This window comes from Treponema sp. OMZ 305 (assembly GCF_024181325.1).
GTDB lineage: Bacteria > Spirochaetota > Spirochaetia > Treponematales > Treponemataceae > Treponema.
In genome coordinates this window covers 113,918-171,588 of record NZ_CP051300.1, presented here as the reverse complement: position 1 = coordinate 171,588, position 57,671 = coordinate 113,918, and the positions used below count along the sequence as shown (strand labels likewise).

Annotated in this window: 46 protein-coding genes and 1 tRNA gene (1 of these 47 cut by a window edge); 28 read left to right on the top strand and 19 right to left on the bottom strand. The window is 46.5% G+C overall.

The window, feature by feature from the left end; translation table 11 throughout:
- Nucleotides 1–47 precede the first annotated feature (47 nt).
- From ABK01_RS00795 to ABK01_RS00775, 5 genes are all read right to left on the bottom strand, one after another.
- Nucleotides 48–1,559: a hypothetical protein gene (locus ABK01_RS00795; RefSeq protein ID WP_253675863.1), complete on the bottom strand. Its 1,512-nt coding sequence runs from the start codon at nucleotides 1,557–1,559 to the stop codon at nucleotides 48–50.
- A 415-nt stretch (nucleotides 1,560–1,974) separates the two neighbouring features.
- Complete coding sequence (locus ABK01_RS00790) at nucleotides 1,975–2,514, bottom strand: flavin reductase (protein ID WP_253675862.1); 540 nt, start codon at nucleotides 2,512–2,514, stop codon at nucleotides 1,975–1,977.
- Nucleotides 2,515–2,543: 29 nt separating this feature from the next.
- Entirely contained in the window at nucleotides 2,544–3,440 is an 897-nt protein-coding gene (locus tag ABK01_RS00785; protein ID WP_253675861.1) for a DUF368 domain-containing protein, read from the bottom strand.
- Nucleotides 3,441–3,509: 69 nt separating this feature from the next.
- Complete coding sequence (locus ABK01_RS00780; protein WP_212565669.1) at nucleotides 3,510–4,469, bottom strand: GGDEF domain-containing protein; 960 nt, start codon at nucleotides 4,467–4,469, stop codon at nucleotides 3,510–3,512.
- Entirely contained in the window at nucleotides 4,469–5,458 is a 990-nt protein-coding gene (locus ABK01_RS00775) for a GGDEF domain-containing protein (RefSeq protein WP_253675860.1), read from the bottom strand. The genes ABK01_RS00780 and ABK01_RS00775 overlap by 1 nt, the downstream gene beginning before the upstream one ends.
- A 266-nt stretch (nucleotides 5,459–5,724) precedes the next feature.
- Here ABK01_RS00775 and ABK01_RS00770 point away from each other — a divergent pair, with 266 nt between their 5' ends.
- The 5 genes from ABK01_RS00770 (at nucleotide 5,725) to ABK01_RS00750 (ending at nucleotide 13,988) form a co-directional block, all read left to right on the top strand.
- Nucleotides 5,725–7,338, top strand: coding sequence for a Na+/H+ antiporter NhaC family protein (locus tag ABK01_RS00770; RefSeq protein WP_253675859.1), 1,614 nt, complete (start codon nucleotides 5,725–5,727; stop codon nucleotides 7,336–7,338).
- A 74-nt stretch (nucleotides 7,339–7,412) separates the two neighbouring features.
- On the top strand, nucleotides 7,413–8,912 hold the full coding sequence (locus ABK01_RS00765) for a LamG-like jellyroll fold domain-containing protein (RefSeq protein WP_253675858.1): 1,500 nt from the start codon (nucleotides 7,413–7,415) through the stop codon (nucleotides 8,910–8,912).
- 17 nt (nucleotides 8,913–8,929) lie between these two features.
- Entirely contained in the window at nucleotides 8,930–12,211 is a 3,282-nt protein-coding gene (locus tag ABK01_RS00760; RefSeq protein ID WP_253675857.1) for a tetratricopeptide repeat protein, read from the top strand.
- 87 nt (nucleotides 12,212–12,298) lie between these two features.
- Entirely contained in the window at nucleotides 12,299–12,946 is a 648-nt protein-coding gene (gene deoC / locus ABK01_RS00755) for a deoxyribose-phosphate aldolase (protein ID WP_212565663.1), read from the top strand.
- A 139-nt stretch (nucleotides 12,947–13,085) separates the two neighbouring features.
- Entirely contained in the window at nucleotides 13,086–13,988 is a 903-nt protein-coding gene (locus ABK01_RS00750; RefSeq protein ID WP_253675856.1) for an amidohydrolase family protein, read from the top strand.
- Between the two features lie 65 nt (nucleotides 13,989–14,053).
- On the opposite strand, the gene mnmG is transcribed toward ABK01_RS00750, so the two are convergent.
- Nucleotides 14,054–16,021 carry a tRNA uridine-5-carboxymethylaminomethyl(34) synthesis enzyme MnmG gene (gene mnmG, locus ABK01_RS00745; RefSeq protein ID WP_253675855.1) on the bottom strand — a complete coding sequence of 656 codons (1,968 nt, stop codon included), beginning with the start codon at nucleotides 16,019–16,021 and terminating at the stop codon, nucleotides 14,054–14,056.
- Nucleotides 16,022–16,114: 93 nt separating this feature from the next.
- Between mnmG and ABK01_RS00740 the strand changes: the two genes are divergently transcribed.
- The 4 genes from ABK01_RS00740 (at nucleotide 16,115) to ABK01_RS00725 (ending at nucleotide 19,596) form a co-directional block, all read left to right on the top strand.
- Nucleotides 16,115–16,507 (top strand): thioesterase family protein, encoded by a 393-nt coding sequence (locus tag ABK01_RS00740; RefSeq protein ID WP_212565661.1) that lies wholly within the window; start codon nucleotides 16,115–16,117, stop codon nucleotides 16,505–16,507.
- A gap of 89 nt (nucleotides 16,508–16,596) precedes the next feature.
- A complete protein-coding gene (ruvB, locus tag ABK01_RS00735) occupies nucleotides 16,597–17,655 on the top strand; it encodes a Holliday junction branch migration DNA helicase RuvB (RefSeq protein WP_371922054.1) in 1,059 nt (352 codons plus the stop codon).
- A gap of 220 nt (nucleotides 17,656–17,875) precedes the next feature.
- A complete protein-coding gene (gene sufU / locus ABK01_RS00730; RefSeq protein WP_253675853.1) occupies nucleotides 17,876–18,298 on the top strand; it encodes a Fe-S cluster assembly sulfur transfer protein SufU in 423 nt (140 codons plus the stop codon).
- A 125-nt stretch (nucleotides 18,299–18,423) separates the two neighbouring features.
- A complete protein-coding gene (locus ABK01_RS00725) occupies nucleotides 18,424–19,596 on the top strand; it encodes a haloacid dehalogenase-like hydrolase (RefSeq protein WP_253675852.1) in 1,173 nt (390 codons plus the stop codon).
- Here ABK01_RS00725 and ABK01_RS00720 read toward each other — a convergent pair.
- The 6 genes from ABK01_RS00720 to ABK01_RS00695 form a co-directional block, all read right to left on the bottom strand.
- A complete protein-coding gene (locus tag ABK01_RS00720) occupies nucleotides 19,547–21,934 on the bottom strand; it encodes a peptidase U32 family protein (RefSeq protein WP_253675851.1) in 2,388 nt (795 codons plus the stop codon). The genes ABK01_RS00725 and ABK01_RS00720 overlap by 50 nt on opposite strands.
- 109 nt (nucleotides 21,935–22,043) lie before the next feature.
- Nucleotides 22,044–24,272, bottom strand: a complete 2,229-nt coding sequence (locus tag ABK01_RS00715) for a VWA domain-containing protein (protein ID WP_253675850.1) — start codon at nucleotides 24,270–24,272, stop codon at nucleotides 22,044–22,046.
- Complete coding sequence (locus ABK01_RS00710; RefSeq protein WP_253675849.1) at nucleotides 24,256–24,558, bottom strand: hypothetical protein; 303 nt, start codon at nucleotides 24,556–24,558, stop codon at nucleotides 24,256–24,258. The genes ABK01_RS00715 and ABK01_RS00710 overlap by 17 nt, the downstream gene beginning before the upstream one ends.
- A gap of 8 nt (nucleotides 24,559–24,566) precedes the next feature.
- The gene (locus tag ABK01_RS00705) at nucleotides 24,567–27,008 is read right to left on the bottom strand and encodes an AAA family ATPase (protein WP_253675848.1); all 2,442 of its coding nucleotides are present in this window, start codon (nucleotides 27,006–27,008) and stop codon (nucleotides 24,567–24,569) included.
- A 34-nt stretch (nucleotides 27,009–27,042) separates the two neighbouring features.
- The gene (locus ABK01_RS00700; RefSeq protein ID WP_253675847.1) at nucleotides 27,043–27,978 is read right to left on the bottom strand and encodes a hypothetical protein; all 936 of its coding nucleotides are present in this window, start codon (nucleotides 27,976–27,978) and stop codon (nucleotides 27,043–27,045) included.
- A 21-nt stretch (nucleotides 27,979–27,999) separates the two neighbouring features.
- Nucleotides 28,000–28,641, bottom strand: coding sequence for a TM1812 family CRISPR-associated protein (locus ABK01_RS00695; RefSeq protein WP_253675846.1), 642 nt, complete (start codon nucleotides 28,639–28,641; stop codon nucleotides 28,000–28,002).
- 229 nt (nucleotides 28,642–28,870) lie between these two features.
- Here ABK01_RS00695 and ABK01_RS00690 point away from each other — a divergent pair, with 229 nt between their 5' ends.
- From ABK01_RS00690 to ABK01_RS00665, 6 genes are all read left to right on the top strand, one after another.
- Nucleotides 28,871–30,676, top strand: coding sequence for an ATP-binding protein (locus ABK01_RS00690; RefSeq protein ID WP_253675845.1), 1,806 nt, complete (start codon nucleotides 28,871–28,873; stop codon nucleotides 30,674–30,676).
- A gap of 242 nt (nucleotides 30,677–30,918) precedes the next feature.
- Nucleotides 30,919–31,278 (top strand): NifB/NifX family molybdenum-iron cluster-binding protein, encoded by a 360-nt coding sequence (locus tag ABK01_RS00685; protein ID WP_016522641.1) that lies wholly within the window; start codon nucleotides 30,919–30,921, stop codon nucleotides 31,276–31,278.
- Between the two features lie 63 nt (nucleotides 31,279–31,341).
- Complete coding sequence (locus tag ABK01_RS00680) at nucleotides 31,342–32,322, top strand: AAA family ATPase (protein WP_253675844.1); 981 nt, start codon at nucleotides 31,342–31,344, stop codon at nucleotides 32,320–32,322.
- 3 nt (nucleotides 32,323–32,325) lie between these two features.
- Nucleotides 32,326–33,684: a DUF58 domain-containing protein gene (locus ABK01_RS00675; RefSeq protein ID WP_253675843.1), complete on the top strand. Its 1,359-nt coding sequence runs from the start codon at nucleotides 32,326–32,328 to the stop codon at nucleotides 33,682–33,684.
- The gene (locus ABK01_RS00670; protein ID WP_253675842.1) at nucleotides 33,668–35,653 is read left to right on the top strand and encodes a transglutaminase TgpA family protein; all 1,986 of its coding nucleotides are present in this window, start codon (nucleotides 33,668–33,670) and stop codon (nucleotides 35,651–35,653) included. The genes ABK01_RS00675 and ABK01_RS00670 overlap by 17 nt, the downstream gene beginning before the upstream one ends.
- Nucleotides 35,650–37,476 carry a tetratricopeptide repeat protein gene (locus tag ABK01_RS00665; protein ID WP_253675841.1) on the top strand — a complete coding sequence of 609 codons (1,827 nt, stop codon included), beginning with the start codon at nucleotides 35,650–35,652 and terminating at the stop codon, nucleotides 37,474–37,476. The genes ABK01_RS00670 and ABK01_RS00665 overlap by 4 nt, the downstream gene beginning before the upstream one ends.
- A 35-nt stretch (nucleotides 37,477–37,511) precedes the next feature.
- Here ABK01_RS00665 and ABK01_RS00660 read toward each other — a convergent pair whose 3' ends face one another.
- Nucleotides 37,512–37,778 carry a BrnA antitoxin family protein gene (locus ABK01_RS00660; protein WP_253675840.1) on the bottom strand — a complete coding sequence of 89 codons (267 nt, stop codon included), beginning with the start codon at nucleotides 37,776–37,778 and terminating at the stop codon, nucleotides 37,512–37,514.
- Between the two features lie 560 nt (nucleotides 37,779–38,338).
- Here ABK01_RS00660 and ABK01_RS00655 point away from each other — a divergent pair.
- The 6 genes from ABK01_RS00655 to ABK01_RS00635 all read left to right on the top strand — a co-directional run bounded on the left by ABK01_RS00655 (nucleotide 38,339) and on the right by ABK01_RS00635 (nucleotide 40,566).
- Nucleotides 38,339–38,530 carry a hypothetical protein gene (locus ABK01_RS00655; RefSeq protein ID WP_253675839.1) on the top strand — a complete coding sequence of 64 codons (192 nt, stop codon included), beginning with the start codon at nucleotides 38,339–38,341 and terminating at the stop codon, nucleotides 38,528–38,530.
- A 110-nt stretch (nucleotides 38,531–38,640) separates the two neighbouring features.
- Complete coding sequence (locus ABK01_RS11675; RefSeq protein ID WP_256481851.1) at nucleotides 38,641–38,772, top strand: hypothetical protein; 132 nt, start codon at nucleotides 38,641–38,643, stop codon at nucleotides 38,770–38,772.
- Between the two features lie 28 nt (nucleotides 38,773–38,800).
- Entirely contained in the window at nucleotides 38,801–39,133 is a 333-nt protein-coding gene (locus ABK01_RS00650) for a DUF2715 domain-containing protein (RefSeq protein WP_253675838.1), read from the top strand.
- A 165-nt stretch (nucleotides 39,134–39,298) separates the two neighbouring features.
- Nucleotides 39,299–39,679 carry a hypothetical protein gene (locus ABK01_RS00645; RefSeq protein ID WP_212565640.1) on the top strand — a complete coding sequence of 127 codons (381 nt, stop codon included), beginning with the start codon at nucleotides 39,299–39,301 and terminating at the stop codon, nucleotides 39,677–39,679.
- Between the two features lie 129 nt (nucleotides 39,680–39,808).
- Nucleotides 39,809–40,165: a hypothetical protein gene (locus tag ABK01_RS00640; RefSeq protein WP_253675837.1), complete on the top strand. Its 357-nt coding sequence runs from the start codon at nucleotides 39,809–39,811 to the stop codon at nucleotides 40,163–40,165.
- Between the two features lie 56 nt (nucleotides 40,166–40,221).
- Nucleotides 40,222–40,566 (top strand): hypothetical protein, encoded by a 345-nt coding sequence (locus ABK01_RS00635; RefSeq protein WP_253675836.1) that lies wholly within the window; start codon nucleotides 40,222–40,224, stop codon nucleotides 40,564–40,566.
- A 27-nt stretch (nucleotides 40,567–40,593) separates the two neighbouring features.
- Here ABK01_RS00635 and ABK01_RS00630 read toward each other — a convergent pair whose 3' ends face one another.
- Together ABK01_RS00630 and ABK01_RS00625 are read right to left on the bottom strand one after the other, a co-directional pair.
- Nucleotides 40,594–41,532, bottom strand: a complete 939-nt coding sequence (locus ABK01_RS00630) for a septal ring lytic transglycosylase RlpA family protein (protein ID WP_253675835.1) — start codon at nucleotides 41,530–41,532, stop codon at nucleotides 40,594–40,596.
- A 177-nt stretch (nucleotides 41,533–41,709) separates the two neighbouring features.
- Nucleotides 41,710–41,795: transfer RNA gene (locus ABK01_RS00625), tRNA-Leu, on the bottom strand.
- Nucleotides 41,796–41,837: 42 nt separating this feature from the next.
- On the opposite strand from ABK01_RS00625, the gene ABK01_RS00620 reads away from it, so the two are divergent.
- The 6 genes from ABK01_RS00620 (at nucleotide 41,838) to ABK01_RS00595 (ending at nucleotide 48,808) form a co-directional block, all read left to right on the top strand.
- Nucleotides 41,838–42,713 (top strand): TatD family hydrolase, encoded by an 876-nt coding sequence (locus ABK01_RS00620; protein WP_253675834.1) that lies wholly within the window; start codon nucleotides 41,838–41,840, stop codon nucleotides 42,711–42,713.
- A gap of 105 nt (nucleotides 42,714–42,818) precedes the next feature.
- Nucleotides 42,819–44,621, top strand: a complete 1,803-nt coding sequence (locus tag ABK01_RS00615) for an alanine--tRNA ligase (protein WP_253675833.1) — start codon at nucleotides 42,819–42,821, stop codon at nucleotides 44,619–44,621.
- 72 nt (nucleotides 44,622–44,693) lie between these two features.
- Nucleotides 44,694–45,779 carry an MOSP complex formation periplasmic protein, TDE1658 family gene (locus tag ABK01_RS00610; protein ID WP_371922053.1) on the top strand — a complete coding sequence of 362 codons (1,086 nt, stop codon included), beginning with the start codon at nucleotides 44,694–44,696 and terminating at the stop codon, nucleotides 45,777–45,779.
- Nucleotides 45,780–45,781: 2 nt separating this feature from the next.
- Nucleotides 45,782–46,225, top strand: coding sequence for a transcription antitermination factor NusB (nusB, locus tag ABK01_RS00605; protein ID WP_212565634.1), 444 nt, complete (start codon nucleotides 45,782–45,784; stop codon nucleotides 46,223–46,225).
- On the top strand, nucleotides 46,206–48,008 hold the full coding sequence (locus ABK01_RS00600; protein WP_230974494.1) for a tetratricopeptide repeat protein: 1,803 nt from the start codon (nucleotides 46,206–46,208) through the stop codon (nucleotides 48,006–48,008). The genes nusB and ABK01_RS00600 overlap by 20 nt, the downstream gene beginning before the upstream one ends.
- 47 nt (nucleotides 48,009–48,055) lie before the next feature.
- Entirely contained in the window at nucleotides 48,056–48,808 is a 753-nt protein-coding gene (locus ABK01_RS00595) for a class I SAM-dependent methyltransferase (RefSeq protein ID WP_253675831.1), read from the top strand.
- Between the two features lie 128 nt (nucleotides 48,809–48,936).
- On the opposite strand, the gene ABK01_RS00590 is transcribed toward ABK01_RS00595, so the two are convergent.
- The 4 genes from ABK01_RS00590 to ABK01_RS00575 all read right to left on the bottom strand — a co-directional run bounded on the left by ABK01_RS00590 (nucleotide 48,937) and on the right by ABK01_RS00575 (nucleotide 56,536).
- Nucleotides 48,937–52,173, bottom strand: a complete 3,237-nt coding sequence (locus tag ABK01_RS00590) for a DNA translocase FtsK (protein WP_253675830.1) — start codon at nucleotides 52,171–52,173, stop codon at nucleotides 48,937–48,939.
- Nucleotides 52,174–52,471: 298 nt separating this feature from the next.
- Nucleotides 52,472–53,281 (bottom strand): undecaprenyl-diphosphate phosphatase, encoded by an 810-nt coding sequence (locus ABK01_RS00585; RefSeq protein ID WP_253675829.1) that lies wholly within the window; start codon nucleotides 53,279–53,281, stop codon nucleotides 52,472–52,474.
- Entirely contained in the window at nucleotides 53,278–55,524 is a 2,247-nt protein-coding gene (locus ABK01_RS00580; protein WP_253675828.1) for a flagellar assembly lytic transglycosylase, read from the bottom strand. The genes ABK01_RS00585 and ABK01_RS00580 overlap by 4 nt, the downstream gene beginning before the upstream one ends.
- A complete protein-coding gene (locus ABK01_RS00575) occupies nucleotides 55,505–56,536 on the bottom strand; it encodes an Hsp70 family protein (RefSeq protein ID WP_212565629.1) in 1,032 nt (343 codons plus the stop codon). The genes ABK01_RS00580 and ABK01_RS00575 overlap by 20 nt, the downstream gene beginning before the upstream one ends.
- A 283-nt stretch (nucleotides 56,537–56,819) precedes the next feature.
- On the opposite strand from ABK01_RS00575, the gene ABK01_RS00570 reads away from it, so the two are divergent.
- Nucleotides 56,820–57,671, top strand: partial view of a hypothetical protein gene (locus ABK01_RS00570; protein ID WP_253675827.1) — the 5' portion only. The gene runs 195 nt beyond the window's last position; only the first 852 of its 1,047 coding nucleotides appear in the window; it begins with the start codon at nucleotides 56,820–56,822; the stop codon falls past the right edge of the window.

The window sequence follows — 57,671 nt, the reverse complement described above, 5'->3', positions numbered from 1 at the left end:
AATAGAGACGGCCTAACCCCTTCGCGCAAATGGAAAGTTGACCAGCATTAGAACTTGCCGCCGCCGAGCTTAAAGCTGAGGTTATAGCCGATGGAGCCTTTACTGTGCGACGAAGGACTCAGCGGATACGAGAATATCGGCCCGGTACTCATCTGCACAAACTTAAATATCCTCCAGTTCAAGCTGAGTGTTGTCAGCCCTTCAAGCTCGCTGATTGCAAACTGCTGGAACAAATTTGCCGTCAAATCTTCCGTGCCGATCTTGTTCTGAGATACCGTAAACGCGATGTAGTGCCGGCCTCGATTTCCCATTGCGGCGATATTCTCGTATTTTTTGAGCGAAGGATCAGTGAAATTTTTTTTGTTCAAAGCATCTGCTGCGTTATCAGCAATACGGTCGATGACTTTTGTGTTCGCATAGCCGAAGCCGTTATAGTAATATTGGAATGCAATCGTTGTATGCGAGTTCTCATTTGAATACGAGCCGCCGAGCGTCGCTTGGAAAAACGGCTTGTTTTTTACCGTATACGGCGTCAGTGCAGCATCGTCTCTATAATACGTATAATCGCTGCCCCATGCAAATACGCCTTCCGCAAAGACGGCAACCTTTCCCGCAATACTGCCGGAGAGGGTTGTAATAAACCGCGGCGCCTTTTCATAGCGATACCAGCCGCCGACACCCAACTCCCAGTCGCCGAACACAAACTCTGCCTTTGCAGCTCCTGCCGTATACTGCGGCTTAAACGTTTCCGTGTCGGGCAGCAAATACAACCATATATTGTACTGCGTCTTAGGAATAACAATATGCGTTCGCAGCGAAACGGGACCTTCTCGGTCTGCCGTCGGTTTTTCAGGGTCTATCCGCGAAATATTGATAACATCAGCCGGACTATAAAAATAACCGGTTCCCCACTTAACCGTATGTTTTCCAAACCGGAAAAACGCAATATCCTTTGTCGAGAAATCGGTATACAGTTCCCAAATTTTAAAATTCGGTGAACCGTTTACACTGATAGGATATCCAAATCCATTTCGTGGAAAATTTGGTATGGTCTTTAGAGCTGGATACTGCTTCAAAATCTCATCCATTTGCTCTTTTGTGATACTTATTGTTCCGTTCAAACTCTTTTCAAACGGGAATTCAAAAAGGAACTTGCCGTATAACTTTAAGTCCTGTACCGGGCGCGCATCAAAAAAGAGATTTGCACCGATTGTCGGCTGCAGCTGTGCCACCGCAGGATTTAAAAAAGCTTTTTTCGCATCGTTTTTCTTTGTGTACGGATCAGTCCATACATATTTAAGCCCCAATTCAGTGTTTAACGAGCCGCCGATACGCAACTTATTGCTTTCGAGTGCGAGTGTTGCGGTTTTAAGATCGCCCGTTAGGGAAACACCGTTTTTTTGAGTTTCGGCGTTTGCCTGCTCCGGTGTTACGAGCGCTTCAGTATCGCCGCCGAACAGCTCATCTTCAAGACTGCCTGTTTCAGTTTGCGCCGCGTCCTGTGCAAACACGGCACTCACAAGTATCATCATAAAAAACAACGCAATTATTTTTTTCATAGAAACCTCTCATGGGGTTAAACGCATCAGGCAGTTGCTTTAGCAGCCCCGCAGAAAAATTGAGTCTGCTCGACCAGAGTTGAACCACTTTGCGGTTCAAATGGTCTCGCAGTCTCAATTTTTCTGCGATTTTTATCTACTCTGCCTGATGCGTTTGCCCTTCTTTGAATAAACTGTGCGAAATTTTATTCAAAATTTCGCACAAAAGGAAGGTTTATTTTAAGCGGTACAAATGGTACCGCTTAAAAACACGGCGAGTTTGCTTTGCGCAAACGTCGCGGATTAACGTGTGCGCCTGTCGCGCACGAATTGAACAACTTCCAAAGTTAACACTTTGTTCAGTTGTTCAATTTTTAGGAAGGTGACCTCTTAACAAATGTCTGAGACGGTTCCCTTATTATTGTATATCAGTGTTCTATTTGCTGCGAAGATAGGCATCGCGGATTTCGCAGAAATAGACGTAGTGAAAATCTTTTTTGGGATAACAGTCGATAATGACCTGTGGGTCTAAAAACGAGTCCATATCGAACTGACTCCGGTAGAGTTTCCGGCATGATACGGTGAGTATGGCTTCCTCAAATCCGATAACGGTATTGTCGTGGAATACCGGTGTAAGCCCCGCGCTGGCAGCTTTATCTTCATCCCTGCCCGACACGGTACCGCAAATTTTAAGGGCTTCGCACATTTTTTCATCGGCAGTATCCAAAAAGGACACGCTCAAGTAATCTTCTTCTTCGGCAAATACCGCGGTATGCCGCTGCGGTCTAATAAACAAAGCAGCCATCGGTCGGTTCCATAAATGCCCCATCAATGCCCACGATGCAGTCATAGTATTCCACTCGCCGCGTTCCGTTCCATGTCCGGCGCTGACGAGTACACCATGTTTAGCTAACGCAGAAAAAGGCTTAATCACCTTGTCTACTAATTCCGATGTTACTTGTAAAGATTCAAACATACATTCCTCCCACTGAAAAAGATATACGGTTATTCCTCATCTGCGGCATCTTTCTGCTGTTCCAGTGCTTCTCGCCTCGAAAAGAACGAAACAGCCGCGTAGCCGATAACACATACTATTCCGGAAACAACCCGCATCGTAAAAGGCTGGCAGCTGGTGTTCGGATAGAGATAGAATACCGAGCCTGCAACCAAGCCGAGAATAAAAGCATACATCAGCGCAGGGAAGCGTTCCAGCAATACGGCAATCAGTCGCGCTCCGAATACCAACCCTGCCCCAACGCCAAGCGCAATAGGTATAAGCAATAGCATATTAAAGTCCGCGACTGCTTGCAGTACTGTCGGATATACGCCGAGAATCAACAACACAAACGAGCCGGAAATACCCGGAATCAGCATCGCAACCGCAGCTAAAGCTCCCATTACCGCTAATTTTGCCGCAAATGGCAGCGAAAAGGCGGTAACAACGGCAGCAGCTTGTACACCGCGACGCTGTAAGAAAAACATTCCCAGCATCAGTGCAAAACCGGTAATTCCGCAGCATAGCGTTCCATACAGCCATCCGGCTGTCAGAGAGCCATTCTCTGCAACTGCCGCAGCGGGGATACCGGCACGAGCCTTTCGGAATAAAAACGGAATGCTCCCCGCCACAACCCCGATAAAAAAGGCGCTTGTCTGTGCCGGATACGCGCGGTATAGCAGCGTAATCACCTTTGCAAACAGCACAATTCCCGCACCGATTCCCAAGGCAAGGCTTAGTATATCCTGCCAAGCCTCTTTTATCCGTTTACAATTAAGTGAACTCAATATGATTAATTTATCGTAGACATTGCAAATTACTGCAATCGTACCGCCGGAAACTCCTGGTACAACATTGGCGATTCCAATGAATACTCCCACACCGAAGAGCTTTAGAAGTGAAATCATACCGTATAAACCTTATATTTTTTCATATTGATACGACTTGATATGACAGCTCCGCGTTTTTGTACTGTACTAAGCTGTGCATACACGGTTTCGCCCCTGCTCTTTTGCACAGTATAGCGCTTCGTCGGAATGCTTGAGTATATCCTGCACATTATCGTTATGGGCGCAGGGAACTAAGCCGATTGAACAAGAAACCGCCAAATCGGGATGCTCGTTAAATCTGATAGCGTTTACTCCCTCACAGACATTTTGGCAAAGCGTTTCAGCTCGTTCAAAATTTCCTCCGACAATAAAACAGAACTCGTCGCCGCCGTACCGGATCAGCGTATCCTGATGGTCAAAGGTTTTCTTAAACACATCGGTAATTGCAAGTAAAATGCTGTCGCAGAACACACTTCCGTAGGTTTTGTTTAAAGTACCGAAACGGTCGACATCCACCATTGCAAAACTGGCGCCGGTGGTTTCCGTGTTTCGGCGGATAAGGTTTCCGATATTATCATCCAAATAGCGCCGGTTAAAGAGGCCTGTAAAGGGATCGGTGATGGCGCGCTTCTTAGCTTCGTCGCCCCATTGGATAACTTGCGTTAAAAAGCTGTTTGTCCGCAAGAGGCGGGAAACCGTACTTGAAAGCATTTGTTGTAGGATAGAAACGGCAATAACAGGGTCGTTTACAATAATCTGCGAAAAATCCCGCGCTTTAAGCATAAAGCAGGAGGTGTTTTCCACCGCCGTACAAGAAGCTGAACGGGCCGTTTGTTCAAGCAGCGACATTTCACCGAAAAAGTCTCCGGAACGCAGTCTGCCCAGTTCGATATTTTCTTCTCCCGATTTTACCGAAATCGATATGCATCCTTGCACAATAATAAAAAGCTCCGAACCGATTTCCCCTTCATACACGAGGGTCTGCCCTGCTTCAACCTCGCAATAGAAAAGGGATGAAAGGACAACGCCCATTTGATCAGGTGTTAAGCGTGAAAAAAGAGAGGTTTTCCGTAAAACTTCAAGCCATCGCTGTTTTACTTCGAGCATTATATATCCTCCGGAAATAAAATCATCGAACCGCCGCGTTGTCTACCTATGAGCGGCATACCGGAACACCGTGTTACAATATCGGTGTAAATTTTCCCGTGCTGGGGAAAGAGGACAACACCAAGGCTCATACTTAAAAAGATTTTCTCTCCATTAAAAAGATGAGAAAGATCTAACGTTTCCAACTCATGTTTGATTTTCTCTGCAAATGTTCGAGCAGACTCCTTATCGGCATAGAGATGCGTAAGGACTGCAAATTCGTTCCCTTCGTAACGCACCAAAATGGTATTTTCCGAAAAGGCTTTTTTTAGATGACCGGCAATAAAAATAAGAGCCGTGTCCCCCGCTTCATGACCGAAACTGTCGTTGATCTGCTTAAAGTTATCGGGCTTCATCATAATAAGTGCAAAAGGTCCCTTGCAAAATTCTGCAAAAGATTCCTCTAAATAGGTGCGGTTAAATAGACCGGAAAGTTTATCGCTATAGACTTGATTCCGCAGCTCGCGTACAACCGGTGAATTCTCTTTAATGAGCATATTGGCAGCTCTGGTACGTTGAGAGGTGAAAATCAATAATGATTGAAAGAGATGTGCAAGTATCCGCGGATTATCGTGGAATAAGGTTTCAAGCGGAACCCCGCCTTTGGGAAATTCTAAGACACGGGCTTGTTTACGCGCTATTGCATACGCATCGTGTGGTTTACCGGTCAGCAAGGCGATTTCGCCGAATAACTCCCCTGCAACAAATTCAGCCAACGCAGCCTTTTTATCGGGAGCAAGGACTTCCACACTGCCGTTCAGTAACAGATAGACCTTCGAGCCGTTCTCTTCGGGTGTAAATATTACGCTGCCATCCTCAAATTCATTTACTTGACAGTGCATCATAATTTCGTCCAGTTCAATGTCAGTCCAGCCGGAAAAGAATGAGGTTTTCTGTAAAAACATTTTTGCTTGAACAGCTAAGTCCGCTGATAATGGTATTTCTTGCATACCCTGTACTATATCATAAAACGAACAGGTAGTCATTAACGAAGAACGCATTTTTTTTGATTGTAAAGATGTTTTCCGAATTTGTAGGATGGATTATAAACTCATTCCTATAATACTAAGTATACCAAGCATCCCATTCCTACTGTACAGATATAAAATATATGCTACAATGCCTCTTCGGTTATCTCTAAACATTTGGTTAGATTTTGGGGGTTTTCTCTTTTTTAGCTTATCTCAACCTTGATAAAAAGGAGCATTATATCTTTATGGATCACTTTGGACTGTGGGGTATTATCCCTCCCGTTTTAACTATTGCGCTTGCCTTCATCACAAAAGATGTTATTGTCTCGCTTTTCTTGGGGATATTATCCGGCTGTCTAATCGTTGCCGGTGGAAATCCTGCTGCGGCGCTTATGCAAGTAACGGATTTACTTGCAGGTTCTTTAGCAGACGGTTGGAATATCCGCATCTTCCTATTCTGCGGATTACTCGGCGCACTGGTCGGTATGTTGTCAAAAACGGGGGCGGCACAGGCATTTGGTTTATGGATGTCCAAAAAACTGAAAAACGGAACAGCTTCTCAGTTTGCAACGTTTATATTCGGGTTAATCGTTTTTATCGATGACTATTTTAACTCTTTAACCGTCGGAACCGTTATGCGTCCGATAAATGATCAGCATAAGGTTCCGCGTGCAAAGCTCGCATATATTTTGGATTCCACCGCAGCTCCGATATGTATTTTAGCGCCTGTTTCAAGCTGGGTTGTTACCGTTATGTCTATCGTAAGAAATTCCGAAGGATTCAGTAAACTAGGCATGAGCGATTTTGAATTTTTTATCCGCGCTATTCCGTACAACCTTTACGCGCTCACAACGATTCTGATGATTCTTGTCATCATCTTTTTTAAAACGGATTTTGGCGCTATGAAAAGATCAGAGAACTTAGCAAGAACTTCCGGTCTCCTCTGGAACGAAGAAGTCTACGGGGTTATCTCCGGCGATGTCCCCGAAGAGCAAACAACTCTCGCAAAGCCGATCGATATGCTGCTGCCCATTTTGCTCCTTATTGTTTTTGCTATTGTCTTTTTCCCCGCCGTTTCGTGGATCAATGCCATAGACGGCTCCACAATTACCAATATATCACAAGCAGCCGCATCGATGAGTCTCCGCGACGCTTTTATCAATACCGATTCATCCTATGCGCTTTTTTATGCCATTATTTTTACTTTAACCGTTACATACGTTTACTATCTTGCACGCCGCCTTATGAATCTAAAAGAAGCAAGCGAAGCTGTCCGCGACGGTATAAAGTCTATGGTTCCCGCTCTTATTATTTTGACGATGGCGTGGTCAATCGGAGCGGTCATACGCTCATCTCCTGCAGACGGCGGTTTGGGACTGGGACGTTACCTTTCCGAACTGGTTGTAAGCAGTTCCTTCCCGTTGTGGATACTCCCCGCCATCGTCTTTGCGCTGTCAGCCGTTATTGCATTTGCAACCGGTACGAGCTGGGGTACGTTCGGTATTATGATCCCGATTATTATGCCGATAGCTGTCGGGTTAACGGAAAACGCCGGATTAGCGCAAAATACCGCGCTCAACGCCGTCTTCATCTGTATTTCGGCCGTCCTCGGTGGGGCTGTTTTCGGTGATCATGCATCCCCTATTTCAGATACTACAATTTTATCCTCTACGGGGGCAGCTTGCCCGCATTTGGAGCATGTCGCAACACAGATGCCGTATGCGCTTTTTGTTGCAACGTGTTCGTTAGCAGGTTTTATCACCGGTGGAATCTTTATGAATATTCTTTCCGCATGGATCGCTGTTTTAGTTGTATTTATCGGCGGCATCATTGTTTTACCTAAGATAACGAAAGCGTAAAAGTAACTGCTATAATTACCTTGTCTATTAAAACTTTCTTAAATGATATATACTTTTATCCGATAATTAAGACGATGATGTGTACGAAAAAATTTTTTTCAGTGCTATTTTTTTTCTCAAGCATTCTTACTGCTTCGTTTACCGGTAATGCTGTATTTGAATTAGGCGGAAAGCATGGGTGGGGAATGCTGCAGTATACGGAAAATATACAGATGTGTCCGGGAAAGTACGGGAATCCCGGTATTTCGCTCAGCAGCAGTGTCCCAAAGATAACGCAGGAAACCGATCTTTACCTTAATTTCGATTCTCCCTCTATTATAGAAGAGACCAGCTCCTATACGGTTGTCTCCTCGAATATGCGTTTTGCAGGCGCTGAACAAGCAAAGCTCGGCGCTGGCGCTGCAATGTGCAGTCCTCATATCAAAACGGCCGGTTTGGTTTTAAAGCCTCAAAAAGGATCTTTTTTCGGAGGTGAAAGTTCTGCCGGTTCGTTTACGATTGAATTTTGGATTGCGCCGTCGGTTACCGAAAACGGGAGTATTATTCTCCAATGGTATTCCTCATATTTTGAAAGCGAACGCCTAACCGACCAACACATTATCGCACAGATCATTCAGAATAAGTTGCAATGGGATTTTTTTAATATTTGGCAAGATAAATACAATAACGGTATTCCTATTCAGCTGAGGGGGCGCACTAATTTAATTCCTTCGCAATGGTCACACCATTTGATTACGTATGATGAAGAAATCGGGCTGTTGGAGTACCGGATGAACGGGCATACAGAGAACATCGTCTACATTACCGAGAATGGGCGGGAAAGCGATGCCGTTTTATTGTCAAAAATGGGGAATGCGGCTGATCTTTCAATCGGTGTGCATTATTCGGGAATGCTTGATGAGATGAGGGTAACCAAACGGTTTGTCGAACCGCCGACTTTTGCCGAGCAGACAGCGCTATTTGACCGGTATCACCTTAACGGCGGTCGTTTTGAATCTCTGATTATTGATTCAGGCGGTTCTCTGTCCGAAGCAAAGATGTTGACTGTTTCTGTGGACACGCCGGTACAAACGGACGCAGTGTTCTTTATTCGATCCGGAGAGAACCGTTACGCATGGACGGATACGGAGCCTGCATGGAAACCCGTACACAGCGGACAGGCAATTACGGGAATGCAAGGACGATTCTTTCAAATTGCAGGAAATCTGTACCCTGATGCGGAAGGACAAAAAACGCCGATTGTGCATTCCATCAGCCTTGAATATGAAAAAGATTCCGAGCCGCTACCGCCAGCACGGTTATTTGCAGCGCCTAAGGACGGCGAAATCGAGCTGTCATGGACACCGTCAATTGATTTTGATGTAAAAGGTTATATGGTTTATTACGGCGAGCGCCGTGGAGAATATTTTTCGGCGGGTTCGCCACTGAATGTGGGTAAGGTTCTTTCTTATCGCATACCGAATTTGCATAATGGTAAAATTTATTTTTTTGCCGTTGCCGCCTATGATGATGAGGTCGGTACGCGGGTAGGGGCGTTTTCTCAAGAAGTATGGGCAAGGCCGCGGAAGGAATAACGGTTTGTAGAGGAACTATGTCGGAGTCACTTGATTTTATCTTTGAACGTGCAAATTCAGCTTTAATTACTCAAGATTTTGAATATGCCGAACGGTTATTGACCAATGTGCTCACCAAACGTCCTGATATATCGCCGGAAGATAAGGAAAAAATCGAAAACTTATTGGCGCGTATCTATGGGGATGAAGGTAACTCTGAACGCTCGTTGGAAGCCTATCTTCGGTTATATGAGCGCGAACCTGACAATCTGCACCTTATGCTGAGCATCGGACGTGTTTATCGGCATCTATGCCGCTATGAAGATGCGCTTAACATATTGCAAAAAGCAAGAGATGCCGGCGGTGATACCAATGAGGTGCTGTATAGCTTTGCAAAGACCTACAAAAAGATGGGGGATTATGCGAAAGCTGCCGGATATTTTTTGCGTGCGATAGAACTTAAACCCGACCATGCTCATGCGTATGACCGGCTTGGTAATCTGTATGTTTTAACCGGTGAAACGGATAAAGCGATTGAAATATATAAACAAGGTATTCGTGTAGACGCTAATCATCCCTATTTAAATTTCCACCTTGCCGAACTTTTACGCCAAGAAAAGCGATATGAAGAAGCGATTGTATATTATAACTCGGTACTTCGTGTTAATCCTGCGTGGGCAGAAGTATTGGCGGGGATTGCTGCTGCGTATTTAGGGTTGGATAAACTTGATGATGCACTGAATACCTATCGATCGCTGCTTCGTGTAACCGGTGAAAACGCCCCGATTTATACGGAGCTCGGGTATCTTTTTGAAAAGAAGCAACTTCAGCAGGAAGCTGAACAATATTATTACGATGCTTTGACGATTGATCCCGGATACGCCCCTGCTGCACTTGCCTTAACGGCTCTTTTAGAAAAAAGACAGCGGTATAACGAAGCGCTTTCGATCTTACTTGCTGCAGAAGCTGCTCCGGTAAATGCCGACAATCATGCATTACGGCTTAAAGCCATTCAAATGTGCATGTATGCGAAAGATTATGCAAAAGCCCATGAGCTTTTTGGACGGTTGGACACGGAACACAGTAACAGCCTTAACGCACTCAAGCTGCGGGGACAACTGTATGCCCTTACCGGCGAGCTTGAACAAGCTGAAGAGACATTCAAACAAATATTAACAACAGCGCCATCCGCGATAGAGTTCCGCCAAGAACTTGCCGAACAATACCTTTTGGCGCATAAATATGAAGCAGCTAAGGAGCAGCTTAAACTTTTCTTGAGGCAAAAGCCGAACGATATTTCTGCATTGATGGCATTAGGCAAAGCTGAAGAATTGCTAAATAATCCTCAGGCAGCGTATCAAGAATATCAGAAAGTGCTTGAGTTAAAACCGAATGCTATTGAAGCCCACTCCGCTCTTTCTCGGTTATTTCAAAAACGGGGAGATACGCTTGAGGCTTTAAAAACGGCAAATGAGATTCTTAATATGCAGAGCGGCTCCGAATCGGACGAACCTGAACAAGATATGTCCGCCTCGCTCGATCTCTATGAGCAGGCTGCAGAAAACTATATAGCCGATCCATTGTTAACCAAAAACCTTGAACAGCTAAAATCAGATGATTCACATCTTTATATTTCTCCGGCAGAATTGAATCCGGATCCGAAACAAAATATTCCTTCATTGCGAGACATATCAATGTCCGAACGGGAGCTCCCGTTTGAAATGCTCATCGAAGGGACTGAAGAGGTAAAGGAACTTCCGCCGGAGAAAGATGATACTTCTATTGACGGTATCCAGTTGATTGGCGCTCAACAATCGGATATATCCGGTCTGTCCGCATTTCCAGCTTATTCCCGTGCGGTGTCTGCACCCCATGCGTTCGGCGCCGGAAATTTTGATGCTGCGAGTCTTGCTGCAGCATCAGGGAGCAGCATCGGTGGTGCCCCGCAAATAAACAGCAGCTTACCGAATGGTCAAGGAGGCGCAGCCGCCAATGAGACAGTTGCTTCACCTGTCGATGAACTGTATCTTAATCCGGATCATTCTGAAAACAACACCGCCCTTGATGTAGGCGGCATTTCGCAAAAAAATACACAAGCGTTGCAAAAGTTGCAAAACCTTATTCGTGACGAAGCGACGCAGAAAAGATTAAAAGAAATAGATAGCCGCGGTACCAGCATAGGTTTTTTGCAGGATATTATTTCGGATATCGATAAGCAGTTTGATGAGAATCGCTATGTGCAAGTCGTCGAGGTTTTAGCTGAAAGAATTGCTGAAAACCTGAGCCGTAAAATGCCGCTTCAACCGGTTGCTCCAAAAGAAGAACCTGAGGATCAGTCGGTTCAATCGGAACCGCAAGCATTGCAAGAACCGGAGGAAATACCCCAAGCAGCAGCAACGGAAGCTGCCGCAGAAGAGTGCCCCGTCGCAGTAACAACAGCAGGAGAAGCTGAAGCAACAGCAGCAGCAGCAGCAGAAGAAGAAGAAGAAGGTTTACAGATTGCCGAAACGCAAGAATCTTTCCCTGAGATGGAAAAAGATTGTGAACCGGTTAATGAGAATGTATCGGTGAATGACGATAATGTTCAGGTTGTCGAAACTTCGGAAGAAGATATTTTCGGTGACGAAGAAAATCATGCAATTTCGCTTGAAACCGACACTGTTCCGATAGTTGAGATGACGGACAAAGACCCTGCAGAAGCGGTTACGGAAGAAGCAACGGAAGCAGAAGCTGTAGATGTTCAACCTGATTTCGCTCAAGAAGACAATCCCGAAATTATCGTTGATAATGATGAAGATGCTGCTACCGAAGATTCGGTGTCCGAGGATTCGGAGAACGAGGCAGAATGTGAGCCGAGCGATAACCAAGTGCCGTTTGTTCTTGATCAAGAACAGCAAAACCTTTTGTGGTGTCACGCAAAACATCAGATTAAAGATTCTCCTTCGTTTGAGCAATATCTTAATACGACCGACCCCGAGCAACTTGCTCAGTTGTTCTTGTATTTGCGCGATTTAGCTATCTATCTTCCGCAGGAAGAACTTGAAATTTTTCTTAACAGCAGTGAACGAATACAGATTTATTATATTATTGCTCGGTTATCGGGCGAACTGGGGCTTAAAGAACGTGCGAACCTTATTAAGCAGGCTTGTAGTGTAGTGAGTGAACCGCAGCCGTATAATGATGCGGCAGTATTTAAACTGCTGAGTTATTTACGTGATTTAAGTATTGACTTGCCGGATCAAGAATTGGGAACAAGAGTAAGACAAGAATTGGAACAATTAATGGCGAATATGTCGGCGGTGTTGCCTAACTTATCATAAGCTAAAGAGATGTCGCAAATTACATCTAAGGAAAACCTCTAAAAACTGAAGTTTTTAGAAGTTCCCTATTATTTTTAGGAGAAAAAAATGGAGTTGAATAAGTATATCGATCATACTTTATTAAAGCCGAATGCCGTAGAATCGGAAATTATTGCATTGTGTAAGGAAGCGAAGGAGTATCATTTTGCTTCAGTGTGTGTGAATCCTTGCAATGTCGCATTGGTCAAAAAGGAACTTGCCGGTTCCGATGTGATGACGTGCAGCGTTATCGGATTCCCGTTTGGAACACAGACCACCGAAGTAAAGTGCGCCGAAACCGAGCAGGCTTTGAAAGACGGTGCCGATGAAATCGATATGGTTATTAATATCGGGAAACTGCTTGAGGGCAACACCGGCTATGTTGAAAAAGAAATCGCTGCACTTGCTTCTATCTGCCATGCAAAGAAAGCTCATTTAAAGGTAATCGTGGAGACGTGTTATCTGTCCGAAAAGGATATTGCAAATGTCTGCGCTGCGGTTGAACAAGCCGGAGCTGATTTTATTAAAACGTCTACCGGTTACGGTTCACGCGGGGCAGCGCTTGAGGATATTGCATTATTTAAAAAATACCTCAAAAAAGATACAAAGATTAAGGCGTCCGGCGGTATCCGCAGCCGCGAGGATGCCCTTAAATATATAGAAGCAGGGTGTTCAAGGATTGGCACCAGCAGCGGTATTAAAATTATCAAAGGATAAATCGCCGTTAATGGATATTTTGCTGTATAATGCAGTACGGCTGTCAGATTTAAGATTTTTCGATATTCACCGATAATTACACTGTCGGTTTGTCGGAATATATGTCGGATACCAGTAGAGGCGCAAAAAGGGTTTTAGAATGAAAGATCTTGAGTATTTAAAATCGCGACCGAAGTCGGATACGCATAATCATCTCAATTTGAGTATGAAATACGAACGTTACAAGCATTGGGCGGGCGTAATCATTCCAAATTTTCCCCGCAAAATGGCAGGTCTTGATGAAATGCACCAAGTAATCGGCGCTTATACTCGTCCGCGCTGTAAAACGGCAAAAGACGTCAAAGCCCTTTTTGAAATGTCTATACAGGATGCGATTGCCGATAATGTTGTATGGCTTGAAACATCAATTGATATCGGTTTTATAAAACATTACGATAACAATATTGATAAGTTTTTATCAGACATTTCGGAGCTTGTGGCAAAATATAAAAAGCAAATTGAAATACGCCCCGAGGTTGGCATTCCCAAAACGCTCGATCGTAATTTTATTCGTACATGGGTATATCCGCTTTTTGGAAGTAAGGTGTTTAAGAATGTCGATTTATACGGCCCCGAAGTATTTGAAGGCATTGAGGATTTTGACTATATCTTTAAACTGGCCGAAAAGCATAACATCAAAAAGAAAGCACACATCGGAGAATTTTCCGATGCAAAATCCGTTCGTAAATTTGTTGAGTTTTTTAATTTGGATGAAGTGCAGCACGGTATCGGAGCCGCTTCCGACGATTCGGTGTTGAAATTTTTAGCTGACCGAAAAATACGTTGTAATGTGTGCCCGATGAGTAATGTGATGCTGAGCGCAGTACCGAGTTTAAAAGAACACCCCATCAAAAAGATGATTGATGCGGGGATTCCGATAGGGCTCGGTACCGATGATCTATTGTTCTTTGGAAAGACAAATAGCGATCAACTCTACGATATGCTGAAATGCGGGGTGATTACGGACGCCGATGCAGAAATGCTGATGGCGGTACGTGGTTAAGTGATGCACCGCTTATGCTTCTCTTGAAAATCTCCAAACCTAACTGAGTTTTTAGAAACACACTCTTATTTTATCGCGACCATCAAAACCATAATATCCGAAGGCCTGATGCCGGGAATTCTGCTTGCCTGTCCGATTGTGGCAGGCATTACCCGCTTTAACCGTGCAAGCGATTCCGTAGAAAGCCCCGAAACCGCATCGTAGTTAAAGCTCGGCGGGATACGGCTCGTTTCCATCTTCTTCATTTTATCAATTCGTTTATCCTGCGCGACAATGTAATGCTCATAGCGGATTTCCAGTTCCGCCGCGTTTTTAATTGCCTCGGAATACTGTGCGCTTGCAGGATCGCATCGGCAGATCAGCTCGAGCGGGATGAGCGGGTCGTGCAGCGCGTCGGCGAGGGACTTACCGAGATGACACTGCAAAGCGGGTTCCGCTTCCACAATGCTGCCGGTAATTTTCAACTCCCGCCAGTGTTTGATAAGCTCGCCGCGCTGCACAAGTTTTTCCTGTAGGCGGGTATAGGCGCTTTGTTTTTGCAAGCCGATGCGGTATGCGCGCTCGGTGAGCCGCTCGTCGGCGGTATCGTGCCGGAGCTTGAGCCGGTATTCGGCGCGGGCGGTGAACATCCGGTAGGGTTCATCGACCCCTTGCGTAATAAGGTCGTCGATCATTACGCCGATGTAGGCTTCGTCGCGGCGGAGTGTGAACGGTTCGTAGGCTGCCGGTCGCGTATTGCTGCGGGATGTCCCCTGCGTGGTGCAAGCGTTATCTTGCGGGGCACCGGCTTGCGGTCGCGCGATGCCGTTGCTGCAAGCGCGGGCATACAACGCTGCGTTGATGCCGGCGATGAGGCCTTGACCGCCCGCTTCTTCGTAGCCGGAGGTTCCGTTGATTTGCCCCGCGGTAAAAAGCCCCGCAATCCGGCGGGTTTGTAAGTCCGGTCCCAGCTGTAGCGGAGAAACTACTGCGTAGTCAACCGCATACGCGGGGCGGGTAATCACGGCATCAGCAAAACCGGTCAGGGTGCGGAGCATTTGATCTTGCACATCCTCCGGCAGCGAAGACGAAAATCCGTTGATGTACAGCTCATCGCTCATCAGCCCTTCCGGTTCGATATACAGCTGATGCCGCGTGCGTTCGGGGAACTTCCGTACCTTGTCTTCGATGGAAGGGCAGTAGCGGGCGCCCGTTGCGTGAATTTTCCCCGAAAAAAGCGGCGAGCGATGAAAGTTTTGCCGAATAACCTCGTGAGTATGCTCGTTGGTGTAGCAGACATAGCACACTGCCGAAGGGCGGAATATTTCCGCCGTGTCGAAGGAGAACGGGCGCATCACTGCATCTGCTTCTTGTATTTCCAGCTGAGAAAGATCGACGGATTTCCGTAATACGCGGCAGGGGGTACCGGTTTTGAGCCTACTCATCGTGAAGCCCTTGCGCGCAAGGGCGGCGCCAAGCCCGATCGCCGCTTTTTCACCGAGGCGGCCTTCTTCCGCTTCGAACTCGCCGATGTAGATTTTCCCTTCCATAAAGGTGCCGGTGGTGAGCACTACCGCTCGTGCGGAAATTGTTCGGCCGCGCGCCGTCAGTACCGCCTGTATGCTGCCGTTTTCCACAAGCCCGCTTTCCGCAGTCTGCGAGGAGATGACATCAACAACCGTATCTTGGTAAATATGGAGATTTTTTTCTTTTTCGAGGGTGTACTGCGCGGTCTGCGCATATAGGAATTTATCCGCTTGAATGCGGGGCGACTGCACTGCCGGCCCGCGGCTTTTGTTAAGCAGGCGGTATTGAATCATACACGCATCGGCGAGTTTTCCCATCTCGCCGCCGAGCGCATCTATTTCCCGCACGATGTTACCTTTGGAAACGCCCCCAATCGAGGGGTTGCAGGACATTCTGCCGATAGTATCAACTGTTTGTGTAATAAGAAGGGTTTGCGCACCCATTCGTGCGGCGGCGAGCGAGGCTTCGATGCCTGCGTGTCCCCCGCCGACGACAATCACGTCATAGTCCGAATAACGAAAATTCATAGCGGGTATTATAGCGAAACGGCTCTTGTTTGTCTGGTATAGATTTGTATTTTCGGCTATAACTATGTTGCATATTTATAATTGGAGGTGGTTATGGAAGTAGGAATTAAAGGTGATGCCAGCTTTGTTGTTACAAAGGAAATGCTCGCAACTGCGGTGGGGAGCGGAACGGTGGATGTATTTGCAACGCCGGCTATGATTGCTCGGATGGAAGATACGGCAACGCGCAGCGTGATGCCATATTTGGACGAAGGGCTGGCAACGGTGGGAATCCATGTGGATGTACGGCATCTTGATGCAACCCCCGAGGGAATGAAGGTGTCCATCCATACTGAATTGATAGAAATCAATGCAAACGGAAAATTCCTAACCTTTCAGGTTGAAGCGCGTGATGAGCGCGGCGTGATCGGCAGCGGTATCCATGAACGCGCGATTATCAATGTCGGCCGCTTTATGGAAAAAGTGGATAAAAAGAAAAACGCATAACGTAAATTACATTTAAGGACACTCTCAAAAAACGAGATTTTTAGAGGTTCCCACTATTTTAATACGATGAGTATCTTTTAAAAATGCAGATGAACGGCGAAACATATCAAGATAATGAAATAGACGAATTCGGCATTATACGCGGAGAGAAGCGTGCGGGGGATGAAAAAGACCGCGCGCTGCGCCCGCAGCTTTTGAAGGATTTTCAGGGGCAGCAAAACATCAAAGAAAACCTGTCGGTCTTTATCCAAGCGGCGCGGAGTAGGGGAGAGAGCCTTGATCATCTTTTTTTGATTGGACCTCCCGGGCTGGGAAAAACTACCCTTGCGCAAATTACCGCGCAGGAGCTTGGCGTTGAATGCAAGATTACCGGCGCCCCCGCCCTCGATAAGCCTAAAGACTTGGCGGGTATTTTGACAACGTTATCCGAACGAAGCGTGTTCTTTATTGATGAAATTCACCGGTTAAAGCCCGCCATCGAAGAAATGCTCTATATTGCTATGGAAGATTATGAGCTTGACTGGATTATCGGGCAGGGGCCGGGAGCGCGGACTGTCCGTATCCCGTTGCCGCCGTTTACGCTGATCGGTGCGACAACCCGTGCCGGTATGGTTTCCAGTCCGCTTATCAGCCGGTTCGGAATCGTGCAGCGCTTTGAATTTTACAGCGACGAAGAGCTTGCTTCCATTATTATGCGTTCTGCCGATATTCTCCAAATCAACATTGGGAAAAAAGCGGCCGTTGCACTTGCCCGTTGCTCCCGCGGAACGCCGCGCGTCGCCAACCGGCTGCTGAGGCGTATGCGGGATTTTGCATTTATTGAAGGCAGCGATACCATCCGCGAGGCAACCGTTGCGCAGGGTTTGGAAAAACTACACATCGACCGGCTTGGTTTGGAAAACTATGACCGGCAGATACTCTGCTCCATTATCGAAAACTACGGCGGCGGGCCGGTCGGCGCGGAAACGCTTGCGATTTCCATCGGGGAGTCACAGGATACGCTTGAAGACTACTACGAACCCTACCTTATTCAAACGGGATTGCTGCAGCGTACCCCGCGCGGGCGTATGGTTACGGAAAAAGCATACACCCATCTCGGACTAAAAATTCCGGCAGCCGCCGCGCAAACCGGCAGTCTCTTTGAATAGGAAAGTGTTGATTAAAGCGAGGAGTGCATTTGATCAGTGGTTTCCTAGACGAGACATGGGGAAACTCCCCATCATACTGACGGTTTTCCTGAGGGATACGTCGAGCATTCATTTTTGTGTATTACGATTGTTCCCTATACCAATAGAACTCTTTTGTGTAAAATCATCACCGAACTTTTTAGATTGAATCTTTTAGGTGATAGCAATAGAGGAGCGGGACGTGAGCATCGAAACGGTATATCAACAAACATTATTGGATTATTCGCGGAGAACCGAACATAAACATCAGTTGGACGGAGCGACCGGTATTGAGCGCGGGCATAACCCCAGCTGCGGCGACGATTTAACCTTGCTGATTAAGCAGAAGGACGGAGTTGTTGAGGACGCTTCTTTTTTAGGCGCGGGGTGTGCAGTTTCAACCGCTTCTACCAATATGCTGATCGATTTAATCAAAGGTAAAACGGTTAAAGAAGCTCAGCATTGTCTTGAGGTGTTTTTTAATATGATGGCAGGTAAGCCGCAGTCAGAGGAGGAATTGGAGAGCCTCGGCGATGCGCAGATTCTCAGCTATTTTGCCGAAATGCCTGCTCGTATTAAATGCGCGACACTGAGCTGGCACAGCGCACAGGTTTTACTCAAATAAGATAATCGGGCATCTTACAACAACCGTACCGGAAACGGTGAAGCTGTTAAAAATGGGGCGGTGTGATTGCTCTGCAAGGCATCTCGAAATATAACATAACCATATAGTTTTACGGAAGATATGATATGGAAACTAAAATGATGGATAAAACAAATAAACCGGCATTAACCGGAAATTGGGAGCCGCAGAACAAACTGCGGTTGGAACGCTTGATTGCGGAAAAAGCTTTTGCGGACAACTATGCTGTCTTTGATTGGGATTACACGTGTATCTTCTACGATATACAGGATAGTCTTTTTCTGTATCAGCTTGAGCACCTTTGCTTCAATCTGACGCCCGAACAGTTTGCCGTTACCATTCGGCACGAAATTCCGCAGGATATTCCGCTCGTCGGTTGCTTTAATAGCGAAGGGCGGCAGCTCACTGCAGCTGATCTTTCAGCGGATTTGGATGACCGTTACCGGTTCTTATATCATTCATATCAACGTTTGAACGGGACGCTCCCGCTTGAGGAAGTCGTGCAAACCGAGGAGTACCTTGATTTTAAGGCAAAAATTCTGACGCTGATGCGGTATGCGGTAACGGTCTGCGATACCGATATTTCGCAATCGGTATGTACGGGCATGACGCTTCCCCAATTAAATAGTCTTGTAGAAAAAACGGTTGCCGAAGCGCTTACTGCTGAAATAAAACAATACACGCTCGTATCACCCGTGCGGCAGGCAGGGCGAGCCGGTGTCGTTACCGCAACATATCGGAAGGGGATACGGATACAGCCGGAAATACGGGAGCTGTTCCGCCGTTTTGAAGAACACGGCATTACTCCCTATATCTGCTCCGCCTCGCAGGAGGACGGCGTACGGGTGTTTGCCTGTAATCCTGCGTATGGCTACTGTCTCCGTCCCGAACAAGTGTTCGGCAGGCGGCGGCTGCGGAATGTCGATGGCGTGTTTACTGATGAGCGGGATTACTCCATTCCGCAAACGTGGCGGGAAGGAAAGGCGGAGGCGATACGGACGTTGATTGCGCCGCGGCACGGCGGGAAAGCGCCCATCCTTATCGCGGGCGACAGTGACGGCGATTTTTGGATGATGGATGCATTCAAAAATGAGGCGCTGCTGCTTATCCTGTACCGCAATCAGAAGCCGCACGAAAAGCTCTATCCGCTGATACAGCGCGGTTTAGCCGAGCGCAATGCCCCCGATGCATCGATTATCGTACAGCATCGGGATGAAGCGACGGGATTGTTTATTTCCGGTGTGTCTGATTTTGCCGGCGGTTCTGTGAACGTCCTTTAGGCGGTTTTGTTCGTCCGCCGGAATGTTTGGTGCCGCGCTCTGCCGCCGATTTTTGCCCCAGCTGTTTGAGTTCTTCTACCCGCTGCGGATCGTAGAAGCCTTCTTTCCAATTAAAGCGCACCGAGTCGGGGAGGGGAGTGCCGCTCCGCAGCGACTGTAAAATGAACCGATAAGCGCGACGCTCAACGCTCGTATGCGAAAAATCCAGCAAAAAGCGTGAGAACTGATGATGCTGTAAGGCGTGGTAGCGGTCTACAACCGAGAACGGCTTGTCGGATAGCACAAAAGAGGCGGATGGTGTAGAAAAAGCTCTGAACGCTTCGCCCTGCTTGTCGGAAAAGTAGAGGAAGTTGTAGTTTTTCGGCAGCGTAAAGCGCATTCTGAACAGCACGGAATACGAAAAAAGCGGCAGCAGTACCTGCGGGCGCAGCTCCGGCGCAAACACCGTTTCGATATTTGCCTGAGAGCTTTCGGCTGGGGGGATATAGGCGCAGATGCCGTTCTCCTGCAGCCACGAAACCGCCCAGCAGTTAAAGGTGTAGAGGTACGGCCCCGCGACTAAAAAGTTCTTTTTATTGCGGAGCATGGAAATATGCGCCGGATTATTCACGATAAATTGCGTATACCCCTGTGCAGTCAACTGTTCAAGCTGCTCCGCAAGGATAGGTTCCTGTTCCTGCGGCACGAAGGGATCAAGCGAAATAAAGATTTCCCGTTTGGAGAACGGCAGCGGTTTTGCCTGTTGCTGATTTTGCTGCTGCGGATTGGGCTGTTGTCCAGTCAGTGCCGGATAGGTATCCTCATTCAAATTGATAATAACCCGCACCGGTTTATCCGCAAGGATGGTATGCAAATCCGCAATGGAAGAAACTTGAACGTAGAGCCCTTCGGGGAAAATATCCGCAGGTTTTTTCGCAAGGCTCTTTTTGACGGGTGTCGCGGATGGTGCGGTCGCTGCAGCCGCTGATTTCGCGGGCAGCGCCGCTCCGGCAGGTGTTGCGGATGCGGATTTTGAGGGCGCGGACTTGCTTGTATCGCCGAGGGTAGGGAAGCCTGCTTCGAGTGTCAGCATCGGCAGCGCTTCGTCGTTGGGCTGTTTGCGGTATTTTTCGAGCGAGGCGGGCAACAAACGGGGGTAGCGTTTGGTCATTGCCTTGGTCTGCAAAAGGTATACGCTGTCGCCTTTGCCGGAATCCGCAGGCAGCTGCAGCCATGCGCCGGATTTGCTTTCCATTATATCCTGAATTTTCCAGCTTTCGCGTCCGCTATCGTCCTTCTTGTGAATGCGCACCGAATCGCCTTTCTCCGGCGTATAATGTCCGTCTTTCAGCTGTACATAGTGTACCGCCCGCGTGCTGTCTTTAAACGGGACTTCCTCCACGGTGCCTTTTTTAATGCCGTCGATAATGCCGAGGTAGATACCGGTGCCGCCCGCCTGATCGGGATTGAGCACTTCTTCCGCGCGGGTGCTTTTAAAGCGGTAGCCGGTCTTTTTCCGTGCAAAGTCGTTCGCTAAGATACGCTTGCCCGTTTCTACCGCCGCCTTTTTATCGGCTTCCCAGTTGTCGATGACATACCGGTAGGCGGAAACCACCGTGCCGACATACTCGGCGCTTTTCATTCTTCCTTCTATTTTAAATGAGGCAACGCCTGCCTGTATCAAATCGGGGATATACTCGATGAGCTGTAAATCCGCGGGGGAGAAAAAGTAGCCTTCCCGATCGCCCTCCGGCTCATGCGCCGTGTAGAGGCGGCGGCATGCTTGGGTACACATCCCGCGGTTCGCCGACTTTCCGCCGAGGTAGCTTGAAAACAGGCACAAGCCCGATTCGCTGACACAGAGCGCCCCGTGTACGAATACTTCCAGCTCGCATGAAGTGTTGGCATGTACCGCTCGGATTTCTTCCAAACTCAGTTCCCGGGCAAGCACCGTCCGCGACACCCCCCAGCGGCTCATCGCATTGGCTGCCTTTGCACTTGCAATATTGAGCTGCGTAGAAGCATGGAGCTTGAGATTCGGAAAGTGTTTGTGCGCCATTTGAATCAGCCCGAGATCCTGCACGATAATGCCGTCAGGGCCGACATTGTTGAGATACGCCAAGAACCGATAGAGCCGCTCCATCTCGTTTTCGGTTACAACCGTATTGACGGTAACATATATTTTTTTATTCCGCTTATGCAGTACATCAACCGTTGCCTCAAACTGATTCCACGCAAAGTTTGAAGACCGCATACGGGCATTAAAGCTCTTTAAACCTAAATAAACGGCGTCCGCCCCTTCCGCAATCGCGGCTTCCAATGCTTCGGGATTCCCCGCCGGCGCTAATAATTCGACCATCCCGCCATCATAGCGAAAAAGCATTGCGCTGCATAGATATAGATATGGGCTTGTCTGTGTCGTGCTGCATAGATATAGTGTTCATGTTGTCGGTGTGACAAGGGGCTTGTTATTCCCGTGTTTTCAGTTCATGCAGCTGCTCAACAAGGTGCCGGGACGCGCGGGTATCATTGGTGTCGTACAGCCAGTTGTGATTAAAACAGGCGATGGTATTTTTGTTGCCGCTTGCTCCGATAACAAGGCTGTAAAAGCCGGTGTTCTTTTCTTTTTCCTGTTCGATAGCCGTAACAAGGTCAGCTGAAAGATTGTCCATTACGAAGTCCGAGATCATCAGTACATCGGCATTTTTATATCCGGTTGCAGTATCACTGCCTGCGAGCATGTTAAGCGCTTTCCGCAGCGCGGGTTCTGCATCGGTTCCGCCGTTAAACGACATACGCAAAAAACGTACCAGTTTTTGCAGGTAGTTGCCTCCGTCCGCATTTGTCAATTCCATATCCTCATTCGGTTTTACTTCCAGTGTTTCAATATCCGTGGAAAACGAGATGATATAGCAAAGCCGTTCCTGTTCCGCCGCAATCTTTGCCAGTGCAAATGCTACCGTTTTTGCAATATTCTCCGGAGTGCCGTGCATAGAGCCGCTCGTGTCAACACAGATGATAATCGGTCCCTTAGGTTCTTGCTTTTCCATCGTTACCTCTTCTTGCTCGATACTTTCTTTTAATTCCTCTTGCTCATTTTGATACTCAAATGACAGGAGTTGTTTTTGCGCAAATTTCAGCTGAAAGAGTTTTTTTGCCGCAGGATTTTTCAACATAGCAAGTTCACAGGGAAGAACCGCTGCAATATCGTTTGAATACTTGAGTCCGTTTATCTCTCCGCGGTATGCAGGTTGCGGATGCCACTCTGTTGTTATGACGATTTTATCCCGCAGCTCTTTTTCAAACACCGCTTGTGTACGGCTTTGCCTGCCGAGAAGGTCGGCGAGTTCCTGCAGCGATTCATCTTGTTCCAGAAGTTTGGCAAAGGTATCAAGAATTTCAAACCCGCTTGTTTCAAATGGATGCTTGGATAAATCCCAGAGCCTTCCGAAATTTTTAGTGAACGGCGTAAGTAGTTTTTCAAGCCGCATAAAGTTTTGTATTTTTTTATACAGCTCTTCCAAAAACTGCTTTCGCATAGCATCGATCCGTTCCTGCTCCCACTTTGTTTTGCGTTCGATGAGATTTTTTTCCATATCGGCAATAAAGTTTCTGCGCAGCGCTTCAAGTTTTTCCGGCGATTCCCATTGAAGCGTATTTTTTTCATTATTTTTCGTTTTCTGTATTACGGTTTCTGCATGGGTAGTATTTACTTGCTCATTTTTTCCGGGAGTGTTTTCTGCTTGCATATCGTCTACCCGTATACTTGCTCCTGAAGACGTTTGTGCTTCCTCTGTCGGAACTGTTTTCGCGGTATCGTCTGCTGCACTATCGGTGATGTGTTTTTGCTCGGCAAATGCTTTGCGGTAAAAATCAAAGTCCAGCGTACTTTCCTGAATAGTTTCACGTTTTGAATCGCTAACTGACGGAAGACGTTTATAGTGATACTGTATTTTTGACTTTTCCGCAGAAAGATCGGCTGCAATTTCTTCTGCAGCCTGCTTTTTCTGCTGTGTAACAAAGATTGCTTCATCGAAAAACGGATTTTCTTTTTCCAATGTGCCGTGTGTTTTTTGCAGCCATTCCAAAAGATCCGTTTGAATATTTTCTGAAAGCCCTTCGTGGGTTTGCATATACTCTTGTACGTCTTGCGTATTCAGAATTTCGGAAAGCGTATGCTGCGCGACCTGCGCAAATGTATTCTGCGGAAAAGCAATGGGGATGTCTTCCGGCTCAACAGGCTGTATGGCATCTTCGATCGCATCAACCAACTGCTTCCGTTCCCGATTTGAACCGAATGCAGATTCAGGGGCAGCATTTTTTTCAAACTTTCGCTTTTTCTTTGATTGCTGCTTATAGCGTTGAATGTTTGCGTTTAAATTTTGTTTTATGTTACCGATGTTGGAAAATAGTGTACTACACAGGTTGGAAAATGCAGTATCGCTTAAATCTTCCGTTTGGTGTGCGGTTCTATTCCGTGTTAGACGGAGCGGTTCCCACCAATGAGGTTTTGAAGAAAACCATACTTTTGTTAAACATTCCCGCAGCTGCTGCATTTTTATTTGCAGCCATGCACGCGCTTCTTCATTGATTGCTGTAACATCGGAAATACCGGAAGGGTATTTTTCACTCATTTCTTCAATAGGGCGCAATGCTTTCCTGCTATATTTCCTTGAGTTTCTATCTTTTCTCGTCATCAGTGCATCCTGTTTCTATTAAAGCTCTAATCTCTTCCATATTGTCAAATACAAATGAAACCATCTTTTGCAATTCCTTATCGGGAATATCTTCCGTTGCATGCGCAAGCCGGTTACGGATTTTATGCAATTCCATAACCGGTTGCGGCGGTTGAAGCCCTTCTGCAATCGTCTGTATTTTCAGCTCAAGCCATGCTTTCTGTTCATCGGAAAGCCGGTAGATATCGGGCATGCCGCCGGAATACTTTTGCTGCAATGCGGTAAGGGATTCACGGGATGTATTCATATCACCCACTATATTTTGCTCCATTCACGGATAGTGCGAACCGCATACTCATGATCTTTTGTCGTATGGTCTTGCAAACCGTTCTCATCAAAAAGTTGATAGAAGGCCGCCGCTTCTCCGTTTTCGGATGCCGACCAGTATTCTTGCGGAGTAAGCAGTCCTCCTTGAATGCCGAGTGCGGTTAAAGAAGTATTTAGTTTATCTCTGTTTTTCCATATTGCATACAGTTGAGTTTTATCGGGAACTATCCAATTTGTTGTATAGTCTTTCGGTAAGGCATCGCCGTAATGAAGGGCATATTCTTTGAGTGCATTCCATGTCAATTTCTTTTCACTTATACCAAGAGCAAAGGTTTTATCGTCAGCAATACACACGACTGCAATCACATTTTTTTTCTGTTCCTCTGTCATATTTTTAATTTCTTCCGAAGAAAAAGCGGTTCCGTCTTTGAGAATGACATCTCCTTCTGAAAAATCAGTATCGAGTTCAGCATTGAAATATCTATCATGCTGCTTGGCAAGTGTGATTTCCGCATCTTGAAGCTGTCGGATTGCCTCATCCAGTTTTGCAGTAAGACTTTTATTATAGGATTGATTTGCAAATAAATTTGCCTTGAACGGTATCGCATCCGCTTCTTTTTTGTCTTTCAGTGCCTTAATTTCAGTATGGATTTCATCTACAATCGGCTTGTAATACGCTTTGTCAAAATTCTTTTGTAACGTTTCCTGCGCTATATCGGAATATTCTTTTTGCTGTAGATATGTTTTGGCAGGAGTCATTTCGATTTTCATTGAATGAGTTTTGTCTGAATATCCATTGTTATTTCTCCACCAATCAGTCCAAGTTACCGTATCATTAACAATACTACATTCACTAAAAGAAAAGTTATAATTGGGTCCCAGTTTCTCACCCTTCGAATCAAACAACATTCCTTTTCGATCGTTGTAATTTTGCCATTTAAAATCGTCAATAGAAATGTAATAAGGTTCAACTGTGTGATCAGCAAAATATACCGCTGTCGGTTTTAATATTTTATAAGCATTCGTATCATCTTTCATTTTGTAAGAAACAGGTTTTGCCGCAGTTTTTATTACCATGTCAAACCAATTTTGCTCAACTTTTGCTGTAAACGCCTCAATCTCGTCGTTAATGTCATCTATCGCAGTATCGCAATCCAGTCCGTTTTGTTGAATACACGTCTCTACAATTTGGCGTACTTTTTTCTGCTGTTTTTCGGTACTCCAGATGCAGTATTCAATCAGCTGGCAGTCCATCAAATCAACTTCGGTACGGTCGTTCAAAAATGCGGAAGTTTTTAAGATGCGCACTATTTTTTTCCAACGGCGGTCGCCGATTGCAAATGATTCTCCGGCGGCTTTTTCTTCTTCGCTCAATGTCTCATTTTGCGCCGTCAGTTCTTTACGGATTGCGGAAATAACCGCTCTTGCTTCTTCTGAAAGCTGCACTGTATCGATCTGTGTTTTCCAGCTCTCTAAGTCCTTGTTGGAAATCTGCAATTTTTTAATCTCATCGGAAAGTTTAAATTCAGAGGACGAACCTTCTACCATATCAAAAAAGCTATCTTCGTTTTGAATAAACCCTATGGGTAAACGGAGGATAAACCGGTCATACAGCGCTTCAAGTCCGCGTTTTTTTGCAGGCAGTTCGTTTGATGCAGCAAGCAAGGCTTTTAAGGGGACTTCCATAACTTTGCTGCCGTTATGAAATATGCGCTCGTTTATGATGGTAAGGAGTGTGTTGAGAATTGCAGGGCTTGCCTTCCAAATTTCATCGAGAAAGGCGATATCCGCTTCGGGCAGCATGTTCTCTGTGAGGCGGCGGTATTCTTCTTTTTTATTCCCCTGTTCGTCCTCAAGTTCACCGTTCAAGCCTTTCAGAGAAATATTGCCGAACACATCTTCCGGTGTAGAAAATTGATTTAAAAGTGTTTCAAAATACTGAACACTTCCATCGCCGTCTGTTTTAAATGCCTTGGCAATACGCCGTGCAAGCATACTCTTGGCACACCCGGGAGCACCCAAAAAGAAAATACTTTCCCCTGCAATTGCTGCTAAAAGTGCAAGACGCAGCGCTTCATCTTTTTCGTATAGACCTTCGCTGAGCGCATTTTTAAGCGCGGCTATCCTATCGTGATGCTTTGTTGTTTCTGGCATTTGTGGTTCCTCCTGTTTGGCATTTAATTGTGTGTGTTCGGTATTCTGCACAAGCTGCACGTATGTGGTGCCATGCTTATTTTTTTCTATTTGTATCTGCGGTATCTGAGATAAAATTTCACTGAATTTACTGACATTGAATAAACTGCACATATCATTGACGGTGTCTTTATTCCAGCCTAATTTTTGCATAATTACAGACGGATTTCTTTTACCATCAAAGTCTTTGAGTACGGCAATAATTTTTGCTATTACTTCGTCTTTTGTATAACTCATTGTGTTTTCAGCCTCCTATGGTTACTATAGTCATTTATTCTGCCGGTTGACAGATTTTTTGCAGTTTTTTAATAAAACTGCTTATCGTTCTGCTTGCATCGGTTTTGTCTTTGCCGAACTGTGCGGCAATATCTTCTTGCGTGGGGAAGGATGCCGCTTCAAAAAACAGCCGAATGAGCGTGCGTCCGTGTTTCGTATCTGAAAAGTGTGCATTGCGCAAGACTATAGCTATTACGGTACTGTCTACTTTTGCCGCATCCAGTTCGCATAACACCCGATGGGTCAGTAATGCGGAAAGATACGGCTTTGTGCGGTCTTGCGATGCGGCAAATGCTGCATCAATGAGCCGGAGGTAGTGCTCAATGTAGTCTTGTTCTATTAAAAGAGTATCTGCTGTTTTGTAACCGTTTTGGATGCATAGTGCCGCAGAATCAAACAGAGAGTATTCATTGCTGTTTTCGGAATCGATATGTTCTGATTGTACAGCGGTCTGTAACTGCCATTGTATCAGCTCGGCTATTTCATTCACCGGATAACCGGTTCGCTTTGCAAGCCATGCTTGTGTTTCAGCACGTTCTATATCTTTCCCATAGTGTGCAGCAGCGGCGCACAGCTGATTCCATTTTCGTCGTTTGTTCTCCGGCAGCGGAATGATTTCAGAGTGAAAAGTATGCAGTTTTATATTTGCGCGGTTTATTTCTTGTTTTAAAGAGCGTGCAAGATAGTTAATATAACGTTCGGCAGTTCCTTCATAGCTGAGCACACTGCGGTTTACACATTCCATTATTTCAATCGCGGCATTTTCAATTTTTTTCGGATTGAATGTCAGTAATGTCCACCGCCATACGGCATCGGTAAGTTTTGTCCGCAAAGTAAGAAACTCCATACAGGCAGTATTCTTCTGTTGAACAAACGGAAACAGTTCCGTTGCAATTCTGATAATCTTTGCTTCCTGCTGCTTTTTGTCCATCACTCTCTCCGCTTATTACGATTACAGTGCAAAAAAGGCATCCAAGGCTTTTAATGCTTCCGTTCCGTTTGGAGCTTCCATTGTCCCCATAAGATTATTTAAATAATAGAGCGGCGTAATATCATACAGTTCAGGATTTTCAGGATAGGCTATTCCGTCGGCATGTTTGATAAACTCAACTTTGCCGTATATGATTTTTTTTACATCCGCATCAAAAAATTTTTCCGCAAAATGAAAGGCACACATTAAAACCATGGGGATCGTTTTTTGTCCGAATGTAATATCCGCATAGAGTTCAGCGCCTTCTTCTATAAGCGGCAGCATTTTACGGAGCCGTGCTTCATGGCTTGCTTTTGATTCAACAAAATCCGTTGCAAGCCGCTCATATTCAATATGCGCACCGATAGCAGCATTAATCGAATTCAGTTCCTGCTGAAAAAGTTCGGCGTTTTCTCTTGAATGATCTTTGCCGGTGATGGTTGTGAGGAGTACCGCTTTTACCTGATCTCCTTTCTGCAATTTTTCCGCAAGCACGGCATTGACAGGAAACACCACCTTACCGGTATAGCGACAATCGGCATTTCCTGTTCCTGCATAACACTGCCCATAAGCTGCTGTATCCATTTTTTTCATGGGGATATCAACAAACATAATTTTTTTCATTTTTAGCCTCACTATCTCGTAATAGCGTCATAATACAGAAGAGTTGACAGATTATAGCACAATTTTAGCATATTTTTTATTTGTGCGGGTTAATACTCACGAGCCGCATCGGGGTTGTTGATGGCAGTGGTTTTAAGCAGCAGCAATGGGGATGTCTTAAAACTTGGCCACTTTTTCGCCATCCTCATTTCAAATTGCAGAAAGTATTGAACCCTGCTATACTACCAGTATGAACATTACACGCAAACTGCCGATTGGCGTACAGAGTTTTAAGGTATTACGGACTGATCATTATCTCTATGTGGATAAAACTGACTATCTTTTCCGATTAGTACAAGGCGGTCGTGTTTATTTTCTCAGCCGTCCGCGCCGGTTTGGCAAAAGTCTTTTCCTTTCAACATTAGCAGCGTATTTCCTTGGACAGAAAGAGCTGTTCAAAGGACTTTATCTTGAAAAAGCCGAAGAAGAGCAAGCGGTACAAGAAAACCGAGCTGCGTGGCTGGAATATCCGGTACTTTATCTGGATTTTAATACAAAAAATTATATAAATGAGCAGGCGCTTGTAGATATACTCAATCTCCATCTGAACGAATGGGAAACCCGGTACGCTATACCAAAAACAGCAGAAGCACCGGAAGATCGGTTTAGATTGCTTATCGCAGCTCTTTTTAAGCAAACCGGCAAGCAGGTAGTCATTCTAGTAGACGAATACGATAAGCCGCTTTTACAAACGATGGGGGTAAATGAAGCGCTGAATGAACACTACCGTAATACGCTCAAAGCCTTTTACTCTGTCATAAAAACCTGTGATGAATATATCCGCTTTGCCTTTCTCACCGGCGTTACAAAGTTCAGCAAGATCAGTATTTTCAGTGATTTGAATAATTTGAAAGATATTAGCATACATGAAACGTATGCAGGTATTTGCGGCATTAGTCAAAAAGAGCTGGAAGCAAATTTTCAACCTGAAATAAAAGCGCTTGCGGAAAAACAAAAGCTTGACTATCCGCAGGCGCTTGCTGCCTTAAAACAGTGGTACGACGGCTACCTGTTCCATCCTGCCGGGGAGGGAATGTATAATCCTTATAGTCTCCTCAATGCCTTTGACGATAAAGAGCTCAAAAGCTATTGGTTTAGTACGGGCACACCGACTTTTCTGGTTAATTACCTGAAAGAAGCTCACTATTATATTCCCGACCTCGATGGACATGTTGAGCTGGATGAAGAGGGATTGCAAACGTATCGGGCTATTGCACAGGATACCTTACCGATTCTGTTTCAAGCGGGATACTTAACTATCAAAGAATATATAAAAGATCAGAGGCTCTACCGGCTGGGCTTTCCGAATGATGAGGTTCGTTATGGTTTTTTACATAATCTTTTACCCGCATATTCTGATGTACCGTTCGGCCAAACAGGGGTATGGGTTGGACGGTTTGTACAAGACATCCGCAAGGGTGATGTGAATAGCTTTATGGAGCGGATGCAGTCGATTATCGCCAGTATTCCGTATGATGATTTTAGAGAAGAAAACCTCACAATCAGAACCGCCATGGATGGCGGTGGTTCCATGCAGAAACAAGTTTGCCATGCAAACTTGCAGCTCAAAAATGTACAAGGACGTACATTTTTGAGCAAGCTGCGGGAACAAAACTATCAAACAGCGGTGTACCTCATCTTTGCTCTGATGGGGCAGTTTGTACAGACAGAGGTGCATTGCTACAGTACCGCCATGGATGGCGGTGGTTCCACGCAGCAGCGATGTTTCGGCGGAGCCGAAACTCGTAGTCAAAACTATACACGGATGTATAGTTTTGACAGACGGGCAGACTGCGTAGTTACTACAGCTGATACTGTTTACCTCTTCGAGTTTAAACTCTCCGGTAACGGCACGGCGGAAGATGCAATCGCGCAAATAAAAGAGAAAGACTATGCCGCAAAGTACATGGCGAATGGGAAGAAAATAGTGCTCATTGGAAGTTCCTTTGATGAAAAGACGAGAACGATAAAAGACTGGAAAGTGGCTAATGAATAATTTGTAATAAGTGCCGCTCTTAGATTTAGATTATATTGAGCCGTTATACCAACGTTTATTTTCATCCGCTAAAATAGCGCGGCTGAAAAAAAAACACGTCAAGTTTGCTTTGTGCAAACTTGCGGATTATATGTGCGCTACCGCGCACGAATGCAACAGTCTCCAAAATTGATATTTTGTCCGACTGTTGCATTTTAAGGAACCTTTAGACAGACCTTAATGATTATGATATAATTCAAGATATGAAAATCGCAGCGACTTATGATATTTTAACGAATTCAATTTTTCAGCATTTTGGAAAAACAGAGCATTTTAAGGTTTATACAATTGAAGCCGGAAAAGTAACGAAAACTGAAGTAATCGATAACGGCGGTTTCGGTCATCACGATTTGGCAACCTATCTTAAAAGCCTTGGAGTTGAAACGCTCATCTTAGGAAACCGCGGACAGGGTGCGATTGATGCGCTGAACAACGCCGGAATTCATCAGCTTGCCGGCCTTACCGGCTCTCCGGATGAAGCTGTTGCAGCATTTTTAGCAGGCACATTACAGGATAATCCGAACGCTCAATGCAATCATCATGGGGAACATCACCACGAATAGTATTGGACGGTACTCCTTTTTATAAAGTTGAGGCGTTCCGCATACTATGCTATAATCCCCGCTATGAATACCGAAAAAACGGCGGAACGGCTTCTTTCCGCACTGGAAAAAGCGATTAAAGGGAAGAGGGATGTTCTCCGTCTTTTTATTACCGCATATCTAACCGGCGGGCATGTTCTTTTAGAGGATGTGCCGGGCGTCGGAAAAACCACACTGGTAAAAACATTTGCAGCACTCATCGAAAAAGACGGGCAGCCGGCGCGGTTCAGGCGTATCCAATGCACCCCCGACCTTTTGCCCTACGACATCACCGGTGTGGAAGTCTTTAATGCGGGACGGAATACCTTTGAATTTATGGAAGGCCCGGTATTCGCAGACATCCTGCTTGCTGATGAGCTGAACCGCACCCCGCCGAAGGTACAGTCCGCCTTGCTGGAAGCGATGGCTGAGCGGCAGGTAACCGCCGGTACGGTAACCCGTCCGTTAAGCCCTTACTTTTTTACGGCGGCTACGCAAAATCCTGTGGAAAGCTTAGGTACCTATCCGCTCCCCGCTGCTCAGCTTGACCGGTTCAGTATATGCCTGTCGATTGGCTACCCCGATGAAGAAGCGGAAACCGAATTGCTGCATGAACAAACGCACCTTCCCGCTGCAGAACCGGAGCCGGTTACGCCGGTTGTTTCCATACAGGATATCGCGGCCTCGCGGGAAGAACAGCGGCAGGTATTTGTGCATCCCGTACTCGAAAAGATAATCGCTCGAATCGGAAAAGAGACCCGTGCCCATCCTGCGTTTAAGCTCGGCACATCTCCCCGCGCCGGTTTGCATTTGCTGCATCTCGCCCGCACCTTTGCGCTTGTCAACGGACGCAATTGGGTTGAGGATGGAGATATCCGCACGCTTAGCTCCCTCGTCCTTGCTCACCGGTGCTTGATAAAAACCGGCGACGGCTCGGCTTCGGAACTCATCAGCAGTATTACCGAAGCGGTTATCCGCACTGCCGACAAACAAACGGATTGGACAAAACCGGCTGAGGCACAATAAGGCATGATGCGGATACGGATTACGAGGCACGGTGCAGTGTACACCGTGATGGGCGCGCTGCTTTTAATAAGCGGCTTGCTCCGCGGAGAGCTTTTGAGCGCAGTATGCGGCGGGTTACTCACGCTTTATGCCGGTTTCGCTGCCGCTGCTGTAACGGTTACCGCCCTGTGTTGGAAATCGGAAGAGCCTGACCTTGCCTCAGGCGGTAGCGGCTTTACGGTTACTCCCGCGCGTTCAAAAACGGCACAGTCCGAATCTGCAAAGACTTTCCCGCCTTGTGTTCCCGGAACCGCAGCCTTTTATACCATTGAGTTTTCACTATCGCCTGAACCTACCGCAGAAGCCGCAGAGACGGCCGCACGTCTTTCCATCCCCCTGCAGGGAATACAAACAAAATATCATCCTAAAAATCTAACCCGCGGACGGTACTTTTATAAACGGCAGTATCTCAATATCCGAGACTTTGCCGGTTTTTTTGCCGCGGCATATACGCAGCCGCCTTGTCTGTCCGTGCCCTATATTGTAGTACAGCCGGCGCTTCCGTCGCAAAAAACGGTATTTCCCGACCTCCGTTCCCGTGCCGTAAACGACCTTCCGTCGCAAGAGCGCACGCATGAACTCTATGAATCCCGTCCGTATTTTCCCGGCGACGATCCGCGGAAAATTCACTGGAAGCTCTATGCACACACCAATACGCTTTCCATAAAGCTCGGTGCTTTTGAACCGCCGCCGGTCAAGCGCTTAGCGATATATATAGAAGAACCGGTGTGTACGAAAAAAAAAGAACAGGCTTGGGTTGCCTCCATTTTTGACGCCTTTATCGGCCGCCTTTCCGGCGTGATTATAGAGCTGCTCAATGCCGGTATCCAATGCTCTCTTCTATTATATGATTATCCGCAGCAGCCCTTGCAGCGGTACGAGATAACCGAGGAAGCATCCGCCGCCGCTGCACAGATACAAAATCTGCTAACCATACCGGCGCTCCGTGCTGCGTCGGAAGCGCTTCCCGACGCGGCGGAAGTCTTTAATGCAGTGCCGGACGGCGAGGGACTGCTATACTGTTATACGCCGACCGGAGATGTCTTTCGAAATGCAACCGGTGCGCCGTTTCGCCCGCCGCGTACAGAAGGTATAACCGGTGTCGAAACATTTTTTTGCGTTGCCGTGCCGCCGGTATCGGAAGACTTTATGCAGGCCGATGAGCTACGGCATCGTACTTTAAGCAAGACGTACATACACCGGCTGCTGTATTCCTCCGCCGCTTCCGCACGGCAGGATGCTTTTTATCGAAAGGTGCAGGAAGCTGCCGAACGGGAACTCCGTATCTTTACCGCAGGAAATTGCCATGCAGAATTACTCTAAACCTGCCGCCGTGCTTCGTATATGCTCACTCCTGCTGCTCCTTTCGGTACCGTACCGCTACCTTGCCGATATTTTGCCCGCAGCGGCGCTGCCGGTATGGGGGCTTTGCTGCACGGCGGTAATTCACTTTCTGCATAGAAAGGGAATTCGTGCGGAAGCGGCAACGATTATCGGTTTTTCCGCGGCGCTGCTTATCCCTGCATGTGTACTCGGCTTGCTTGCGTTGATACCGCAGCTTATTGCGGACACCCTCTTTTTGCGCATCAAGCTGCTATTCGGCTTACTTGCGTTCACCGCCTTCATCAGCATTACCTCAACGGCGCTGTTCATTTTTACCGAACGGTGGCGGCGTTATGAACCGCTTGCCGCTATTCTCGTGTTCTCCCTGCTGTTTTTTCCGCAGCAGCACTATCGCCTGACAGCCTTTTCCCATCCGCTCTTTGCGGCGGGCTTTGCCGGTGTTTTCATGCTGATTCAAACAGCCTTGCTCTGCATTCCTTTTTTAAAACGCAGACGGTTCGCAGTGTTTGCACTCATCTTTATCGGTTTAACGGCGGTTTTGCTTGCGCTCCTCATCAGGACATTTAATAAAGGCTCTGTCGGCAATAACGGCGGACTGCTCGAACAAAAACTTTTCGAGTTCGATTTTTCTCAGTTTTTGCAATTGCAGGATGAGGTAAAAATGAACACCAATCTGGTGATGGTGGTGCATGTTGATCAGGAATATGATTCGCACTTGTTCCGCCGTATGTATCTGTCGGGCTGGAGTCCGCAAAAAGGATTTTATGAAAAGTCGGCGCCCGGCGAACCGGAGCAGCCGCTGCGGATTACTCAGCAACCGGCGGAACTTCCGCATCAGTCTTTCCTGTGCCGCGAGCGGGTCAGTCAAGAAATATTTACCGTCAACCTCGATCCCGATTCCCTTGTTGCGCTCGATTATCCGCTGTCGGTAACGCCGTATACGGTTTGGGACACCGTGAGTTTTAAAGGCGCTTACAAGGCGGAAAGCGAGGTGCTGCACGGTGTGCCGCTCGACCTTATTACGGCGGAGCCTCCGTCGGGAAATCCGGCAGAGGGGCTGTCGGCGGAAGCCTTGCATTTTTATACGGCCGTAGATTCCGGCACAAAGGCGCTGCTCTTTCCTATCGCGGAATCGGTTACCGCCCCCTTTGCGCTCTACTATGATAAGGTTTACGCCTTGCTCGACTATTTCCGCGAGGGCGAGTATCGATATTCGCTTCGTCCCGGGCAGGCTCCCGACGGCGATCAGTTGCGGTATTTTGTAACCGAGTCGAAAAAGGGCTATTGCTCGTACTTTGCCTTTGCGTACTGCCTCATGCTCCGCAGTCTCGGCATCCCTGCGCGGCTCGCCGCCGGTTTTTTTCTGCAGCCTGAATCGGGCATCCTCAATTATTATCCGGTGCGGGCGAATATGGCTCACGCATGGGTGGAAGTCTTTTTCCCGTATCTCGGCTGGGTGGATATAGACCCGACTACCGAACAGCTCGCAGACGGAGAATCGCTCGATTTTTCTTTTCAGGCAGGCGGAGATCAATTTACGCAGCTCCTTGACGAAATCCTATTAAACCGCTCGGCGCTCCGTGTCAGGCACGGCGGAACGCTTTCGGCGACAGAAGCCCAAACCGTTGCTCAACGTGTTTCGCAGTTCTTTAAAATGCACCGCGGAATACTGTTCTGCATTGCTGTGCTCGTTGTGCTTCTCCTGTACGGCGCCTTCCGCGCCTATCCGTATCTGATTATCAGGTATTCACGGAATAATCGGAAAATCATTCTCACGCTGAAACGGCTGCATAAGCATCCGAGCGATGCCTTTTACGCCCTCACTCAAAAAGCAAAGTTTGCCCCCTCCTGTACCGACGCAGATGTTGCAATTGCAAAACAGCTCTACAGCTCGGAGAAAAAGCAGGGAAAAAAGGCTTGGAAGCGAAGTCGGAGGGACGGCAAATGAAAGCGCAATACCGAAAATACCACCCGACCGATAAACATCGCAACAGGCATACCCATCACAATGGAATAATTCTTGTGCTGTTTTTGTTTCTATTACCATTGTACCTTTTCTCTGCATCAAGCACATCGAACGCTGATGAGCTGTTGCAAAAAGCGGACGCGGCAGTGCAAGCAGAAAACTGGGATACCGCTGCGGCGCTGCTCGAAGAAGGTATCGCACGATACCCGACAAATGAGCTTTTCCAACTCAAGCTCGGCGATATGTATTTTAGCAACGGACTGTACGAACCCGCATACCGCCGCTTTACCGAAGGCCTGCGTATCAATCGATATAACATCAAACTCCTGTACGGCGCAGCGAGCGCAGCAGCGGCATTGAATAAAGCAGAAGAGGCGCGCGGTCTTTTGCACGAATATCTTTCGTATAACCCTACCGATATTTTCGGATGGTCAACGTACGGATGGCTCTGTTTTAAAACGCACCGAACCGATGAGGGGATTAAAGCAATGCTCGATGCCCGCAGCAGCTACGGCGACGACGGCTGTATTGCGAACGCGCTCGGAAATCTGTACGGAGAACTCTTCGACTATCGGAATGCGGCGCTCTATTACCGGAAAGGCATTGAACTCGCACTGCAAAACGATTCGCTGTACTCGGCCTCGGTGTATTCCTACAACAAGGCGATCTTGGAAACCGAATTCTATCATTTTGATCAAGCTGAAGAAGACGCCCGCAATGCTTCCGGCTATTTTTCACGCTCATCGGGATATTTGATTCTCGGAGAGCTTGAAGAGCGGAAAAATAATTTTGACCGCGCGATTGCCTATTATGCGCAATCGACAAAAGATAATTATACGCCGCTGCCGCTGATCAATCTTGCAAAAATATATCTGCGGATGGGGCATTGGAAACAAGCGGAACGCTATATTACACAGATCGAGCGGGTTACCGACTATTCGTGGATTGCGAACTTCGGGATGAGTACGGCGCAGTTTTATACCGAACTGTACGGCCTGTATCAGACGTTATACGAAAAAAAATATGCGGCGGAAAAGATGCGGCTACCTGAAAGCGCCAAGGATTTTTTTGTTCGGTCTAAAAATCTTACAAAGTATTCCGCTTTGATTCGATATTATCGAGCGGCTTTTAGTATACATAATTTGAAATTGGCAAAGGAGTACACAATAGCGGATACGGACGACAATACGCACGGGTTGTATAAAAACAGCTTCTATTATCGGGCATTTCAATCGGTACCGTTTAAGGCGCGGCGGTATTTACGCCGTGCGGAGGCGCTGGAAACGTCGGTTATTCCGCAGGCGCGTCCGTCATACATTGCCGAAAAAGGTATCCTGCTCCGCGATGAACAACTGTTGCGGGAAGCGCTGGATGCCCTCGACCCCGTATGGGAGAAAGAACTGCGGGAACAAACTGCGGCGGCGCTGATACTCTGCACAAGAAACGCCGAACTGAAAACCGCGCTCTATCAAGAGCTGCTGCAAAGTAATCCCGCCTGCTTTCCGGAACATTGGATACGGTTGCCGGTTACGCTGACCTGTACCGGTGCAGACGAACGGCTCGGCAAACAAACCGAGAAACGCATCGCCGCCGCTTTAAACAAATCGTTATTTGCGGTTTCCGAACACGCGCCGTTTTCCATCACGGCAGTATGTACCGAAAGCAGCATCCGGCTCAGCCTTATCGGTCAAGACGGCAGTATCTATTTCCGCTATGAACATCCCGCTCCCGTTGCCGATAAACAGGAGGCAGCTGCCTGCGTCAACCGTTTTGCTGCGCGACTGTTTAGAGTTGCGGTAAGGTAGGCGATTTAGGTGCTATCGGGCGAGATAGTTGAAGCTCACACTAACGGACACCCGTTTTGCCGTGCCCAGCGTATTACCTCGTTCATTCGTTTTTGATACCCTTTTGCACCCTTACTTTGCAGCCACGATAAGTTATCAAAATCGATACGGAATGTTATCGACTTTTTAAGCGGTTTCCAATACTTAAAGTGTCCCCGCGCAAAATCTTCTTCAGTTAATTCCGGAATATCTGTTGTGTTAATTTGACTGTCGGGAACTGCACAAGCCTCACATTTGGTGATATATTCGTCTAAGTCTGTCATAATACATTTTCCTTTCCTGCGCTGTTGCAGGACGAGCTGAGATAATATGGATTCGACCGGTCTCCGTGTACACAACTTGCACAATGCTTAAACCGGATTTTTCCACATACCCAAAACCGTTATATCTATCTTGTCCGGCGTCGGAATGTTTTATGTCGTATATTTCATAAAAATCAACAACCCCGACGCAAGCGTCGGGGTATTAAACCCTCCGCACGAATAAGGGTCGTCAAAAATAGGCAAAATATCTCGAAACGGAATCCCATTGTTATTTGCATCCCTATGGTTCCTGATGTTCGCATTTTCTTTTTCAGACCACCACTCGAATCTGCCAAACTTAACAAGTTCACCTTTTAACATGGCCTACAACCTCTCATCAATATATAGTGTATGTACGTAATTGTCAATAAATTTTGAAACCTTGAATTTTCCTCTTGACTTTTGAGGGGGGGGGTGGTGGAGGTTCCGGAGGCGGAAATACTGCATCAAGTATCGAGGGGATTACCTGGAAGTCAGAGACTACAGCTGCTACAACGACTTTACGGCTTAAAAGCGGGCATGTGAAAGTTACATTCACCACAGCAGGGCGAACCGTACCAGACAACGGTACCTATACGGTAAGCGGTGATACAATACAGTTTACAGGGTTCACATTAGCGACTTATCTCAACCGAGAATTTAAATACAAGGTTGAAAACGGTACCTTTGAAATGTGGACAGAGGGGCTTACCTATAAATTCAAAAAAGCATAAATATAAAATCCCTTTATGGTAAGAATAAAGGCTTTTACGGCAAGAAATTAACACTTTCTTGCCGGTTATTATTTTTTAGGTGTTCTTAACACCAAAAAGGAGTTTTTAAGATGAAGAAAATTGCTATTATGTTTCTCTGTCTTGCGTTGGTTTCTGCACATGCGTTTGCAGAATTTGTGATGCTGCCGGGGGCGGGACTCAGTTATTATTCCGGTTCAACAGGAGAAAAGTCTTCTACGTAAGGTTGATAGTACCTCTGTAGGTCTGAGCGTGAATAAGGGCTTGGTATGGAATTCACGGATAATGCCGGGCTATACGTTTAAATTCGCAAAGGACAAAGCATACCTCCGTTTGGCAGGCGGTCCTGCCGTAGGCACCTTTGGTTGGGAACTCGAAAAGACCGTGTCCACTGCAATCACAGTCGGTCTAGCTTTCCATATAGGATTTGAATACTTTTTTACGAATTTAGTCGGTATTGGTATTTCGATTAACGAAATTCCGACGCTTTATTCAACTTCCGGTGTAGGAAGGGCTAATATCTTCAATGTAAAAGTATGTCCCTCGTTTAGACTTGGTGAGAAAAAACAAGCGGCTAAAAAATAAACGCTTGATTTTCGCTGTCTATAGCCCTGCCATTTACAGCAGGGCTGAACTATCGGGTTTGCTTACCGCAAACATCATGTATCACCACGTATCCCGATGGGAAATGCTTTTTCCTATCGGGATTTTTGTAATTTTATATTCGATCAAAAAAAAGGAGATTGAAAAATGAAAAAGAGAACGTTTTTAAGCCTTATATTTTTAGTTATTTTTTCAGCTATGTTTGCGAATAATCTAGAAATATTTAAGGTAGGTGATTACACCATACTTGCTATTTATGATGGACAAAATAATCGTGATGCTGTTTTTAAAAAGTTAAAATCTCAAGGTCGTTTGACTGATGATAAACCATCCCGGGAACAAATGGAATGGGTTAAACGTGCTTTAAATGTCTTTGAGACCACCAAAGGTGATGTATATACGATTGGTATTTCTCGTATGGAAGATCTCATTGATGGATATCAATATATTTGTGTCTGTGAATTTTCAACGGATACAAATTTTTCCTATTGGTTCTATCTACTACACGCCCCTCGGTCGTGGAAGTAATTTTAACTCTGCAATATGGAACATACTATAAAAATCGAAGATGCAATACACTTCGAAAAAATCAGAGAGGAAAACTTATGAAAAAGATTATCGTATGTATGTGTTTGGTGCTGTTCATCGGAACGGCGTATGGGCAAGGAGTATTTGTATTTAAATATTATTATAATTATGAAAAAGGATGGACGGGGGGAAGCAGCAATAGCCTATCTATGTAATGATGCGAATGGTGCGTGGGAGATACTACAATCTGAGGGCGCGTACAATATGACAAGTCAGAACTTCCGTGAGAAGGGAGTTACTATCTGGCGTGTTGAAAAACTATCCGAGAGAGAATGGTGGTTGATTTGGTCAGCGCTTGGTGAATACAACACCGCTAATAAAGAAATTTATCAAATCGGTATAAAGAAAGGAAGAGGACTATTGTGTGTGTGGGTTAGAATCCAAAACAATGGGAAGTCCGTCAACTGGTTCGCTTATGGATATTAATCAATAAATAGTGCGAATGAAGGTTCTAAACAATATATTTTATAAGGGTATACAAAATGAATAAAAAACTTTTTTCTATCGCATTACTATCCATTATTTTGCTCAGCGGGATCGGCGTGATACCGGTATTGGCGCAGAGCGTCTCTCTCTCTTCGGATTTTGAGTACGACTTAAACGGAGCCGGTACGGGAGTAGTTATTTTAAAGTACGTTGGAAAAGGCGGCGATATTGTCATCCCCGATAGCATTGAAGATTTCCCTGTCGTTTCGGTAGGATGCGGGTTTGATAACGAAAATGTCAAAACACCAATTACATCGGTTATCTTCCTCGACACGATCACCATAGCATATAACGATCGACAACCCCTGCACCTTGCGTCTCGGAGTTGTCGATTTGTCTGATACGTTTACTTTGATAAAAAAATCGGCTTACCAGCTTTCCTGTCTGATTACGTAGTCGGTGAAGGAATGATTCGCCAGTGCTTCTTTTACTTTTTCAAGATCGTCAGGTTGTATACCCGGAAGAACAACCCGTACCGATTTTTCAGTACGCTCGTATGCAGGGTCGAACCCTGCTTTTCTCAGCTGGACAACAAGTCTCAGTGCATTTTCTTCCCGTGCAAAAGCGCCCAGCTGAATTCGCCACAACACACCGGAAGTTCCCGGTAAATAAACAGGCGCCGGAGTTTGTTCCGGTTGTGCAGAAGCTGAACGGTTTGCAACACCTTTGACCGTTTCAGGCTTTGCTGTTTGTTGATCTACAGATACCGGTTGTCCTTGCGTTGTATTAGGCTGTACTGCTTGGGCTTGTGGTACTGTAGACGGCGTCGTTTGGGCTTCTACTGCTGTGCCGGAACCTTTAGCTGGTGTATCGGGAACTGCATCATTCTGAACAGGCACTGCTTCAGGTTGTGTTTCGGATGCAAAAGGTGTTTCTTTTTGTGCGGGAGCCGCCGGTGTGTCGCTATAAACATCAGTTGTTGCCATCAAGGCTGCATGATCAAGTGAATCAACCCGTTTAATCGAAACCCGTGTGATACCGCGGCTAATCATTCCCAATGATTTAGCAGCAGCTTTTGATAAATCTATCTCACGGTTTGGGACGAATGGGCCGCGGTCGTTTACGCGTACCACCACTTTTTTCCCGTTTTCAAGATTGGTTACTTCAAGAAAAGTTCCGAACGGCAGTGTTTTATGGGCTGCCGTATAGGCATTCATATCGAAAATTTCGCCGCTTGACGTCGGTCGGCCGTTAAAAGCTTCTCCGTAATAAGATGCATAAGTTTCTGCTGTGAGTAATTCTTCCGCTCCAAGGGGCAATAACAACAATGCCGCCACCAGAGCTGACAGTACATGGTATTTTCTCATAAGATCCTCCCATAGCTTCATACAGACAATATCGGAAAACAAGAAAAAAAATTAAGTGCAAAAGGGGAAAGATGTTTTTAGGAGATCGATGGAGATACTATCTACTGATTCTGAAACTCTATGATACGGGATATTATAGAAACATTGTACAGAGATAAGGCATAAGATGAAAGAACCTGCCGGAGACGAGACTTGAACTCGTACGACCGTTACCAGTCAAGGGATTTTAAGTCCCTGGTGTCTACCAATTCCACCACTCCGGCAAAGATGATATACTATACCGGAAATCATAGAGGCGGTCAAGATTGTTCACGGATTCTCATTGCCATTTACGTCATATTTCTCAAAAAGCGGCGCACTTTCCACTTATATTGAAAGCAATGCAGGAAGAAGGGTATCCTTTTATAATGGATATAGGAACCGATGCCGGAGATTTTACGCCGCGGTATAATACCGTTGCAGATATATGGGATAAAAATAGCAGTATACCCGATTTTATTCATTTTTCTGCAGGACTGTGGCCGGGACGTGTCGCTATTGAACATAGGGCTGAATCGATGCAAAAGCTTGAAGCAGATGTTCAAGCCATTTTAAAAAGCGGGCAGCTGTATACGGCAGTCGGGGAATGCGGCATCGATCGGCATTGGAACCATGCCGGAGCTACCGGTACAGGAACCGGCGATCTTGCAGGCGAAGAACAGCTTTTTAAAGAACAGCTTGCCCTTGCCAAACGGTACGGATTGGCTGTGATTATTCATTCACGCGACGGCTTTGAACCGACGCTCCGTTGTATCGACGAAGTAGGCTGGCACCGCGGTGTCATTCACTGTTTCTCTTATGGGAAGAAGGAAGCCGAAGCTTTTTTGGAACGGGGCTGGTATCTTTCATTTCCGGGCACCATCACATACACTGACAATGCCGAAACCTCTTCCGCAATAGCGGAACTGGTACGCATGGTTCCCGACGATAAACTACTATTGGAGACGGATGCTCCGTACCTCGCCCCTCAACCGGTTAGACGGGAGGTAAACACCCCGTTAAATATTCCGTATACCTATCAGGCGGCAAGCGAATATCGGCAGTGTTCGATAGAACACTTATGCGAAATTGTGCACCGGAACTGCCGCCGTCTTTTTTCGCTGCTGTGTAAAACCCCGGACATCCGTGTCCGTTCTGCATAGCCAGCGCTTTTGAAAATAGTGGTACCGGATACAAGGCGCAGATGCGTCGTCTATTTTCAAAAGTACAGTTGACAGGTTCGACAGCTTTTCTTACTATGGTAAGATATGAATAAACACATTACAGCAGACGAACTTCGTTCCAAGTATATTGCATTTTTTAAGAGTAAAGGCCATGTGGAAATTTCCGGTAAGTCGGTTATTCCCGAAAACGATCCCACCGTATTATTTACCACCGCAGGTATGCACCCCCTTGTTCCCTACTTGATGGGAGAACCGCACCCTGCGGGCACCCGTTTAACGGACTACCAAAAGTGTATCCGCACCGGAGACATCGACGCGGTAGGAGATGCTTCTCACCTTACCTTTTTTGAAATGTTGGGAAACTGGTCGCTCGGCGATTATTTTAAGAAAGAAGCAATCGGATTCAGTTTTGAATTTTTAACCAGTCCGCAGTATCTTAACATCCCGATCGATCTCCTGTCGGTAACGGTCTTTGCAGGAGATGACAAAGTACCACGCGACACCGAATCGGCGGATATTTGGGAAAAGCATGGTATCCCGAAAGAACGAATTCACTTTTTACCCCGCGAGGATAACTGGTGGGGTCCCGCAGGAGAAACAGGTCCTTGCGGTCCCGACACGGAAATGTTCATCGACACGGGAAAACCTGCGTGCGGCACCGAATGCCGTCCGGGCTGCAGCTGCGGTAAATACGTCGAAATATGGAACGACGTCTTTATGCAGTATCGCAAGGAACAAGACGGTTCGTATCATACCTTGGAGCGGCACTGTGTCGATACCGGTATGGGGATTGAGCGTACCGTTGCGATGCTACAAGGCAAGAAATCCGTGTACGAAACCGAGATTTTTACCCCGCTGATTGCCGCAATCGAAAAGATAACCGGCTATCGGTATGGCAGCGATGCTGAAAAAGATATATCCGTTCGTATTCTCTGTGACCATACGCGGGCGGCTACCGTTATCTTGGGAGACCCGAAAGCGGTGCTGCCGTCCAATGTCGGGGCAGGGTATGTACTCCGCCGCATTATCAGACGGGCTGTCCGCCACGGCAGGAAACTCGGTATTGAGGGAACTTTCCTCGCAACTCCGGCAAAGGTGTTCATTGAGCAGTACAAGGGCGCATATCCCGAATTAAAGGAAAAAGAAGCATCCATCTGCGCCGAGCTTGAGGCGGAAGAAAAGCGTTTCCTCGAAACCCTCAAAAAAGGCGAAGCTGAATATGAAAAAATGAAGCCGAACCTGTTAAAGAATGCTAAAAAGATTATCCCGGGCAGGCTTGCCTTTAAACTCTACGATACCTATGGCTTCCCCATTGAGCTTACCGAAGAGCTTGCGCGGGAATCGGGTTTAACCGTTGACAAAGCGGAATTTGAAGAGGCCTTTAAGAAGCATCAAGAACTATCCCGTGCGGGCAGTGAGCAAATTTTTAAGGGCGGTTTAGCTGATCATTCCGAGCAAACCACTGCATACCATACGGCAACGCATCTTTTGCATAAGGCGCTGCGAATGGTACTCGGCGATCATGTTGAACAGAAAGGGTCTAATATTACGGCAGAACGGCTCCGCTTCGACTTTTCCCATCCACAGCCGATGACAGCTGAGGAAAAAGCTGAGGTTGAGCGTATTGTCAACGAGCAGATTCAAGCGGATTTACCGGTTACTATGGAAATAATGTCGCTTGAGGAAGCAAAAAAATCCGGTGCGATGGCGCTCTTCGGTGAAAAATACGAAGATACCGTCAAAGTGTATTCCATTGGCAACTTCTCCAAAGAAGTATGCGGCGGCCCGCACGTAGAACACACCGGTGTATTGGGCAAGTTCGTAATCCAAAAAGAACAATCGTCATCGGCGGGAATCAGACGTATTCGTGCGGTACTTATAAAATAGGATGTACAAGGTCTGTAAGTAACTTATCGGTTGTTTGCTTGTTTATAAATATCAAAATCTGAAGAGGATATGATGAAAAAAACTGTAATCACATTGTTTATTGTATTAAGTTTATCTATAAGCGGCGTCTTTGCGCAAACCAATTTGCAGCCTATTGCAGAAGTAAAACTTACCGGACGGGCACCGATTACGCTTGGTCAGCTCAAAACTCGTGTTTCTGCCTTGGAAAAAGAAATCGGTCGGAAAATGACCTTAGAAGAGCGGCAGCAAACGCTGGACGGCCTTATCAATGAGCGTTTAATTGTTCAGGCTGCTGAAAAAGACGGGATAAAAATTACGGATTCGGAAGTAAATAATTACTTTACCGAATACGTATCCAATCAATTGGGGCAGCAGGTATCCGAAGCGGATTTTGCAAAACTGATTAAAGAAAAAACGAATATGTCGCTTGACGAATATATGAAGGCACAAAACGGCATGACACTTGCGGAGTTTAAAAGTTTTTTGCGAACTCAGCTGACGGCGCAAGCGTATGTGATGCAGAAAAAACAAAAAGAGCTGCAATCGATTCCCAGTCCGAGCGACGATCAAATCCACTCATATTATGAAGTAAACAAGCAATCCTTTGTGCAGCCCGATACGGTACAGCTTTTCCTTGTGGTAGCGCCGAAAGGTGACAAAGCAAACTCTGCAGAGAAAATGATAAAAGATGTTCAAAAAAAGCTGACAGCAAACCCAAAGGCTACTGCCGATATCCGTAAAAAATCGCAAGCAAAGAATTCAGGTTATCAGGCAGGAGAGATTTTTGTCAGTAAAACCGCATTGGCTGCAGAACAACTCGGTATTCCGATGGACGAGCTTCTCAAGATTTTTAACATGAAAGTAGGAGAAGTGTCTCCGATAACCGAAACAGGCGCTAATTACCAGTGTTTTGTTGTCTTAGAGAAAAAAGATGCGAAAATACTCGGTTTAAGTGATGTTGTAGAACCCGGTGGAAATGTCAGTCTCTATGAATATATCAAAAAGATGGTAATTATGCAGCGCCAAAATGAAGCGCTTAACAATGCGTTAGTTTCGGTAACCAATGATCTTCATAAACCGGAAAATTTTGTCATATTTAAAACCGGTGCTGATCTTGAAAAAGCGCTTTCGTGGTAAAAATGGCGATCGGAAGACGACGCGGAAGAATTCTCGCATTTCAAGCGCTATTCGCTTGGGACGCAGGTTCTCTTCCACCTGATGATTTATTGCCCTTTCCGTGGGTCGAACGTACCGGTAAAGAGGTACATGACGAAGATTTTTTATTTTCAAAGCTCCTTTTTTTAGGTACTGTTGAGCATATCAATGAAATCGATACCCTCATCACCAAGAACTTAGAAAACTGGGATTTTAATCGGCTTAAATTGGTTGACAAAGCAATTCTTCGGCTTGGTACCTATTCTCTTCTTTTCCAACAAGACACCGATCCTAGAATCATAATTAACGAAGCCGTTACAATCGCCCGCACGTATGGTACCGATGATTCCTTTAAGTTTGTAAACGCAGTACTTGACAGCGTCAAACGAGAATGTTTAGACTGCTCCTATGAAAAGGACAAAAACTAATCTCTTCCTTATAGGAAGTCTTTTACTCTGCCTTATTGTTACTGCATGTTCAAAAACGGATAAAAATGAGCTTTTCCAACAAAGACTGAATGCCATTGACAGTGTTGTTCAAGAAGGCAACACTCAAAAAGCGCTGAATAGCTTACGCGCATTGCGTAAAAAAGCACAGCTCCCCATTCAATATTTAAGCATTGCAAAGCGGGAATTACGCCTGCATAGTCCTGTTCAAGCCTTACAATCCATTCAGGCCGGCTTGAAAAAATATCCTGATGATTCGATGCTTAAAGCTGCCCTTACTCATACACTGATGCAGGAAGACCGGATAGAAGATGCTGCTGTTGCTGCTGAAACTTTGCAAGGTACTCCTTATGCCGGTATTGGAACGGAGGCGCTTATCCACGTGGATAAGGCAAAACAAACGTATCGGACACCGGTTCCTTTTTGGCAAGAGGGGTTTCGGCTTACGGGCGAACATATTTTTTTGGAGAATGCTGCCGTAATGCTTGCCCACCAAGGCGACATTGCACAGGCTGCAGCCCTGCGTTCACGGATTGGCAAAGAAGAAGCGCTTCGTTCCCCCTATTTTTGGTCGTGTTTGGCTTATGATATGGGGAATTTTCAGCCGGTACTGGACGATTTGGTTTATTCCCTTGCATATAGCGATATGGTTGGGCTTCCCGAAAACAACCCTAAAATTTTTGAATATGCTCGCCGTCATCTTTTGCTCGCTGCCGATGCAAGTGCAGGACTTGGTGATATGGAGCAGGCGCGCGGTTTTTGGCAAATGTATATCGACCGTTATGCGGATTCTTCAAGTGAAGTTTTTTATAACTTAGCGATGACCGCTCCTACCCAAGAAGAAAAAGCCGAAGTATTGATTGACTGTATTTCGCAAAATCCGGGATACTATCCGGCTGTTGCACAGTATGTCCGTGCCTGTTCCGCTATCAAGGCGGCTCATAATCAAAAAGATCCGTTGGATGAATATCTGCAAAGTAAGGATTTTTTCTCATTAGAGATGGAAAAAAACTTATTCGTGTCTTCTGCTTTTACCCTTTCTGCTGAAGAAGTGCTTGAGGGAGCAATGGCGACCGATAGTGAGGATATACGATTCCTGCTGGAAAAATTCCGATATCGCTATGTGCAGCCGCAAAACTATGCACAGGGAAACGGAGAAATGTGGAAAATTCTGGAAGCCCATCCTCATAATCCGTTGGTCAAGGCGTACGCACGGTGGTATTTTGCATCTTCGGGCGACTTTAACGCTTCTTTCGGAATCGATAAGGCTGATAATCATGACGAAGACGTATTCTACAACGGTATCCGTCGTGCAGTGCAGGGATATTCGACTGCGGCGTTAAAAAATTTTGCCGAGGTTGAAAATGATGCCCGCTATAAAATTCCTGCGACGGTTGATCAAGCCTATATCTATGATGCCCGCAATGAACCTGATATGGCGATTAAGTATTTCTCCCGCGCTGTGGAGCTTCTTTCCGATAATCACACAAAAAGCAAGATGCTCTACGAAGCTGCGCGGATATACGCTGAGCGTAATGGGATGCCGGAAGCAATCACACTGTTGAATCGGGCATTGAAACTTGATCCTGAAAATCATCGAGCTAATGTGTTGAAACAAAAACTGATTGCCGACGGCAGCGTTAATCGGAATGCCGGTTTAGATGCATTCTTACAAACGGGCACGGGTACCGATCAAACCGACAAGGATACTGATCAAGCCGGTACGAATCCCGAGCAAAATAGTACAGCTATTAATCGGCAGTAGCGGAAGCGACGGACTGAATCTTAAGCCGGAAAAATGAAAGAGGCAATATGAACGAGTGGTTTGAAAATGAAGCTTTTTGGGTACAGTATGCGCCTATCATGTTTGATGTTCCTCGTTGGCAGGAAGCGCCCGCTGTTGCCGAAGGAATTTTCAAACTAGCAGGGACAGGACGGCCGCCGCAGGAATTAATAATTTTTGATGCCGGATGCGGGTTAGGCCGTATTGCCGTTGAACTTGCCGTCATCGGGGCGCAGGTTACCGGCGTCGATCTTATCAAGCCGTTTCTGGATGCGGCGGCGGAGGCTGCTGCTGCGGAAAATGTAACGATCGAATGGGTGCAAGCGGATTTACGGGAGTTTGTACGTCCCGCAGCCTTTGATATTGCAGTCAATATATATACAAGCTTCGGCTACTGCAAAACGATTGAAGAGGATGCGCTTATTATCAGTAATATTGCGCAGTCGTTAAAAAAAGGCGGCTGTTTCATTCTCGAAATGGTTGGGCGGGAAATTGCCGTGCGGGATTTTACTGCCGGAGAATGGTTCGAGCGGGCAGGCTATACCGTGCTCACCGATTTTACGGTAGAAGGCGCATGGGAGGGCTTGCGCTCGCATTGGCAGCTCTACACAAAAGACGGACTCAAAGCCGACCACACTTTTGTACAGCGCCTCTATGCCGCAACCGAATTGCGGCAGCTGATGCTATCTGCCGGTTTTACTTCCGTCGAAATCTACGGCGACTTTGACCGCTCTCCCTATAATGAACACGCCCGAACCATGATACTGGTCGGGCGCAAATAAGTCATATACACTTCTTGTATGACGTATGTAATACAAGAAGCGTTATTTGTCAATAGAGAGCCTCTAAAACTCACGTTAGCGGTATGACAAATCTTTTCTTTACAGAGTAAGCCGATCGGGTTACGGTTTTACACGTGCCTGATGATTTCCCGGGGCTTTGAACCGTTTGCAGGGCCGACAATACCGCGGGCTTCCATCTCTTCGATAAGACGAGCTGCGCGATTGTATCCGATTTTCAGTTTCCGCTGTACATAAGAGGCGGAGGCTTTTCCTGCAAACGTAACGATTTCCAAGGCCTGATCGTAGAGCGGATCGTTATCGTCAGAGAACACGGCATTATCATAGGGTTCGTCATCATCATCAACAAAGATTTCTTCATCGATATATTCTGGTTCGCAGTATTCCTTTACGCAGGCGACAACACGTTCTACTTCCTGTTCGGAAACAAAAGCTCCCTGCATACGGGTTGGGAACGGACGAGCCGCACTTACATACAGCATATCGCCTTTTCCAAGCAGTTTTTCCGCGCCCATCTCGTCCAAGATGATTCGGCTATCGGTTTTTGACGCAACCATGAACGCAATTCTGCTCGGAATATTTGCCTTAATCAAACCGGTGATGACGTCGATAGACGGTCGTTGCGTTGCAAGCACCAAATGAATACCGACTGCGCGGCTCATTGCGCACAGGCGTGCGACCGTGGCTTCAAGCTCCTTACCGGATGTCGCCATAAGGTCTGCAAACTCATCGATGATGATGACAATATAAGGCAGGGTTTCCGTTGCAATCCGCTCCGATTTGATTTTCGCATTGAAGGTTTTAATGTCGCGCACGCCCATATTATCGAGCAAGGCATAGCGCCGTTCCATTTCGCAGAGCGCATATTGCAACGCTTGGAACGCCCGCTTCGGTTCGGTAATGACAGGCGTTAAAAGGTGAGCTATGTCGTTATAGAGCTTGAGTTCGACGATTTTCGGGTCGACTAAAATCAGCTTTACCTCGTCAGGGCGGCGGTTATAGAGAATCGACAGTATAATCGAATTAACGCAAACCGATTTACCCGAACCGGTCGCGCCTGCGATAAGTAGATGCGGAGTTTGTGCGAGGTCAAGCACTTGCGGATTTCCCGTTACGTCTTTTCCGAGAGCAACGGGGATGGCCATTTTTGCAGCTTCCGGCAAATCAGTTTCTATCAGCTCCCGAAAGCTGACAATCGAACGCTTCTTGTTGGGAACTTCGATACCGACTGCATGTTTGCCCGGAATCGGCGCGACAATACGGACGCTGGAGGCTGCAAGACGCAATGCGATATTATCCTGTAGATTGGTAATCTTGGACAACTTGATACCCGGTGAAGGCAGCATTTCAAACATCGTTACAACCGGCCCCTTACGGATACCGGTAATGGACACGTCGATTTTAAATTCGTTAAAGGTTGATTTCAGCATGAGCGCCGACCGCCGTGTCGCATCGTCCACAACCCAATATTCGCCGTCGGGATAATTCGTTAAAAGATCAAACGGGATGGCATATTTTTTGCGCGGCGGCGGGGGAGGCGCCGGTTTTGCTGGTATGATCGGTACTGTTTGTTCGATGGTTTTCAAAAATGCTTCATCGGCATTCGAGTCTAATTCTTCATCCGCTTCCGATTCGCCGCCGTCGCTATTCGGCTCCGGTTCTTCCTCAGTCTCCAGTGCCGCTTCGCCGTATTCGGCAGGTTCTTCATCCTGTGCGTCAAAGCTATCGATAGCGGTATCCGCTTCGGCGCCGATATCGGTTTCCGCAACATCATCTCCGATCTGTGCATTCGCCATATCGATGGTACTATCGGATTCCTGCGTTTCGGTACCGATGTCCGCGGCCGTAGCTTCTTGTACCCCTGCAGTTTTGATGTCTGCATCCGTTACGGCAGTATCCTGTATATCTGCTGCTTCCGGTTTTTCCGAATCGATAACTTCCATGGTATCGAGTATGTCCGAACGCTCATTCGGCAGCGGCACGCCGTTTACAAAGACAAGCGGTATCTCCGGTTCTGCTTGAGGACTCGCTGCTGCTATCGTTTGATGTTCCGGAGTTGTTTCTTCCGGAACAATATCCATTTGAGGAACAGCCGTTGCGTCTTCTTCCGCTGTAGCCGTTTCATTTTTTAACGGAGTAGGGGCTTCGGAGCTTTCTGTCATAGCCGGTGCATTTTCAACCGACGGTGTAGGCGCTGTGTCTTCTTTCGGCAGCGGTGGATTGAGCTGCGTTTCGGAATGATCGGTCTGTTTAAGGCGTTCAACGGGAGCGGTGATTTCCTCCAAGCTGGCAAACAAGTTGTTGGGATCGGAGGGATCAAATACCGGACGGACAGCCTCTTTTTCCTGCATATCCATAACCGCCGATAACGGAGTTGACAGCGGAAGGGGCTGTACATCTTCCTCAACTTCTTCCAACAAAGGTATTTCTTCTATATTCGTATCCGTAGGCTCGATAGTATCTGCTGCCGGTGATTCAATGGGATGCTCCTCTATCGGAACGACAATAATGGTATCCTCTTCAGGTACATCGGGAACTCTATATACCGTATCCGTATCGGTCATATCTATCGATACCGGAGAAGTTGATAATTCGTCTTCCGCCTCTTCCGGCGGAATTGCGGCTTTGTCCGGGGCTTTTGCGGGCAAAACCGGTACTTCGACGCTATCGGTTGCGGTGCTCTCCAATGTTCCGTCTGACGTTTTCTCCGGCGGAACCGAAGATGCTGTAGAAGCAGCTGAGGCTTGCTCCGTTTCGGGCGAATCCGGCGCTTGCTCCACCTCCGGCGCCGCTGCTTCTACCGCCGGAGCTGGAAAGATAGGCTCTTCGCCGGTATCGCTGTCATTTGCTTCATCATTCTTAGGAACCTGCTCTTCCTCAGAGATATTGCGTACAAAGAAGTGTCGACCGGAGAGCTTTTCGCTGAGTGTCAACATCAAGAAAATTTCAAAACAAACGAGCAACAGTGCGCAAATCAATATTGAAATAGTTACAAATTGCCGAAGGGTCGGAATGGAAACCGATGGAGCAAAAACGGTGATGAGCCGTTCGCCGATGATTGCGGTAACAAAATAGAGCGGCACACCGAGCAGCACCGCTTTGGATTCACGCGACCAGCCGGGGATAAGCAGCAACACCGCCCCATATAAAAAGAGGAGCGGAATTAAAAAAGACGAGAATCCATAAACGGAAAAGACCCGTTGCCCCATCGCAAACAACGCATAGTTCGACGAAGCGAATCCGGTAATTGGTAGAAAAATACCAAGCGTTAATACAATACCCGCACAAAAGAACAGCACGCTCAAAATGAGCGCTAAAACTCTAAATCGACTATCTCTATTTCCCATTACTATTATTTCCCCTCCCTTCTGTGCGAAATTTTAAGGAATAAAATTTCCCACATTTTTTTTCGGTAAGCGGGCAAACGCATCAGGCAGAGTAGATAAAAAGCGCAGAATAAAAGTTTGTGACTTTTAAACATCCACTTTCCGTGAGCCTTTTGAAAATAGTGGTACCGGATACAAGGCGCGAGCAAAAATAAAGCGCAAGGCGTACTTGCTGTACGTTGAGCATTTATTTTTGTGCAGCAACGCCGTAGACGGTATGCATATTTTCAAAAGTGCCTGATGCGTTTACCCGCTGCTCTTATAATTGAAAGATTCCGACTGCACCGAATAATATAATCCCTGCAGGAATCAAATAGTAGGCGAATAAGCCGAGCTTTCCCCCTTTTATCAATTTGAGCAAAAAGGTCAATGAAAAAATGCCTACAATAAAAGAGGTTAGCATCCCCGCAATCAGCGCTGCGATGCCGATTGAAGCACTTATGGTATCGGCTGATTTCAGCTCAAAGATAAACGCGGCGAGGATGGCCGGAATAGATAGAAGAAACGAATACTCTCCGGCTTTTTCGCGGTTTACACCGGTTAAGAGCGCCGCTGCGATGGTAGACCCTGAGCGTGAAATACCCGGCAGTACGCCGATACCCTGCGCTGCTCCGATAATCACCGCTTGCAGTACGGACGGCACGGCAACATTTTTTTTCGGTTGCAGTTTGGCTGAAAGTAAAAGCACAATACCGGTAATAATAAAACAGACTGCGATAAACAGCATATTTTTTGCCTGCACAATATCTTTCAGAACGATACCGATAACGCCGGTAACAACGGTAGAAATGAGCAACGCACCGATTAGTTTAAGGTCTGCACTGTCTTCTATCGTATTTTTCCTGATAATAAACCGGCCGAGTACGGTTAAAAGCCGCCATATCTGTTTATAAAACACGATACACACTGCTCCGAGGGTCGCAATATGCAGCAAAATATCAAAAATGATGGGAATATCGGTATGCCCCAAAAAGTACTCGGCTACGGCGAGATGGCCGGAGCTTGAAATGGGAAGAAATTCGGCAACACCTTGAACGGCGCCGAGAAAAATTGCTTGTATAACCGTCATAACAGTTCCTTAAAAAAGAGCCGCACAATATCCTCCGGTTTTTCGGAATAATAGAGCGTCCCGTACACCGTTGCAGCGGACAGGAGTTTCCGCCCGTAATCCCGTGTTTCGGCGTATTCCAAACTTTCCAAAAAGAGATCTTCCGGCAGGCCTTGCGCTTTTTTTTGCCATCCGCGAACGCGCGATATTCCTGCATTGTATGCAAAGCAGGCAGGCATAATACGGTTATCGGATCGGCGGATCATTTCCGCAAGATAATAGGCGCCGAATCTGATATTTATTTCGGGATCGGTAAGGCTGTAATCTGCAACCTTTAACTTCTTTGCGATATCCGCAGCCGTAGCGGGCATCAGCTGTGTAAGACCGACCGCGCCTGCCCCTGATACAACCTGATGCTGAAAAAAGCTTTCGCTTCTTATTAACGCATATAACAGATATTCCGGCAGCCCATATTCTGCGGCGTATTTCGAGACAAGTTCACCCCACGGACGGGGATACAACAGCTCAAGCTGCTCCTTTGTTGCCGCATCTTCCTGATTTTTTAACGAGAAGCGGATCACCCGTATCGAATCGGCATAGCGGCCTTCACTAGCCAACGTGCGGGCGATTTGTAGTGCCTCTTCAGCGGAAATCGACGGATACACGGCAACAATGCGGGGATAGACCATATCGTATAAACCGAAATGAAGCAAGCCGTCGATATACGTCCGCGCCTCTTGGGGAGAAAATGTGCTTGTTTGCGCTTTGCCCGTGTCGGACTGAGTGTTTGCTTCATCGGCTTGCGCTTGGGCACCGGATTGTACCTGCGAGGTATTGGATTGTGTACGCCCACCGGACAGGAGTTCACTACGGAAGCGGAACGTCTCTTCCAACAGCTGAGCGCCGCCAAGCCGGTACGTTCCCAAAATACGGTAATACAGCGCATCGTGCGATTCACCGGCTGCTTCTTGCAGTAACCGTGCCGTTCTGTCCGGCGGGAGCTGTCCGGCGCAGGCAAGCGTGTAAGCAACGGCAGCCCGCTGCTCCGGCAACTTTGTTTTTGCCAATACTGTATGGAGTGTTTCTAAGTTTTTCCAGTCCTTTGCCGCAGTTAGCTGCGCCCGTAACGATTGTACCAAATCGGCGTACCATGCAGGGTTTTTCCAGCGGGCTGCCGTATCCGCCAGCGCTTTGAGGTAACGGGATAAGCCGAGCATTCGCATGGCATCCAAATAGTACCACGTTGCAGAATCAAAGTCGGAAGCGGAATCGGCCAGTTCAGCTGCCTGTAAGAAAAGTTTTACGGCTTGTTCACGTTGCGCAGCGCCGCCGATTTTTGTTCGGCAACGGGCTGCATAAAATGAAGTATAAAAGAGGCAGCGGCGCATATCCGTACCGGACAGCTGCCCATCGGCGGCGGCGCTCCGTACCTGCGCTGCAAAATCTTCAAAAAATGCAGCGGCATCGGCGCTGTTTTCGGCGCCGTAAACGCCCGCCTTACCGATATCGGAAAGCAGTGCGGGAGAGGAGATGCCTGCAAACGTATGCGCTATGCCGAACGCTTCTTGTACGGAGTTCCATGCTCCCGTATAGCGTTTTGCAAAAACCGCTATACGGGCTTCGGCGAGCTTATATAAAAACGGCGGCAGCGCCTTACCAAAGTACGGAAAGGCATCGACAAGCTCCACCGTCAGCGGGGCAGTAAGGTACAGTGTTTCCGGCGATTGTGTAATGCTGCCGTAAGCGCCTGTCTGCAAAAGGAGCCGAATTTCCAATAACGCTAACTGCTCTTTTTCAGCTCGTGCCGTATCTTCTTGCCCGAATGCAGCAGGTGTTCCGGCAAGTTCCCGCAAACGCTTTTGTACGGATTCTAAGCGTTCGGCAGCGGAGCCTGTTTCGTATAATGCTTCGCGACAGAGGCGGTTCAGCGGCGCCTCATAGTGCTTTTCCCCAAGCGCAAAGTAGAAACGGGCTGCTTGTTCGTATCCTGCTCGTTTAAGGTGTAATCCGACATAGTAGGCGCTGCCTCGTCCCATCATTTTGATGCTGCGGTAAGCTGCGTTATCAGCCTTTAGAAAAAAGGCGTAGTTTCCTGCTTTTAAATCTTTTAATAAAACAGCGCCTTTATCGGCTGCACAGGCCGCGACGGAAGTTACAAAGAGGAATAGAGAAAAGAGGGAAAGCCGGAACGGAAAAAGGGGCAAGCAAGAGCGCGGGAAACGCCCTTGCTTGCCGAATACTATCTTACTGCGGAGGAATTTCAATATAGGTTCCCGAAATGATTAAATCAGGATTTTTGAGTTTGTTATGCTTTGCAATCTTTGTATACAGCCATGGATTGCGGTAATACGTTTCGGATAAATCCCAGAGCGTATCGCCCCAACGGAGCTTATAGCGGATTGTTTTCTGCGCCAACACGGAAGCCGCAGGCTCTGTTTGCTGAACGGGCGGTTCTTGTTTTGCAGGTTCTTGAGGAGCCATGGCATCCTGTTGAACAGGCTGCGACGGCACCGGTTGTTCTATTGGAGCGGGTCCTGTCGGTTGAGGAGCAGGCGGTTCGGTTACCGATTTATCTGCAGGTAGCGAAGGCGCGGGCGCGGCAGATTCTTGCATCGGCGGTTTTTTCGACGGTATGACTGTCGTTGCCTCAGGCTGTACGACCATCGGGTGGTCATCTTCGGCAAGATTCTTTTTTGTCAGCAACAGAATACCGAGTACCAATGCGGCAATACCGAGTAGAATAAGTAAAATTAAAAGCCAAACCGGCATTCCGCGTTTCGGTTCATGTTCTTTTTCGCCGTCTTCATCAGTATAAAAAGCTGCGGCGGAAAACTCATCATGGGGTTCGGAATTGTCATCAGTATTTATGTTAGCTGTAGAAAGATCGATATCGGCATCAGCCGTTTCCGCACTTAAATCAAAATCGACATCATCAAATGCTTGATCTGCAAATGTTTCTAATGACACTCGCAGCGTTTGATGCGAACCGGAATCTTTATCAACAGCCTCGGCAGAAAGATTCTTATCTTCGTCAAGCACCAATTGTAATTCTATTGTCGGTTCTCCGGCGGCCTTCTCATGAATATCTTCAACAATCAGTGAACCGATATACAAAGGGTCAGAAGCGTCATCCTCTTTTTTGAATAAATTAATTTGCACACTTCGTTGATTATCGCGTACCGTAGTTAATTCAAGCGTTTCAGAGGCGGATGCATCGTCGTCCATAATGGGAAAAAACGTCCCATCCGCGAGTTTTATACCTATTTTAGCTGCCATTACACTGCTCCTTCTGTTAAAACCTTACTTTTATAGTATCGGCGTATCTTAGTCAATACAAAAGGAAATTCCTGTTGAAATATACGGGTATCTCCTTCGTTGCTTCGAAAAAATTAATCCTCAACGTATCAAAGATACGCCTGCGGTTAATTTTTTCTCGCGCCTCGGATCTACCTCGCCTATTTCAAAAGGCTTACGGAAAGGTTTGACATCTATTTCTACAACTGTTGACAGGTGATAAGTTTAGCCCTATCATATATACGTGATAGAAAAAGGAGACATTATGAAATTGATGAAGCTATCGGTAGTATTTTGTATACTTACCATTTTATTTGTATCTTGTTCCAATGGTTTTGGAAATTTAACAAATAAAAATGTCTCCCCACCAGTTGCCGTAACAAATAAAATCGGCATGGACTATCTTGGTACTGTTAATAAGGTCTATTCAGCAGTTCCTACAGGTAGATTTGTAACAGGGCAAGTAATTGAAAATTTTTATGGACATACGGTAAAATTTGAAGGCAACCTCGTTGAATATACCAGCATAAAGCAGGAGGTTCTCGATTATGTAGAAAATCTCAAAAACAACAATGCTTTAATGCATCAGCACTATGAAGATATTGTTTATGATTCGACAAAAAAATATGTTGAGTTCTCATCATATACAGACGTAAAAAGCGGAAAAATCCTATGTTTTGAAGTACGGGTATTTTTTGGAAATTTTCTGGATACATATAATGAATCGTTTTGGTATGCAAAATCCGTTACCTTTAATTCCGGATTTACAAAAGATATTGATAACAATATTGCCGTCGATTTCGGAGAACCGCTTGGAAATCCGGAAGATGAAGATCTATTAGATGTAGATGAGAATACCTCTGAATCACCCTCTATTCCGGAAAAACAAGAAGACAAGATTAATTACGATTATATAAATGCAATTGGCAAGGTTGCAAGGATTTATTCCACACATAATGTTGATGTTCGATTTGCTACAGGACAAGAGCTAGATTATAACGGAAAAAAGGTCAGATTCCAAGGAAATCTGGTGGAATATCATTCCGTAAATGCAAAAGTTTTGGATATTTTTACAAATATACAGCCAAACGCACTGCACCACCAAGGATATTCAAAT

Bases quoted from the DNA above. Each gene is read 5' to 3' on its own strand.
- ABK01_RS00795 (WP_253675863.1), bottom strand. From the start codon at position 1,559: ATGAAAAAAATAATTGCGTTGTTTTTTATGATGATACTTGTGAGTGCC.
- ABK01_RS00790 (WP_253675862.1), bottom strand. From the start codon at position 2,514: ATGTTTGAATCTTTACAAGTAACATCGGAATTAGTAGACAAGGTGATT.
- ABK01_RS00785 (WP_253675861.1), bottom strand. From the start codon at position 3,440: ATGATTTCACTTCTAAAGCTCTTCGGTGTGGGAGTATTCATTGGAATC.
- ABK01_RS00780 (WP_212565669.1), bottom strand. From the start codon at position 4,469: ATGCTCGAAGTAAAACAGCGATGGCTTGAAGTTTTACGGAAAACCTCT.
- ABK01_RS00775 (WP_253675860.1), bottom strand. From the start codon at position 5,458: ATGCAAGAAATACCATTATCAGCGGACTTAGCTGTTCAAGCAAAAATG.
- ABK01_RS00770 (WP_253675859.1), top strand. From the start codon at position 5,725: ATGGATCACTTTGGACTGTGGGGTATTATCCCTCCCGTTTTAACTATT.
- ABK01_RS00765 (WP_253675858.1), top strand. From the start codon at position 7,413: ATGATGTGTACGAAAAAATTTTTTTCAGTGCTATTTTTTTTCTCAAGC.
- ABK01_RS00760 (WP_253675857.1), top strand. From the start codon at position 8,930: ATGTCGGAGTCACTTGATTTTATCTTTGAACGTGCAAATTCAGCTTTA.
- deoC (WP_212565663.1), top strand. From the start codon at position 12,299: ATGGAGTTGAATAAGTATATCGATCATACTTTATTAAAGCCGAATGCC.
- ABK01_RS00750 (WP_253675856.1), top strand. From the start codon at position 13,086: ATGAAAGATCTTGAGTATTTAAAATCGCGACCGAAGTCGGATACGCAT.
- mnmG (WP_253675855.1), bottom strand. From the start codon at position 16,021: ATGAATTTTCGTTATTCGGACTATGACGTGATTGTCGTCGGCGGGGGA.
- ABK01_RS00740 (WP_212565661.1), top strand. From the start codon at position 16,115: ATGGAAGTAGGAATTAAAGGTGATGCCAGCTTTGTTGTTACAAAGGAA.
- ruvB (WP_371922054.1), top strand. From the start codon at position 16,597: ATGAACGGCGAAACATATCAAGATAATGAAATAGACGAATTCGGCATT.
- ABK01_RS00725 (WP_253675852.1), top strand. From the start codon at position 18,424: ATGGAAACTAAAATGATGGATAAAACAAATAAACCGGCATTAACCGGA.
- ABK01_RS00720 (WP_253675851.1), bottom strand. From the start codon at position 21,934: ATGGTCGAATTATTAGCGCCGGCGGGGAATCCCGAAGCATTGGAAGCC.
- ABK01_RS00715 (WP_253675850.1), bottom strand. From the start codon at position 24,272: ATGACGAGAAAAGATAGAAACTCAAGGAAATATAGCAGGAAAGCATTG.
- ABK01_RS00710 (WP_253675849.1), bottom strand. From the start codon at position 24,558: ATGAATACATCCCGTGAATCCCTTACCGCATTGCAGCAAAAGTATTCC.
- ABK01_RS00705 (WP_253675848.1), bottom strand. From the start codon at position 27,008: ATGAGTTATACAAAAGACGAAGTAATAGCAAAAATTATTGCCGTACTC.
- ABK01_RS00700 (WP_253675847.1), bottom strand. From the start codon at position 27,978: ATGGACAAAAAGCAGCAGGAAGCAAAGATTATCAGAATTGCAACGGAA.
- ABK01_RS00695 (WP_253675846.1), bottom strand. From the start codon at position 28,641: ATGAAAAAAATTATGTTTGTTGATATCCCCATGAAAAAAATGGATACA.
- ABK01_RS00690 (WP_253675845.1), top strand. From the start codon at position 28,871: ATGAACATTACACGCAAACTGCCGATTGGCGTACAGAGTTTTAAGGTA.
- ABK01_RS00685 (WP_016522641.1), top strand. From the start codon at position 30,919: ATGAAAATCGCAGCGACTTATGATATTTTAACGAATTCAATTTTTCAG.
- ABK01_RS00680 (WP_253675844.1), top strand. From the start codon at position 31,342: ATGAATACCGAAAAAACGGCGGAACGGCTTCTTTCCGCACTGGAAAAA.
- ABK01_RS00675 (WP_253675843.1), top strand. From the start codon at position 32,326: ATGATGCGGATACGGATTACGAGGCACGGTGCAGTGTACACCGTGATG.
- ABK01_RS00670 (WP_253675842.1), top strand. From the start codon at position 33,668: ATGCAGAATTACTCTAAACCTGCCGCCGTGCTTCGTATATGCTCACTC.
- ABK01_RS00665 (WP_253675841.1), top strand. From the start codon at position 35,650: ATGAAAGCGCAATACCGAAAATACCACCCGACCGATAAACATCGCAAC.
- ABK01_RS00660 (WP_253675840.1), bottom strand. From the start codon at position 37,778: ATGACAGACTTAGACGAATATATCACCAAATGTGAGGCTTGTGCAGTT.
- ABK01_RS11675 (WP_256481851.1), top strand. From the start codon at position 38,641: ATGAAGAAAATTGCTATTATGTTTCTCTGTCTTGCGTTGGTTTCTGCA.
- ABK01_RS00645 (WP_212565640.1), top strand. From the start codon at position 39,299: ATGAAAAAGAGAACGTTTTTAAGCCTTATATTTTTAGTTATTTTTTCA.
- ABK01_RS00640 (WP_253675837.1), top strand. From the start codon at position 39,809: ATGGGCAAGGAGTATTTGTATTTAAATATTATTATAATTATGAAAAAG.
- ABK01_RS00635 (WP_253675836.1), top strand. From the start codon at position 40,222: ATGAATAAAAAACTTTTTTCTATCGCATTACTATCCATTATTTTGCTC.
- ABK01_RS00630 (WP_253675835.1), bottom strand. From the start codon at position 41,532: ATGAGAAAATACCATGTACTGTCAGCTCTGGTGGCGGCATTGTTGTTA.
- ABK01_RS00615 (WP_253675833.1), top strand. From the start codon at position 42,819: ATGAATAAACACATTACAGCAGACGAACTTCGTTCCAAGTATATTGCA.
- ABK01_RS00610 (WP_371922053.1), top strand. From the start codon at position 44,694: ATGAAAAAAACTGTAATCACATTGTTTATTGTATTAAGTTTATCTATA.
- nusB (WP_212565634.1), top strand. From the start codon at position 45,782: ATGGCGATCGGAAGACGACGCGGAAGAATTCTCGCATTTCAAGCGCTA.
- ABK01_RS00600 (WP_230974494.1), top strand. From the start codon at position 46,206: ATGAAAAGGACAAAAACTAATCTCTTCCTTATAGGAAGTCTTTTACTC.
- ABK01_RS00595 (WP_253675831.1), top strand. From the start codon at position 48,056: ATGAACGAGTGGTTTGAAAATGAAGCTTTTTGGGTACAGTATGCGCCT.
- ABK01_RS00590 (WP_253675830.1), bottom strand. From the start codon at position 52,173: ATGGGAAATAGAGATAGTCGATTTAGAGTTTTAGCGCTCATTTTGAGC.
- ABK01_RS00585 (WP_253675829.1), bottom strand. From the start codon at position 53,281: ATGACGGTTATACAAGCAATTTTTCTCGGCGCCGTTCAAGGTGTTGCC.
- ABK01_RS00575 (WP_212565629.1), bottom strand. From the start codon at position 56,536: ATGGCAGCTAAAATAGGTATAAAACTCGCGGATGGGACGTTTTTTCCC.